The organism is Halalkalibaculum roseum (genome assembly GCF_011059145.1).
GTDB lineage: Bacteria > Bacteroidota > Rhodothermia > Balneolales > Balneolaceae > Halalkalibaculum > Halalkalibaculum roseum.
The window spans coordinates 692060-749730 of sequence record NZ_JAALLT010000004.1 but is presented as its reverse complement, the minus strand read 5'-3'; the positions used below and the strand labels follow the sequence as shown (position 1 = coordinate 749730).

Sequence of the window (57671 nt, the reverse complement as noted above, 5' to 3'; positions counted from 1 at the left end):
GCAAAGAAAATGGAAGCTGCACCAGCTACAAAAGAGTTTAACCAGCTAAACGATTAGCGGTAAGGTATACAAATAGGGTTCAATTGACCCGCCTACCCGTTTCCGCCGTATTTCTTGAGTAATTCTTCAATTCTGGCCTTCTTATCGCTTTCAGAGGTTTTGGTTTTAATGATAATAACGCCATTGCTGCCTCTGAGTCCGTATCGGGACCCGGCCTCGGACCCCTTCAGAACCTCTATATTCTCAATATCGTTGACGTCAACTATAGCATTGACGACCGAATAGCTCCTGCCTACTTGCTGTCTGTTAACAACAAATAGGGGTCTATTGGTACCGCTGATAGATTGAGAGCCTCTGATATTGATCGAAATATTATCGCCGGAACCCTGAATATACACTCCGGGGACACGACTCAGGTAATCGGCTAGTGTGATGGCATTGTCGTTTACCGTCACAACAGATTTTGAGTCTGGCTGTTCACTGCTTTGGGCTGTTTTTTCCGAAGAGGCGCATCCCTGAAAAAGAGAGAGTAATAGAACAAGTACTGCCGCAGGTTTGAGATTTTGTTTTGCCATAGCAAATATTGTTTCTTGAATACTTCTTACTTCTTAGTGTAATAAAGTGATTTAATTATACATTAACCGCAAAATATCCGGTATGTGGCATGTAAATAGGATAACGGGGTAGAGGAACTGTTATTGAGTGACGACCGGACATTTTAGCTTTCAGATTCCTTATATTCGTATTTTCAATTGTACCAAATTCAAGTGATTGTATGAACATCGATAAATGGGGCGAATTTACGCTTTCATCAGGTGAAAAAGCAGATTTCTTTCGGCTTGGCGACTTAAGACTTTGGCTTAAATATAAGGATGAAGAGATCTGGATCGGACATCAATATGCCGGTCATGCAGACTCTAAAGAAGCATTAGATTCTCCTCCTGAAGATCTTGAGTGGGCACGCTGGGCGCCCAAAGAACCGGGCAATACTATAAAATTGATGCCGGTTTTCCCGGATTTGCCCCTGGTTGTAAATTCAGAATATCCACTGCGCGTCAATCCCGGCGCAAGCATTCAAATATTTACACGCATTCCGGTTTGGCTACGCATCAGCATCGGGAAGAATGATACAGTTTTGACCGAACTGCCTTCGATAAAACTCTCAAGAACATGGTTCGGGACCCCCATTGAGGGAGAACTCTGTTTTTGGGCCATCACCAAGGCACGACGCTCTCTCAGCAATGTGGAGAGAAAACCTCATATGGTTAGCTGCCCGATTCAAATCACTAACAAGACGGAAGAAGACCTTAACTTCGACAAATTCTGCTTTCGCGTTGAGCGACTGAAACTATTTGTGTATAACGAAGAATTATGGTCAGACGAGACCCGAATTGTGTACCAGGGCGAAGAGCAATATAGTGATATCAACATGAGCGGTCGACTTCCAAAAGGAATGGAAAATGCCAAGCTTATCAGTCCGCCCCGGAAACCGGAACATCGAAGCCTCGCGACCCGAACATTTAAAATGATATTTGACGAGTCTTTTCTGTTCGGTAAATAAAGCAATAACAGATCAACAGTAATCGGAGATATGGAAACCTATTTTTCGGAAGAGTTTTTACAGCTTTCTTTTAAGATTGCCCTGATCCTGATCATCACTATTCCCGTACTTTTTCTCCTGAGGGGGTGGGCACGGAACTTCTTTACCAAGAAATACGCACCGCATTATGGTATGCTGGCCGGGAAGCTGGTGTTTTATACCGGACTGATAATCCTGGTTGTAACCATTATGGGTCAGTTGGGAATCAGCCTCGCCCCGCTTCTGGGAGCGGCCGGTATTGTCGGTATTGCACTCGGTTTTGCTTCCCAAACCAGTGTATCAAATATTATCAGTGGACTGTTTCTCATTGCAGAGCAGCCTTTCAAGGTGGATGATATTATCACCGTAAATAATACCACCGGGGTAGTCATTTCCATTGACGTGCTTTCCGCAAAACTTCGAACCTTCGACAACCAATTCGTCCGCATCCCCAATGAAACACTCATTAAAACGGAAGTACGAAACCTTACCCGCTTTCCAATTCGTCGCTTCAACGCTAAAGTATCGGTCGCTTATAAGGAAGACATTTCAAAAGTGAAGGAAATCCTTATGGATGTCGCCGATAAAAACGAATTTGCTTTAAGCGAACCTAAGCCTATCATACTGTTCGATGCATTCGGCGCTTCTTCTATTGACCTGCTGTTCCTGGTATGGGCACCGGTATCTGAGTTCCTGCAGTTGAGAAACACGATTCAGGAAGACATCAAAGCCCGTTTTGACGAAGAGGGTATTGAAATACCCTTCCCTCATGTCTCTTTATACAGCGGCTCGGCATCAAAGGCTATACCGATTGAAATATCCGATACCGATAGCTCCGGTAGCGGTAAATTTAAAGGAAGAAATAAATGACACAGCCATCACCGGTTAAGGTTGATGCATGCTTTTACAAAGGATGAGCTTCTTCCTCTATAGAAATCAGCCGCTACCGGTACGGGGTGGATGTTAACTCCTTAATCCAATTTTGAAACTTCTCCCAGTACGCTATCTCCACGCTTTACATGAAAACCGGTAATTTCATTTGCCTGATTTCTGATATAGTGCAACTGCATCTGCTTGTCATCCTGAAGGTAAAACTTGTCTACATCGAATGGAACAAAGCGCATCCTTCCGTCAACCAAGAGGGTGCCATCATCAATCGTAATTTCCGGCTTATGCCCGGGCATCATACCTGAATCGCCGAATTCGAAGTCACCGAGATAGGTTTCGAGCTCAGTATCGTTCATCTCAAGTTTCTGTAATTCTACCATCTCATTTTCCGCCACTGTTTTGGCCCTGGCGGTGAAATTTCGACCGTCTGTCCATTGAAAACCATCTATCATTCCTGCTGAATCCTCACTAAACCGTAGCGTAAACGATTCGTTATCTATGTCAAAAAAGGAGTTCCGGTCATAGGGATAAAATTCCAACTCATTATCAAATAGCAGGTGATCATCTCTGACTTGTATCTCGAGTTGTTTGCCATTCATTTCTCCGTGAACTATTTCATAAAATCCCTCAAACCGGGAAAGCGCTTCTTCATCTAAGCTTATTGCTTTATAGGTTTTCCTTCCTGTCAAGTAACTGATAAATCGGTCGAATACCGGGGGTGCCCCGAAGTCATTATTTGCAAGTATGGCAACGGTATACCCCTTTTCCGGCAGGTAAAATATCTGGCTGCTTACACCGTAGAAACCTCCGGAATGCCCGACAAACCGTATACCGTCCATCGTGTAGCTCTGAAACCCAAGGGCATACCCGTCCCCATCCTCCTTTGTAAATTCTTCAAAGGTCTCACTATTTAGCAGGCTCTCATTTCTTAATGCCTTCATGAAGCGCAAAAGATCAGCTACCGTACTGTAAGCTCCACCCGCAGGCATTCCTCTGGCCGGACGCATATAACTGTTGGCCCTCAGACGGCCGTCCATTGGGACCCCGAATTCTGTCACTGCCTGTGAATCCGTGGTATAGCCCACAGCCATATTGCCGACGACAAGGTCATGTTCATAAAATCCGGTGTTGACCATTCCCAGGGGGTCGAAGACTTTCTCTCTTATGTACGTGTAAAAATCCACACCAGTGATTTTTTCAATAATTCGACCTAGTATCATGAAATTGGTGTTGGAATAGTGCATGGTCCCGACCTGTGATTCATTCACTTCCACGGTATTATAAAAGCGGTCATAATCCTCTAACTCTCTCAAACGGTACCGGTCCGTTTCCAGATAGCCGGGCTGCATGAAAAAATCACTAATGCCGCTGGTATGCGATAAGAGCTGTCGGATGGTGGTAGCTGCTCCTATTTCACTAATGGGAAAATCGCTGAAGTGATCCAAAATAGTATCATCCAGACCGATCTTTCCGTCCTCATAAAGCATGGCAATTCCTACCGCCGTAAACATCTTGGTGACGGATGCTATATCATATTTTGTGGAGTCGTTAACCGGAATATTCCAGCTTCGATTAGCCGTTCCTGTGGATCGTAAATAGACTAATTCATCATTTCTGGAAATGGCAACCGTCCCGCTGAACCGGCCCAGTTCGTTTCTGAATTCCAGGTATTCATCCATGGATGGCTCCCAACCCACCTGCTGGCTGCATGCCGGTTGAATGAAAATGAGGCAGAGTAGACATCCTATTAGAGTATGTTTTTTCATCATCTGTATATTTGTTACCGTTTCCTGGTTGCTTCAATACTTGAAAAATTTGTCAGCCAGGTTTGTCCTTGGTCATAAGATCTGTGCATTCTAAATGAGTAGCTGCTGTCTGTGATATTGAAATAGGTGAATCGCTCTCTGAAGGAGCCGTAATCATCATACCCTTCTCCTTCACCTGCCAGTATTTCATCCTTTCACCTTGCCCTTAAATCGGTATATCCTTCTTTTCCCGGCATGATCCAGACTATGACATAACCGGTCGTATCTTCAAGACAGCTTCGTATGCTGGTCCCGCGAAATATCACCTTCCCGTTGCTATTTAAACTCCTAAAATCATCCTGATTCGCTTTCCTATCCAGGATGTGGTAAGCAGTAGAAATGGCCTGCCCTTGTGCAAAACTACCATCACTCTGCAGGTCTCGCGTCACCAGATTCCATTCTCCTATAAAAAAATCTATTTGCTGTAGACACCCTGGCCCCGTTAAAAGACCCGGGGCATTTGCGGTAAAAAGAATCAAGAAGCTCAAATATAGTTGCATGCTCAGTTCAAAAATTATTTTCGACTTTACAAAATCTACATGCTTCTAAACCCATTTGCCCCTTGTTGAACTCTCATCTTTATAAGTTGAGAGTACTAACTGCTTTACTTGCTGTTTTTCCTTATCGTATTATCTCAATACACGGCAATCTTCAATGCTATTTGTTCTAACGGAGTATGGAACAGAACTTCTGGACCATTTTAATTACCTATGCCACGGTACAGTGCTTCATACTGGTGCCTATCCTTTTGGCAGTGCCGAAGGGATTCATTAACCAAAGAAAATGGCTGGCGGTTATTCTGATCCTTGTCGGACTTCTAAGCCTGAATTTTCTATTTGAGTATTTCAGGTGGTATTTAACGGTTCCGCATCTCATATGGGCTACCGCTCCGCTATGGTTTCTCGTAGGTCCCTCTATCTACTTTTTCAGCAGAAGTGCTGTACGGCAGTGGAACAATTACCGGTGGTACGACTATTTTCACCTGCTTCCATTTTTGGGGGCTGTTCTCTATATAGGCAGATTTTACCTGCTTAGCGGCAATGTAAAAATCGATACTCTGGAATCTTTCTATCAGTCGTACGGCAACGAGCCGGATTATTTCCTCTACGCTTTTTTAGGGTCCATTCTTATATACTCCATGTACTCTCTCAGGCTGTTTAACAAATATTTTGGGAAAGCAGAAAGGCAGTATTCCGACACCCGCATGGTTCAGACGAGATGGATACGATTACTATTGGTCGGATTTATAGGTTTTTTTCTAATCTCACTGGGTTATAATCTCCTACTGCTATTTGACTATGAGTACTTTATCCAAGCCGACTATATTACCTACCTCGTGTTGTCGCTGTTTATTCAAACCATGGGATTTGCAGCCATTCTAAAACCTGACTCTTTCTTCCTTACCCCGGTAGACTTTTCAGAAAAAGAAACGGAAGTTCAAGATGACCGAGAAGAACTTGCCGGAAAGTTTTCAATAGTCGAAGATTATATGGAAAACGAAAAACCCTATAAAAATCCTGAGCTTCGTCTTTCCGATTTAAGTCAGCAGTTGAATATGCCCGCCCATAAACTGTCCCATATCATAAATAAGATTGCCGATCAGAATTTCTTTGAATTTATAAATGCTTACCGTGTCAGAGAGGTGAAAAAGTGTCTGCATGAAACAAAGTATGAGCAACTCAGCCTGGAAGGGATTGCAAGGGATTGTGGCTTCAATAGCAGCGCCTCCTTTTACCGTGTCTTTAAGCAACACACCCGGATGACACCGGGCCAATTTATGGAGCACCATAACCTCAAATGAGAAAGGGCGAACCCATTTCCCATTTAACATTAACAATAATTCAAATTCTAATACGCCATGAAAGCCCAGAAATTATATCCATTTGTCCCCTCAGGTGACGATTACGAATTGGCAATCTCCTTTTTTGAGTCACTTGGCTTTACCAAAACATGGGGGGATGACCAATTATGCGGCCTTTCGATGGCTGGTGCATATTTTCTATTGCAGAATCATGAAAATATTGAGTGGCAGCAGAACCAGATGATAGTAATTGAGGTGGATGATTTGGATGCATATTGGGATATGATTTCAGAAAAGGATCTGGAGAAAACATTTAAGGGAGTGAAAATAAAAAAACCTACCGATTATCCATGGGGAAGGGAAGTTCATATCATCGACCCTGCCGGAGTTTGCTGGCACCTCCGTGCGGGTGAAGGGTAAAGGTGCCCTGAACTAGCTTTAGGAAACTTCCAAAGTTTCCTAAAGCTCTGTAGATCTCAGTGTCCCTCTGTGTCTCTCTGCTTAACTCTGTGTAATAGCCTGAATTGAATGAGAACTTTAAAACGGTAGCGGTTCACCACTGTTTTCTGTCAGATTCTTATGCAGCTTCCTGAGTCGCTTCGTCATGAGGCCCATCTCTCCGTTGCCAATGGTTCTTCCGTCGATTTCGATTGCCGGGGCCAATTCACCCATCGTACCGGTAGTAAAGCACTCATCCGCCGTATACATTTCAGTCATGCTTAACCGCTTCTCAGCTACCGGAATATCATTTTCAAGGCATAGATCAATCACCAGTTGTCTCGTAATACCGGGCAGGCAACTATCAGCAAAAGGCGTCAGAACCTTTCCGTCAAAAACAAAAAAGATATTGGTCGCATTAACCTCCGATACATAGCCTTCAATATCCATCATCACAGCGCCGTCCACTCCTGCCACATTGGCTTCTATTTTTGCCAGTATATTGTTGATGAGGTTGTTATGGTGGATCTTGGAGTCAATACACTGCGGCGGATTCCTTCGAATAGATGAGGTGATCAGCCTCAATCCTTTTTTCTCTTCGTGAATAGGCGGTTTCCATTCTGCCAGTACTATCAGTGTGGGACCGTATCGGTTTACCTTCGGATCCATGTACGAAGTCACTTTCTTCCCGCGGGTCAGTGTCAGGCGAATATGGGTCTCATCTTTCATTCCATTCGCTTTAAGCGTTTCAAATAACGCCTGTTTGATGGTATTATTGGAAGGCACATCCTCAAAAGCCAAGGCATGGGCAGAATTTTGGAGGCGCTCCAGGTGCTCATCCAGTGCAAAAATCTTCCCGTCATACACACGCAAGCCTTCCCAAACCGCATCTCCCCCCTGCACTACGCTGTCGAATACCGATATTTTAGCCTCTTCCCTGGGATAAAGATGATCTCCAATCCAAACCTTAATATCCTTGTTTCTCGCGTCGGGAAGTTCTATTTCGCCCTTTGTCATCTGTATTTTGAATTTGGTCCAATTAGCTGGTTATAGTAGATCTTCTAAAATAGAAAAAACTCATAGGAATAGTACTGGAAGCTGGATGCTGGAAAAATCGGGAGCATCCGCATATTCCGTGCTATCCGTGTTCTATATGGCTTTAATCGCATATTCAAACATCTTCTCATAGTAAAAACAACACTCCTCAAGCAATCCCTTCAGGTGGTCAGGCACCTCTTCATTCTTAGGTTTATAGGGGTCAAAACCGGTGGATTGATGCACGCTATCATACCAGTACTTTGCCCATACCCCGTCTTCAGGAATCGGACCTTTTCCCCAAGAAAGCATAGCCGGATCAAATACAATACCTACTCTTTTACAAGCTTCCGACAAAACCGGTTCGGGATTTAAAAGAAGCTCCCGGGCATCAATTACTACAGGTTCCGGGCCAAGCTCACCCTTTACATATGAGAATATTTCATACTGTTCTTTATAGGCTGTATCCCTCAGGGTTGGATTCGGTATGGTTTTGATGAAAGATGTCAACATCTCTTTGGGATCACGAATCAAAAAAATATGGGCAAATCCAGCGAGCAAATTCTTATCCAGCAAACTCATGTGATGAGCCATATTTTTAATAAAGAGTACCGGTTTATCAGCGGCTTCAGACAGAAGTTCTTCCAAAACCTTTTGCGGATCATGGTTTTGTGCTTTCAGCACCTCTTCCCGGCCCGGATGCTCTTTCCCCGTTTTATCCAGATAAAAGGCATAAAAAGGTTCATCAAATACCTTGGTATCCTCTCTTTGAGCGAAGGAATACATCAAGGCCGTTGAAATATTTCGCGGTCCCGAACAGAGGTTAATTCGTTTGGAGATCATTTCGATTACATCTCTGGGTTTGGCAACTATTTACTCATACTGTTAATTTTCTAAATCCAGCTGTCATTTAAATAGCTTAATAACGTATATTGAGCCGTCTGCATAAACGGCTCCATTTCAGTTACTTAGCTAACTGTGTACATTGCAGAAGACGGCTACATGATCTACAGAAATTTTAAACAGAATACCCCGGAAGTATAATAGAAAATGTCCAGCTTCTCTTATCCATTTAAAGAGCTGCTAGCAACCAGCGGTATTATTTTCTACCACTGCAGTGTGGAGGAAAATTTTCCGTTGTTGTTTATAAGCGACAACGTTGAAGAAATTTTAGGCTTTACACCCGACGAATTCTACCAAAAAGATTCCCTTTGGATGGACCGCCTCCATCCGGATGATCATGATGAAATAATTCGATCTTTCGAAAAGCTTCACGAGACTAACTCCTTTGTTGCCGAATTTCGATTCCTTGACAACAACAATGAGTATATCTGGTTGCGTGATGAGGTCAGAATGATTCGCACGGATAACGGAAAGCCCGAATCCATTGTCGGTTCCTCTATCAACATCACCAGCCGGAAGAAGGCTGAAGAAGAGCTGAATCATCTTAACGAAAACCTCGAGCGTAGAATAGCCGAACGCACCCGTGACTTGACGGCAGCCAACCGAAAGCTCCAAAAACAGATACAGTATCGCAATAAAGCCGAGAACAAACTGAGCCGGCAGGAAGAGAAACTCAGGCTGCTTCAGATGGCCGTGGCCAATATCAACGATATGGTTATCATAACCAAGGTTGAGTACCAAAACCCCTTGAATTCCAAAATTGCTTTCGTCAATCGTGCTTTTGAAGAGTTTACCGGCTACGAGCTCAACGAAGTGATCGGTAAGAGTCCTACGTTTTTACATGGACCTGATACATCCACGAAAGTGCTTAAGATTCTAGAGTCTAAAATCTTAAGCCATCAACCCTACAGAACCGAATTCTTAAACTATAAAAAAGACGGAACTCCCTACTGGGTGGAACTGGATATGTCTCCCTTCCCCTCGGAGGATGAGGGTTTTGAGTATTGGGTCGGCATCAATCGTGATGTCACAGAACGCAAGAAAACCGAGATAGAACTGGAAGAGAGCGAACATAGGCACCGGGCCTACACCGAGCTCTCCTTCGATGCTATCTTTGAAATCAAAAAAGACGGCACCATCACCGATTGCAACGTCCGGGCTTGTGAGATGTTTGGCTACCCGCGCGAGGAGATGATAGGAATGAATACCCGGAAACTGATGCCCGAAGAATTCAAAGATACCCAACCGGATATCATTTCAGAAAATGTGACCACCGGGTCTGAAGCGTGGGAGCGGGTATATCAAAAAAGAGACGGGACCCGGTTTACGACAGAGATCAATACCAAGATGTATACCCAGGGAGATGAAAAGAGGATTATCGCCTATGTGAGAGATATCTCAGAGCAGAAAAGGAACGAGCAGATGATAAAAACCTCACTAAAAGAGAAGGAGACCCTGCTCGCAGAGATTCACCATCGGGTGAAGAATAACCTGGCAATTATTTCAGGGCTACTTGAGATGCAGACCTTCAATGCAGGTGATGACATCGTCAATGAGCTGAGAGAGAGCCAGGCCAGGATACAGTCTATTGCCATGGTTCATGAGCGGTTGTATCAATCCGACTCTTTCACCAATATCCCTTTAGGGACCTATATCGATGAACTCTTTCGATTTATTGCCAATACCTTTAATACCGAAGGTCATGAAATAAAGATTGAAAAAGAGATTGAATCAGTGGCACTGGATGTGAGTCAGGCCATACCCTGCGGGTTGATACTCAACGAGTTGATTACCAACGCCTACAAGCACGCCTTCGATGACACTAAAGAACCGATAATAAGCATCTCGCTCTTTAAGGAGAACGGAACAATCAACCTGGAAGTCAAAGACAATGGTAAGGGACTTCCGTCAGATTTTGAAGTTGACCAACCCAGCTCATTGGGCACCACACTTATTCGTACCTTGGTCCAGCAGCTCAATGGCGATTTGAAGGTTCATTCCAACCAAGGCGCCACCTTTAGCATCTCTTTCAATGCCAATGAATAGTACGGTTTATTTGGTTTCCACTTATTAGCCTGGCTGGTATTAATTAACCCCTACCTTGCTTCCGCAGCAGAGCGGCGGAAGCAGTATTTATTATTAGCACTGCTTTAGATCTTTTGCCCGAGAAATAATAAAGACGATATCTTAAGCCCAATCTGCCGGGTGGTGTTAATAGAACCGCGACCACATAAAAAATACCCCTTCCCCTGCTTCCGCCGCACTGCTGCGGAAGCATAATGATGTGACTCGGAATTAAAACTACCACTACATGTAAGGAATAGCTCATTTACAGGTCGTACTAAGAAAAACCAATGGCCAGAAGCACCTATAAAGTACTTGATAATCGCTACCCTTACTTTATAACATCCAGCACGGTTGATTGGCTACCAATCTTTTCCAACCCGGGCCCTGCAAATATTATACTGGAAAGCCTCCGCTTCCTACAAATCAACAAGAAGGTGACGCTATATGGCTATGTAATTATGGAAAATCATATCCATTTGGTTGCCCGATCACATGATTTATCAAAACAAATTCGAGGATTTAAATCATACACGGCTAGAAAAATCATTGACAGCTTAATAGCTGATAACAACACTTATTACCTATCCCTGTTAAGAACACTAAAAGTAAATAACCATACCTGCTCAGAGTTCCAGCTCTGGCAAGAAGGATATCATCCTAAACAAATAATAGACGATAAAATGATGGCGCAGAAAATTGAATACATACATAATAATCCCGTGAAGAGTGGGCATGTGGATAAAGCAACTCATTGGAGGTATTCTTCAGCCAGAAATTATTCCGGTATGGAGGGGGTCATCCCGATAACCACCGAGTGGTAGATTCCTTGCTTCCGCAGCAGAGCGGCGGAAGCAGAGTTTAGGTGTAATTTTTTTCTATCCAGTCAGAGATACCGCGGTACAATCGTCAACTATAATTAATCCGTATTCCTATCCCATTCATTTTCTTATCCTTACATCTCACCCTTACCTGCTGCCGCCGCTCTGCTGCGGAAGCGAAAAAGTAGAATATTACAACCTATTAAGACTCCGACTCCGTTTTGCTGGTACTCAACCCAAACGGCGCATAAAGAGGACAAAAGCTCACCAAGCTTGTTAGTAAAAAGATTACCGATATAGCAATTAACACGATACCAAGGGTACCCGAAATTACTTCAAAATAGTAAAGGGCAATCATTAACAGCGCCAACAAGCTTCTAATAGTACGATCGGCAAATCCCATATTCTTTTTCATATCACACTCACCATTTACTTTATCATGTTTAGATTTATAATCTCACTATCATAATACCCAGTCTGGCGGAATAATTCATTAATTGCAACTTGTATGCACTATATTCTTCTTTATCACTAAGTCATGCTTCAAACTTCAAGGAAATCCTACCAATACAATGGTGAAAATTCTTTCCTCCGATTTCCAAAAATACTGTATCAGAAGGATGTAATATTAACGTACGCTGAACGTGGAGATATTGATTATTTTATTGTAATTACTGACTCAAATTGAAGGTTTAACCTTCTGAATAGTTTACCTTATGAATTACTCAAATTTTAAGACCCCATTGAATACAGGCAGGATGTGGATCTTCCTGCTCTTAGCACTCTTTATCAGTGATGCCGCCCTGGCGCAACAACCAAAGGAGCGTTTAACCCCGCAACATGTTGCAAAAACCAAAAGTGTGGGCGACGTCATCATGGCGCCTGACGGTAACCGGCTGGCCTACACCCTCACGGTTCAGGCTGATCCGATGAAAGAGAACAAGTCTGCCAAAAGAGAGCTATATCTCATGGATCTGTTGAGCGGTGAGTCTACCCCGTTTGTAACCACAATGAGCGTAAGCTCCGTACAGTTTCGTCCCGGTAATAATGCCCTGACATTCCTGGGCAAAAGGTCGGGTGACAACGTAAATGCCCTGTACCAGATATCTCTCGAGGGAGGAGAACCTCAGAAACTATTCTCCTTTGAAACTTCCATCGCAGCGTATCACTGGGCACCCGATGGCGATCATATCGCCTACATGGCGGCTGATCCATCTTCCGTGGAGAGCAGCTCAGAACTTCCCTACAAGCCGGAAATTTATGAGGAGAACCTTACTCAAAGGCGCGGCTATATAACAAACGTTACTATGAGTGATCATGCACCGCATCGTGTGGCGCTCGAAGGATCGATCTACCAGATGAAATGGAGCCCGAATGGGGAAAAAATCGCCCTTGCCATTGCTCCTACACCCCTTATCGATGACTACTACATGCACCAGCAGGTGAAAATCGTGGATAACCACGGTGAAAAGGTACTGGCAGAAGTAAATCACGAAGGCAAACTGGGGCAATTCGAATGGAGTCCCAATGGAAACCTGCTCGCTATGATTGCAGGTGCCGACATTCATGATCCTATTGACGGCAGACTTTTCGTGGTTTCCGCAGAGGGTGGTACGCCCAACAACATTAAGCCCGATTTCCGGGGAATGTTTGAACACATACAGTGGGCAAATAACAATACCCTCAATTACCTCGCAAGCGAAGGCGTATGGTCTTCGTATGGCAAAATCAATAGTGACGGCTCCGGTATGCAGACCATTGTCGGCAACGGCGGACCGAATCTGGGTGACTTTTCAAGATCTAACAATGCAACTGTAGCTTTTGTCGGTGACAGTCCCTCTCATCCCTCAGAAATCTTTTTGATGAAAAAGGGTCAAAAGACACCGAAAAGAATGACCAACAGCAACGACTGGCTTAGCAATATTGAAATGGGCGAGCAGGAAGTCGTAACCTGGACAGCCAGGGACGGCAAAAGGTTGCAAGGCCTGTTAATTCATCCCGTCAATGCGACCAAAGACAGCACTTATCCGCTTGTGACAGTAGTTCATGGCGGACCCGAAAGCCACTACAATAACGGGTGGTTGACCGGCTACTCGCAGCCCGGACAGGTAGCAGCAGGCAAAGGCTATTACGTATTCTATCCCAACTACCGTGGAAGTACAGGCAGGGGCGTAAACTTTGCCAAAAGCAGCCAGGGAGACCTTGCCGGGGCAGAATTCGATGATATCGTAGACGGAGTCGACGAGTTCGTAGAAGCGGGTATCGCACACCCTGATAAAATAGGAGTCACAGGCGGCTCTTACGGCGGATATGCTACAGGCTGGATGGCAACCCGCTATACCGATCGATTTGCTGCAGGTGTGATGTTTGTCGGTATAAGCAATAACATCTCAAGATGGGGCACCAGCGATATTCCTGAGGAGCTCTTCCCCGTGCATGCCCGAAAGCGTATCTGGGAAGATTATCAATTTTACCTGGAGCGGAGCCCAATTTATTATGCCGGACAGGCAGAAACACCCTTGCTGATTATGGCCGGAAAAGAAGATACCAGAGTTGATCCGGGTCAGTCATACGAACTATATCGCCATATCAAAACCCGTACTGATACTCCGGTCAGGCTGGTGCTCTATCCGGGTGAAGGCCATGGCAACACCCGCTCTACCGCCCGATTTGATTATAACGTTCGTATGATGCGCTGGTTCGATCAGTACCTTAAAGGCGAAGAGCAGCGTCCTGATACCGAAATTGACGTGGAGGCAGTTGATATTCAGAACTAATCGTTAATCAATCAGACAACTCATAAACTTAGATAGTCCGCTTCAATTATTAAAATGGAGTCCACTTTTGAAGTGGACTCCATTTTTTTACCATTTATTCGAAAAACGTTACTTCTCCGGTTGAGAGATCATACATCCCGCCAACCAGTTTGATGGAACCGGACTCAACCTGGTTACTTATAACCTCACTTCGGTTTTGTATTTCAGCCAGTACATTTTGAATATGATTTTTGGTCACCATATCTACAAATTCCTGGTTAGAACTGGTCCTGGGTTGAATGGAATCAGGTACCTGTTCCATGGCCGGCTTGATTTTATCGACGAGTTGAGTAAGGTGACCCAGTTCTGCATCGTCGATTGCACCCTTAACCGCCCCACAACTGGTGTGGCCGATAACTGCCAATACCTTGCTTCCTGCCACCTGTGTGGCAAATTCCATACTGCCCAATACATCCTCATTGACGGTATTTCCGGCGATTCGGACCTTGAATATTTCTCCTATGCCCACGTCCAAAAATTGCTCCGCCGAAGAGCGTGAGTCAATACAGGCAAAAACGGTAGAGTGCGGGTATTGCCCTTTCGCTGTTTGTTCAAACTGCTTCCGGTAATCCTTATACTTTAGGTCACCGCTGACAAAGCGTTGATTCCCCGTTTTTAGCATTTCCAATGCCTCTTCCGGAGTGGTTTCAGACTGCATCTCTTCGGTAAATACCTGTGGTACTGTTTCTTCAGAAGAAGTCTGACTGTTGTTTCCCGAAGTACAACCGATTAAGAACGTAAAAAGTAAGGCTGAATAAATCCAAAGGCTTATCTTATTTACAACTTTCATAACTATATGATTTTTTTTAGAAGAGTGAACAAACATAATACATATTTAGAGGTTCAGCATTCCCTATAGGTTAGATTCCTTGAATTGATGATACTTATACTTCGATGGTTAATGATCAGCAGTGGTGACGCATTCTGGAAATTCAACTACTTTATATTTCTCAAATATGGTTTTTTGATGTGGACTGCTTCTTCATTTTGGAATTGTAAGATCCTGTTTGATTGAGGTAATTTAGAAACTAACCTAGACCCCACATGCCGCCTTTAAACTATCATAAAACACAGTGTTAGGTTATAAACCATAATTCATAAACGAATAAACTGCCTTGAACAAAGAGCACCTCACCGAAATCAGCAAATTTCTGAGCTTCGTTTTGCGCCACCATCCCGAAAGCATCGAACTGGAACTGGATGAGCACGGTTGGGCGCATATTGACTCTTTAATTGAAAAATCCGGTCAGGAAGGAAAGTCACTCACCCGCGAGAAACTGCAGTATGTCATAGATAACGGTACCAAAAACCGCTTCACAGTTTCCGAAGACGGTAAGTATATCCGCGCGGGTTACGGTCACTCTATCGATGTGAATTTGTCCCTTACTCCACAAGAACCCCCGAATACACTCTATCATGGTACTGCACGCAAAAACCTTGAGAGCATTAAAAAACAGGGCATTCATTCAGGAAGCCGCAACTTTGTTCATCTCTCGGAGCATGAAGAGGACGCTCAAACCATCGGACAACGCCACGGGCGTCCGGTAGTGCTCTCCGTTGAGGCCGGAAGAATGCACCGGTCAGGATACCCTTTTTATCGATCGGAAAGCGAACCCGGGATTTGGCTGGTTGAGAAGGTGCCTCCCAAATTCATACCCCACTGAACCTTAGCAAGAATCACATCACTCCAATTTTTTGTTATGAACGGTGACTCTGTTGCTATCTAAAGCAAATTTATTTTTCTTAGATACATTCGTAAAGCAAGTAGCAGATGAGCAAGGACAACAAAAAAAAGAAGTACTCGGCAGAGAATAAGTCGCTGCTGAAGCGCCACATTCCCATTTCTGACTGGCTGCCGGAATATCATCTTCCGGATCTCAAGAAAGACTTCCGTGCCGGTCTAACGGTCGGTGTTTTGCTTATCCCGCAGAGCATGGCCTATGCTATCATCGCCGGACTCCCGGCAATTTACGGGCTTTATGCCTCCATTATCCCACTTGCCATATACGCCGTTTTCGGTACCTCAAGACAGCTGGCTATCGGACCTGTAGCGATCATCTCCTTACTTGTTGCTACCGGTGTCGGAAGTGTTGCTGAAGCCGGTACCCAAGAATATATAAGTCTGGCAATCACGCTGGCATTTTTTGTCGGCATTACACAAATCTTGATGGGAGCTTTTCGCCTAGGCTTTCTTATGAACTTCATTTCAAGTCCGGTATTGAGCGGATTTACTTCAGCCGCTGCTTTTATCATCGGGGCAAGTCAACTTGAAAACCTGCTTGGAATGGATTTGCCCCAGAGCAAATACATCTATAGAACTCTTTCGGAGGTTTTCTCAAACTGGCAGGAAATTCATCTCCTTACCTTCAGTGTCGGCATGGGTGCTATACTTATCATTTGGGTCATGAAAAAGTGGAAACCTTCTTTTCCCATTCAGCTGGTTACTGTTTTAGCGGCGATCGCAGGGGTCTGGTATTTTAACCTCGAAGAATCCGGCGTAGCGATTGTAGGCAGTGTATCGGAGGGATTTCCCAAGCCTATCATACCCGACATTCTGGACTTTCCCTTTGGGCCGAACTTTCCATTCGGGCCTATGGCTCCAACCATTCTGGCGGTTGCCTTTCTGGGATTTACACAGTCTATAGCACTCGCCAAAACTATGGTTAAGCGGAATCCCAACTACAAAGTTGACTCCAACCAGGAGCTTTACAGCCTTGGACTGGCAAATATGATCGGATCTTTATTCCAGGCATATCCCGTGGCGGGAAGTTTTTCACGGACCATCGTTAACGATGAGAATCGTGCCAAGACCAGTATTTCTTTGGTGGTTAGCGCACTTTTGGTAACGCTTACCGTACTTTTTCTTACACCCCTGATCTACTATCTACCCAAAACGGTGCTGGCAGCAATTATTTTAACCGCCGTCCCCGGCCTCATTGACTGGGAAGAGGTCACTTTTCTTTGGAAAGTCAGACGACGGGAATTGGCATTACTCATCCTAACCTTTGTATCAACCCTGGCATTTGGCATTCTGGAGGGGATAGGAATCGGGGTGATCCTCTCACTCATTATCGTGATCTACAATAGCAGCCATCCCAATATCGTAATGCTGGGTCGTATCCCTGAAACAGACAAATACCGTGATCTTGAACGCTACCCCGATGCTAAAACCCAGAGCAATACCATTATCGTACGCATCGACTCAACCCTCTATTTTGCCAATATTGAGTTTATGAAAGAGAAACTGGAGGAGCTGGAAATTGTTAGCGAAAAAAATCTCGAACAGGTTATTATCGACGCCAACGGCATCAACGAAGTCGACTCCAGTGCCCTGCATGCCCTTAGGGAGCTTATCGACGAGTATCACAACCGGGATATCGACGTCATTTTTGCGAATGTGAAAGGTCCCGTTCGTGACCTCTTTCAACGTTCCGGACTGGTGGAGCTGCTAGGAGAGGAGAACTTTTACCTGGACATCAACAAGGCTGTTTCGAACCTTGAAGAAGAAGTGGAAGTACCTTCCCACCTCAAGTAGAAAAAATACCTCTCATTCCATATCCCGTTCGGCCGGGAAAGAGATCCTGAATTGGGTACCGTTATCATTTTCAATAGACAGGGTGCCTTTTAACTGCTGAGTGAGTATGCGTACCAAGCTCATACCCAGTCCCTCTTCACCCTCACCCCTGATATAGGAATCGGGAATACCAACGCCGTCATCCTTAACCTCGATATGATTGTATCCCTCTTCACGGTAAATAGTAACAGAAATTCTACCTTCGTCCCTGCCGGTAAAGGCATATTTATAGGCGTTGGTCAACAATTCATTAATAAGCAGCGCACAGGGTATGGCATTATTCATATCCAGTTGAAGATCGGCAGTTTGAACTGAAATGGCGATATCCTTATCCCTAACATTCAGGTTGCTGCTAATGTGATTAATTAGCTGTTCGATGTACTTGCCGGGATCAATGCCTGAAAAATTCTGATTCTCGTACAACAGCTCATGAATTAAAGCCATTGAGTTGATACGACCCTGGCTCTGTTGCAGCAGGTTCCGACCGGCTTCAAGTTCTGTTTTTTCGGCTTGCAGATATAGCAACCCCGAAATTACTGCGAGATTATTTTTAACACGATGATGAATTTCACCTAACAGTACTTCCTTTTCACGGAGGGAATCCTTGATCTTTTCCTCTCTCTCTTTACGATTTGTAATATCCCTGACTATTCCCCTGAATCCAATGGGTTCTCCCTCTGCATCTCTTCGTAAATTGAAGGAAGCCTCTACATAAATCTTGCTGCCGTCGCTCTTCTGTAGCATCCAGTCAAATCCTTTTTGAGGCACCCCGTTTCTGAAGACTTCGTTAAAGGTACTGAACACTTTTTTTGCATTTTCATCGTCCATGTATTCCCGATTATTCATGCCCAGAAGCTCGCTTTCTGAATATCCTAGAATTTTTGATACTGCCGGGTTTACAAACGTGAAATTACCTTCCAGATCCGTCTCAAAGTATCCGTCTTCAATATTTTCCAAAATAGTACGATACTTCTCTTCACTTTCTCGTAACGCTTCTTCCGTTATCTTTCGCTCATTAATGTCGTTAATAACAGCATCAATATAAATCTGGTCTCCTTCTTTGGAGATGGTACAATTCTCAAGACCATAGAATGTAGAGCCGTCTTTACGCTTAAAAAGTACTTCTTCATTTCTGATCTTTCCTTTCTGTTTCAGTATTTCAACCAGCTCCCACCGGTGTTTCTGATCAGCATAAAACTGTTCCGGTTTTATCTGAAGTACCTCTTTCTTCGAATCATACCCGAACATTCTTACAAAAGCGTCATTAACAAATATCAGTCCTTTTTCAGGAGTACTTCTTAAAATGCCTTCATTGACATTGGTGGTAATAGAGTTCAGCAAATTGCTGAATCGCTCAAGTTTATCCTGGGCCTGTTTAAAATCGGTGATATCTGCAAAGCTCGTTACACGTCCTTTTATTTCACCGGATTGTAAGAATGGAATGGAGTGCCTCTGGAAGACTCTTCCGTCTTTAAATTCCAGTATCTTCCGGTTTTCTGCCTCGGGATTCTCGTAAATGCTTTTAAAATCTTCTTTATACTTTTCCGGGTACTTCAATTGGGGCAAGATATATTCCATCACCTTGTCAAGCTTCCCGATAGCCGCTACATGTTCCGGCACCTGCCACATCTTAAGACAGTAGTTGTTGTAAGCAATGATATTCATATCCAAATCAACTACCAGAATGCCGTTTGGAGTGGCCTCCAGAGTCGTTCTTAGAAGGGCAGCGTAATCCCTGATTTCCGAATCCACCGTATCCGGGAAGGACCTCTCCTCCTCTTCCTCCAGAAAAATCAATTCGGCTCTATCTTCCAGGCGTTTTACCCAACTTTTTATTTCCTGCTCCGACACTTCATGTTCCTCGGACAATTCGGATAATGGCGTGCCCTTTAAGGCTGCAAGAGCCACCCTGGCCTTAAATTGATTGCCGTAATAGGTATATTTTTTATTTTCCATAAAAGAAATAAATAGGCATTGATGAACGATGCCGGTAGGTCGATGCCCTTATAAGTATAGAAGTTTCGTCAAAAAAGCTGAGAGCTCAAAAAATCATTCCCGTCAGCCTGCCTACAGGTCCTGATTGAGTCTATTTAGACAAATAATTGTTATATTCTGCATCCTAAAAAACAAATATATATATATGCCTGACCTCGTAGAAAAATACAAGCTTGGTGATATTGAAGTCACTATTGAAGAGACGGAAAAACCGAACAAGTATTCCGTTGTTTGTAATGATGGGAATTACCGCTCGAGCTTTACCATTCGAAAATACGAATATGAAAATTATAAAAGGCATATGAATCAGCGCATTAAAAATGCCTTTAAGGAAGAGTACGGCGAGACCGACTAATACCCGGTGAAGTCTATCCATGCGCTTTAGCAAGCAGTAAAAAGTTGAATACCTTTAATACATAGACCAGCAGCTATTCAATGTGCCGTGTTCGGGATTCGCGGATACGGTTTTCGTTTTTCCCATTAGTTTTTTTAGGTATCAAAGGCATAAAAGGCAATCAATGCAGATACTCAATATTTTATTTTAGGATGAAAAATCAGATAAAAGAGCTGGAAAAGGAAGCAAGAAAGCTGGAGCCCGATTTTAAAGATCGAATTAGTATGACGGCAAAGGTGATGCACTATGGTCAGAACTTTCTGGAAGACCTTCCCAACAAGAAGTCATTTATAGAAACTGACGATAAAGCATCGGAAATACGCAACCATCCTTTTTCAGAGCATTCTACTGAACTTAAGGACCTCCTAAATCTGATTGAGGACCAGGTAGATAGTGCCGGTTTGAATCCGGCTTCAGGCAGGCATATGGGTTATATTCCCGGTGGCGGGGTTTACCCTTCGGCCCTGGCAGATTTTCTGGCCGCAGTAAGTAACCGCTATGCCGGGGTGTTTTTTTCGTCACCCGGCGCCGTTCGTATAGAAAATATGTGTATTCGCTGGATGTGTGATCTGATAGGTTACCCGGAAAGCTCGGGGGGTAACTTGTCATCCGGCGGCTCTATTGCAAACCTCACCGGACTCGTTACCGCCAGGGATCATTCAGGCATCTCATCGAAAGACTTTGAGAATGCGGTCATATATACCACCCGGCAGGTACATCATTGTGTCATTAAAGCCATAAAGTTTGGAGGGCTTGCTGATGCCACCATGCGTACCATTGAAATGGATGACCGGTACCGTATGAAACCGCAAGTGCTTGATGAGAGGATTGAAGAGGATAAGAGAGAGGGGTTGATACCTCTTATCATATTTGCATCCGCCGGCACTACCGATCTCGGTGCCGTCGATCCCCTCGAGGATATTGCAGGCATCGCTGAAAAACACAGCATCTGGCTACATGTCGATGCCGCTTATGGGGGTTTCTTTCTTCTTACCAAGCGGGGAAAACAAAAGATGAAAGGTATTGAGAAAGCCGACTCGGTAACCATTGACCCCCACAAAGGGTTATTCCTTCCCTACGGATCGGGTGCACTTCTGGTCAGGGATGTTCAAAAGCTGTACGACTCTCAGCATATGACGGCCAACTATCTGCAGGATACCCTATCGGCAACCGATGAACTCTCCCCGGCTGACTTGTCTCCCGAGCTTTCCAAACACTTCCGTGGACTCCGAATGTGGCTGCCGCTGAAACTCTTCGGAGTTAAACCTTTTCGTGCAGCACTCAACGAAAAACTTGCTTTGACGAATTACTTTTATCAGGAGGTTCAAAAAATTGAAGGGATTGAAGTTGGACCTGAACCGGAGCTATCGGTGATGTTTTTCCGTTACGTCCCCTCACACAGAGATGCCGATACCAATAAATTCAATAAAAAGCTGGTCGATGCCTTGCACAAAGACGGCAGGGTTTTTCTATCCTCAACCAGTATCGAAGATACTGTTTACCTGCGACTAGCCGTACTGAGTTTTCGTACCCATCTTGAAGATATCGAGCTGGTGCTTGAGATTTTGGAAAAGAAGATCAACGAATTAAAGGCCGGTTACTCAAAATGATGCAATCCCTTTCTGGCTTAATAAATAAGCAGGGCATTCTATAACCGCTTCTATTTCAATCTTTAAATACCCATCGACGGGATGGTGAAAAACACACCCAGAAATAGAAATACCCCCACAATGATGCCGAACATAAATATATTGTATGACACCCGTAGCAACTCGTATTTGCGGGCAAGCACACTGCCCAAGCCATAAAGGTCGCGAGCCATGGAATCATACAACCTCTGTTCATCCACCATCAATTCTTCAATGCCCTCTACAAACTCGGCTCTTTCCATATTGTGATAGTTACCGAAAAAGAGAATATTGGCGCGATTGGCACGAACATCATCCAGCGTAACGGGCTCCTTGCTCACCCGTGGACGGGCGGCACGAATAGCATATACCAGCGAACCCAGACAGGACACCAGCAAGGCGGCAGTTGGCCAGAGCAGCCAAATATTGGCATCCAGCTTGGGCGAAATGGAGGCAATGATAATGGATATGATGATCCCGTTGATGCTGATCATGATGTTTGACTTGTTGTCAGCTATCGCACTCAGCTCAACATGCGTACGATACGAGGTACGAAACATATCCGATATGCCGCGCTTCCGGGAGCCCAGCTTTTTATCTTTTTCCGTTCTGTAATCGTTTTCCCCGGAGGCACCGTTGCTGTTTTCGGCTTTACCACCGGAACCACCATTTCCCGCTTTTGCGGACGACTGTTTTTCTTCTTCCATCACGTTTCCCCTTATTCAAATATGGAATATATATAAAAGAATCTGAATCAAAATACTCTCTTTTAAATTAAATTATCACCAGCTGGTTTTCGTTTAATCCGATGGCATCCACGAGCTTGTCAAAGCGTTCATCGTCCCGGATATCCTCCCAAATAGGATTTGTCTTGATAAACAAAATGCCGCCGAGGTGCTCATCAAATGCCTGCTGCAGGTATTCGAATACTTTCTCTTTATTCCCCATCCCGAGGTGAACTACTGCGAAATCCATAGCCAGAGATATCTCTGTATCTTCTTTCTCCCGCTGTTTCAACAGTTCCAATATCTTTTCGGCCTTTTTTTCCTTGCCAAGTTTCCCGTAAATATATCCCAGTTGCGTAATTCCTTTCAGCTTATGACCTACTGATTTTCGATAATCCTCAAAGATCTCTTCCGCCTTTTCATACTCGCCCAGTGCCACGTAAGCCCATCCCTTTCCTTCAATGGCCGTACGGAAATTGGCGTCAAGGTCGAGCGTTTTATTAAACTGCTCCAGAGCTTTCTTGTTTTTGCCGGCATTGAGATAGGCTCTTGCCAGGTCTGAATTGATGGTCAGGGAAAAAGGGTCCTGAACCAGTGCTTCTTTAAGAATACGGATAGCCTGTTTGTTCTTACCCTGTACCTTTAAAAAGAGGGCATAGGCCTGCTTTACATTCGGAGACTCAGGGCCCAAGGCCAGGGCTTTCTCAAAATGCTTTGCGGCACCTTTGAAATCCCAGTGAAGCAATACTTTCACCAGTGCCAGGGCCGTATGTGAAGCGGAAATGCGGTCATCATATTCAAGGGATTTCAGTGCAGCTTTCTCCGCTTTTTCATAAGCTATATGGGATGGCATCTGTCCTATTGCTCCCAGATAGGAATACGACATCGCCAGTCCGGCATAGGCTTCGGAGTAATCGGGACATAACTCTATAGCCTCCTCGAACTGTTTAATGCTTTTCAGTACCGCTTCCGAAGTCCATTTATGCCAGTAGTACTTACCCTTCAGGTAGTGGTTATAGGCGCGAACATTATCGGTGCTCTGCTGAACCAGCTTCTCGGGTGCGGCAATTTCTTTAACATTTTCCTTTAGCTTGGCTGTGATCTTTTTGGAAATTTCATCCTGTACCTGAAAAATATCCTCCAAATCCCTGTCGAATACTTCCGACCAAATATGAAAACCGTCACTTGTGTTAATCAACTGGGCAGTAATACGTACCTGGTTTGCCGAGCGCCGCACGCTTCCTTCCAGTACATGACTTACATTGAGTTCTGTCCCAATATCACGGATATCTTTATTCTTCTGTTTAAAAGCAAAGGCCGATGTTCTAGAGGTCACATTCAGTCCCTCTACACGAGCCAGGGCATTAATGATCTCTTCGGTGATCCCGTCACTAAAATATTCATTCTCTACATTGCCGCTCATATTCACAAAAGGCAGCACGGCAATACTACGCGATGAACTACCCGTCTGTGCCTTGATGCTGGAGAGCGTGGGTACCGAAAGTCCCTTCTGCTTAACGGCAAAGACTTCCACGGCACGTTTAATGTGCTTAAGATAGTGCTTGCCTAAACTGACCGTTTCTATTCCCGGATGGCTCAAAAGCTCATCATTCACCCGGTCGCTCATCATTACGCTTCCCGGAGAGGCGAGTGATTCGATGCGCGCTGCCAGGTTCACGGCATCACCATATGCTCCTTCATCATCATAAACGATATCGCCCAGATGCAAACCTATTCGGAGCGGTACCTTTGGCTCCTTCTGAAGACGTTTCTGAATGGCTATGGCACATTTTACTGCTTCGATGGCGCTACCGAAAATACTCAGGCTACCATCCCCATAATACTGTATTACATTTCCGCGATGCAGCAGAATGCAATCTTCCAATACGGCGCGCTGGTGATCGCGGTTCTTTTTTGCCTGCTCTTCGTCCTGCTGCATCAATTCGGTGTACCCAACCATATCCGCAAACATGATTGCAGCCAGAAGACGTATGTTTTCAGTTACCATTGCTAAAATCTAAATATAATGTGACCCTTCCTGAATGTCTTTATACATGCCCCCTTACTCTCTGAGCTTGATTACATTCTATAACAAATTACGAAAGTTTCTTCTATTTATCGGTATCATAGTAAATAACAGGTACCTGACACCAATTAAAAATAGAAACCGGCTCCCGCTGTGTAGTAATAGCCCTCTTCAGAGAACCCTACAGTTACATTAATTATAGCTTTTTTATAAACACTGAACCACAATCCTCCTCCGTACCCCCGGTGCCAGGTATCAGAATCCTCCCCATCAGTCCACACCCTGCCGGTATCCAGAAAGCCTAAAGCTCCTGCCTCGCCTCCGAATATATAGTTGTACATGTCGAAGAGTTTGGTGCGGAGCTCCAGGTTGTTATACAAGCTGCTGCGACCGGCAAAACGGGTATTGATGTAGCCCCTCAGGTTGTGACGGGTACCCAAAGTATTCGAGTGGAAAAACGGGAAATCACCGATGTTATGAGCCCCTCCAATGCGGGTAGCTATGGTTACCTGCGGCGAAAGAACCGGCGAATAATAAAAACTAAGATCTGACTGCAGCTTGCTGAATGTTGCCGATGTGTTTTCGAGCCCGAAATTAATATCTGCCCGATTCTGCCAGGCAAAACCTTGCTTGGGATTTAATGCATCATCGATGCTTTTTAGGTTCAGTTCCACTTCCAATCCCCCAAACCACTGATCCTCAAACGTGTTCTCATCAATGCCTGCTTGGGGCTGTGTAATAAAACGACCCTCTTGTTCCTTGTAATTGGTCACCTCAAATGTCGGACGGATAACAAGAGTAATACCCGTCCGGAGTGTTCTCATCAAGCCTGGTGCCACCCGATACTCCGAAAAACGGGCACGATAATATTCCTCATTATCTTCGGTATTCTCTGTGTCGTTTCCGAGTCCGAAATAATTCCTGATATTGTTCGGAGACAATACCGAAACATCCAGGGTGAAGTTCCAGTCACCGAATACCTGCTTAAACTCGCCATTGTACTTTAGATTAAAGGCGCGACTGGCCGGGGCATAGTTGCCTTTGAACATGTGTTTGTGTGCCTCAGGTCCTTTACGGAATGCATACTGCTTATAGGTAAATCCGCCTCCCATAAAGAGTCCGTCATCTGTATTGCTTCCGAAAAACAGGAGGGGGTCGGTTCGACTGTAGTGATAATTGGTAGCATAACGGTATTCATGAACTCTGGGATCCGAGGAACGCCTGTCTATAACACTTCCCCTCACTAGCCAATCATTGCCTATATCCGTGTCATAAATCCGGGCTCTGCTTCGTCTATTGACCCTGGTGGAATCAATAAAGGTATCGCTTCCGGGGCCACCGATGATGCGGAGTTTTATACCGTTGTCGTAATTGCCGCTGACCTCAAAATGATCCAATCCGCTCAGTCCGTAAAGCCTTATTTCCTCGGTCTCCTCATTATTGAATACGCGATCATAAACCAACTCCCGATACACCCCTTCCCGGGTTCTCTTTTCCACCCTGACCCTTGTTTCTGACGGACTTATTCTATCGGCATAAAACCACTCGTGCTTTTCGCTTCCAACCACATCAACAGCGGTTGAAATCAACTCGAAATAATCGGCCGCCACCTCTTTGAGCTGATCCCTTCTGGTCTTCAATACCTCTATGGTATAAATACCATTGGACTCATAAACCGCAGGAGGCCACCTGCGAACGGCCTCTTCGATAATTTCATCTGTTAGACTATCCTGCATGCTGTCTGCTAAAGCCAGCCAATCATCCTTAGTCATTTGGTTGGTAAAACGTCTTGTAAGACCCAATGAATTCAGTGTCAATCCCTTTAGGTTACCGTAACGGCGACTAAACCCCTGGTACTGGTAAAAGAGATTTAACTTTCCGATGGTGGGCAAAATCCCGTTCATGCGCATAAAAGCCATGTCACGGTCGCGGGGAATAGGTTTATAAATTTTTCCTTTTTCATCCTCCGGCTCAAATGCGCCCCACCTCCATTGATCGGCGTGACGATCCCAATCAGCTATCAGTAAATCAAAGAGCCTTGCCCTTGCAAAGGCCTGCTGATCCACGTGATGATCAATATCGGCATCTACCTTCAGCAGCATTTGCCGGCTGCCCAGCACCTCCTCCGAATAGCCCATGCTTTCAACCTCACTCATATCCCCATCCGGGCGTTCTTCAAAAAGTGCAAACTCTCCCGCCATCAAGTCGGCATATTCACCCAGGCGTGAATCATCCGGCACATAGTATAACTCAGGATTGGTATGAAATACACCCACGGCATCGGACAGGTCAGGCAAGATGAATGGAGCGTATGGATGAATTATGGAAAACTGATCTTGAGCTATATCATGAGCAAAGGTGTCCTTTAGCTCATCCTCCCATATACGGCCGGCTTCTTTATCTATTGATCGCAATACGTAATCATGGCCATCTTCAGATTCCAGCCTCAGATTCGTGGTCTGACCGGTACCTCCCACCTCAGTCGGTTTTAAACCGCCTTTAACTGATCCTACATCAAATACCGGCGCTTCCACCGGAATATTCCAGATACCGCGATTATGCTCACCGGCTATCAGGCGTCCGAACCACCCCATTTTATCATACTCAGGATTTGCTGCCATTGTCAAAGTGCTGTCCTTGAGATCAGGCATCTCTTCTTTAGTAGCAGGTTCTTCCCTATTTGCAAATGGGTCGGCATAGGGAATACCCATTCTGGTTTGGAACAGCATCTTGCCTTCGTTATTATCATGTACCGGTTGCCAAAACTCCAGCCAGCTCGATCCGTCAGCATAGTAAGATACTGTGGCAAATCCTGTACTTTGCGCCGCAAAATCTGCTTCCCGGCCCTTTGCAACAAAATCAGCATCGGTACCTCCCCCACTGACAAGGTAATGCTGCCTCTCGTTTTTTCGCTCTTTTTTAAAATACTGTAGTCCGTGATCATGCCCCGAAGCATATATCAGGTCCTGATGGCCGTTAAATAATCCCAGAAGCTCCTCTTTTAGCAGGCCATAGCGGGGGTGCGCAATATCCTGGGGGTAGCCGAAAAATTTTCGGTATCCCACATAAAGACTACCGAATACGGGTGGCAGCAAATGAGTTTTAAGCGGGAAATAACCTCCATGACTGGCATTGGAAAATAAGGGATGATGTCCCAGTACCATAACATGGTCATTTCTTCTCTCAAGCAGGGTATTCTGCAGTTCCCGTAAAAAATCACCGGCATCGTTTAACATATACTCTCCGGTTTCACCGAATGGCTTGTTATCTTTTTGCAGCCACCATTGAGTATCCAGAATAATCAACCGGATATCTTCTCTAAGATCCGGATGGTCGTCTTTATCCATGAGCTCGACTTCAACAGGACCCGGGAAACCACCCTCGGGCAGAAAGACATCTTCACGATTGAGGTACTTTTCGATGTACTCTTTTTGCCGGTTTAACCCCTCCGCACCGCCGCTTAACCAGTCATGATTCCCGGGAATAAAAATCATGCGACCCTCAAAACCATCAAGTATGGACAGCTGCCTATTTAATATGTTTTCTGCCAATCTTCTGCCGGGGTGGGTTGAATCGGGCAGGCCCGAGGGATATATATTATCCCCTAAAAATATTACAGCGCTCTGCGAGCCCGCTTTATTCAGCATTTCATTTAAAAGCGCAAAAGAAGGCTCCATGGAATGTCTTGCCGGTGCGCCGGTATCGCCAATCAGAAATATCTTGTAGACCAAGTCATCGGAAGCCGGCCTCTCTGGCCTCTCCTCCTGCAGCTGCTCTTCACTGATATAATAGTTAGGAGTAGAACAGCCAATCCAGATCAGGGGCAGTCCCAGTATGAGGAGGGTTAGTTTTTTCATTGGATGTCACGAGGCCAGCCAGTTGATAATCGTATCGGTAATAATTCCTTTTCGCTGCTCAAGCAATTCACGGTAAGCCTGCTCACTCTCCTTATGCAGCAGTTCACTCATAAAAACCCTTGCACCATAAGGAAACATACAAAGAGATAGCATATTAAGCACTACCTGGTCACAGTTAACCGCCGCAATTTCATATTGTGAAGCCGCTTCCTGAAGCTGGTTTTCAAAAACTGAACTATCATAATCCATTAAATCCCTCATCAATGGTACCGTCGACTCCGGATTTTTGTTCATGGCATTTACAAGAAAATCTACCAGCGAGGGATAGATATGAAAACGATCAACCGCCTGCTCAATAAACTCCTCAATTTTAACAAAAATCGATTCATCCTTTTCAAGACAGTTCATGAGGTCACCGATTACCGTATGGTAGGCTTCGGCAAAGACCTCCTTGAAAAGATTCTCTTTGGAACCGAAATAGTAGTGTATCATAGCTTTGGTAACCCCTACATCATCGGCAATATTCTTCAGACGGGCCCCTGCAAGGCCATTGCCGGCAAACTCGTCCAATGCTGCTTCCAGTATATTTCCCCTTTGATCAGACATAAATTACCTTCCTATATTTAACTAAACAGTTAGTTAAATATAACTAACCCTAAAACGATTTAGAAAATTATTTATTAACTAACTAATTAGTTAATAAATAAAGAGAACTTATCCTTCCATACGGTTGTTTCCTTGACTCAACTTCGTAAATTACAGTTATGAAATACCTGTTATTCTTACTCACTTTATTCATTGGACAGACCGGGAGTCAGACCCCGCCTGACACAACCCGCACTGAAGATTCCTCAAACACGGTGGCTGTGATTCGGGTTGACGGATCCATATCTCCCACAACAACCAATTATATCAACCGTGGCATCAAGGAAGCCCGAGCAATGGGAGCTGAGGCATTGATTGTGGAGCTCGATACCCCGGGTGGCCTGCTTGAGTCGACTAAGAACATTGTACAATCTTTCCTGGATTCGGAAGACTTGCCCATCATGGTCTATGTAAGTCCTGAAGGAGGCTCTGCAACCAGTGCGGGTACCTTTATTACAATGGCAGCACATATAGCAGCCATGGCCCCCGCAACCACCATCGGTGCAGCCTCGCCGGTGCAAATGGGAGGCGGGCAGCAGGACTCCGTGATGACGAAGAAAATCTTTAGCTATTCCGAAAGCTTTATAGAAAGTATTGCCAACCGAAGAGATCGCAATGCAGACTGGGCCCGATCAGCTGTACGAGACGGCGAATCCATAACGGCAGAAGAGGCCCTGGAGTTGAACGTAATCAATTTAATTGCTGATAGCCGTGAAGATTTGTTGCGCCAGACAGACGGACAGATAATAAATGGGGACACCCTAAACACCAATAATGCGCGCATTGAAGAAATACCGACAAATCTTGCTGAAACGCTGCTGGCATTTATCATGCGTCCGGAGGTCATGCTCATTCTAACCATGATTGCCATTTATGGCATCATCGGTGAAGTAACCAATCCGGGTGCCATTGTTCCCGGAGTGGCCGGTGTGATAGCCCTCATATTGCTGTTGTATGCATCCGCTGCTATGCCCATCAATATCGCAGGATTTGCTCTTATCGGTCTGGCTATCGTACTATTTGTCGCTGAAGCTTTTACACCTGCTTTCGGTCTTCTCATTGCCGGCGGTGCCGTATCATTTTTCCTCGGGGCACTCATGCTATTTCAGGACCTGCCGGAATCAATGGAGCTATCCTGGGGTTGGTTAGTTCCGGCTACCGTGTTAACCACCCTGTTTTTTGTATGGATCGTTACTGAGGGCGTGCGCATTCAATTCAGCAAAGGGGTAACCGGTAAAGAATCTATGATCGGAAAACAGGCAGAAGTTGTTGACGCCATACATAACGGCACAGGACGTGTATTTTTCAACGGCGAGTACTGGACAGCTGTCAGCGATGAAGAAATTCCTGAAGGAAAATATTGTGAAATTAAAGAGGTCAGCGGCTTGAAAGTAAAAGTTAAGTCTTCGACCTGAAACACATAACTTAAATTAAACGGATACTATTATGGAAAATGGCGAAGGTTTAGTCAATTCCCTGACCTGGATTATTACGATTGCGGTACTTGCAGCAATTTTGCTGCCTCAGATGTTCAAGATATTAAGAGAATATGAACGCGCTGTAGTATTTCGACTCGGTAAATTCCAGAAAACCAAGGGACCCGGACTCATCTTTCTAATTCCTTTTATCGATAAAATTGAAAGGGTGGATCTCCGGGTACTTACCATTAACGTTGACAAGCAAGAGGTAATCACCAAGGATAACGTAACCGTAAACGTAGATGCCATTACCTTTTTCCGGGTCATCGACGCCGAGCAGGCGGTCATCCAGGTTGAACAATATATCCACGCCACTTCCATGCTGGCTCAAACTACCCTGAGAAGTATCGTGGGTCAGGTTGAACTGGATGAGCTGCTGGCGGAACGTGAAAAGGTTAACAAGAATATTCAGGAGATAATCGATCGCCAGACCGATCCCTGGGGTATCAAAGTGGTGTCGGTGGAAGTTCGTGATGTGGTACTACCCGAGAATATGAAGCGCGCCATGGCCCGACAGGCAGAAACAGAACGTGACCGGCGCGCCAAGGTTATTAATGCCGAAGGTGAATACCAAGCCGCGGAACGATTGGTGGATGCTGCCAAGATGATACAGACCGCCCCGGCCGCACTGCAATTGCGCTTTCTGCAAACCATGAATGATGTTGCAGAAGAAAATACCAGCTTTGTGTTTATGCCGATTCCACTCGACTTCATAGATGCGTTTAGAGGTTTGGGAGGCGATAAACCTATTATCTCACCTTCGGCAAAAAGTAAAGGTGATGGTGGCGGTGAAGAAGAAAATTAATCTGTATAGCTTCGGTTTACCTATTCAAGTTTGGCAACGTAATCTATGCAATGAAGCTAAGTTGCCCGTTATATGTAATCAGCTTGTATAGGAATTGTAGCAAGCGGCGGGACCCTGCTAAAAGGTATAGGAAAATCCGACGATGGCCAGCATCGGAGGTCCTCCGAAAAAATCGGTGATGGTTCCCATTCCTTTTGTGATGTAAGAGAGCTCGGTCTGGAAGGAGAGTTGTTTTCCTACCGGAAGACTAAACCCACCGTGAATTGCCGTCCACAACTCTGGAGATAGCTGCTGATCCCCGGTCCCGCCACCTCCAAAGACCTGCCGGTGAGTAGCTACACCGATCATACTGGCTCCGAATTTATAACGGAACCCGGAGTTGACGAGCCACTCAAAATTTATATTCGGTCGGATAAGCCACCAAGGCTCAGGATCAACCAAACTTCTTTGCGGATAAAAAACGATAGGCGTACAATAATAAACCCGGAATAACGCCTTCTTCTGATATAAAACAGTTCTCACTCTGATACCAACGGCTTCCTCAAAGGGAGTGAAGCCGCCAAACACACCTGCTGTAAGACGGTCCGAAATTCCATATGCATACTCCGCGGTCCCTACTATGGGAATTCCTGTCAGCATGGTGATTCGTGATTCCCCTCGCCGGTTGATAACATGATCAAAGCTATAGGTTTTTGCCGGAATTTCCTCTGGAAACTGGTAGGCCGCAACTGGTGAGGGAACAAGGTAGAACAGCAGCCCTGTTAATACCAGCAGTTTGGAGATCATTTTTGACGGATTATCCCTATGGCTTTCCATAACAGTCACCTTTGAGTTGGTTCATCATTCAAAGTCAAGCTATAAACAAGGCAAAGGCCAAATACGACAATCATTGGGGAGAAATGTGTCATTCCAACGGCAGCGGTTTGCAGTTGTAATTGATATGCCAACTGCGCTTATTAGGGTAATCACTATCATAAAAGCCTGCTTATGTCACTCTATGCCCAGTCATCCGTTGTTCTTATCGTTCTGCTGCATTTCAGTTTCATGGTTCTAGAGATGTTTCTGTGGGATAAACCGGTAGGTCTCAAGATTTTCAATCATAGCAAAGAACTTGCCGCAAAAACCAAAGTCCTCGCTGCCAACCAGGGTCTCTATAACGGTTTTTTAGCTGCGGGACTCATTTGGGGATTGTTTCGCGGAAGCCATGGAATAGAGACCGTACTTTTCTTTCTGGCCTGTATATTAGTCGCCGGAATTTTCGGTGCTGTAACAGCTAAAAAATCTATCTTATACATTCAGGCCTTTCCGGCTGCAATAGCAATTCTGTTGATCCATTTTACCTGATTCCCGGGTTGCGATTTGCTGCACCATTTGTAAATTGGCAAAGAGATTCCATCTTCAGGATGGCTCACAGGCGAAGTAATTCCTTAGGTAAGTAATCTTATACAAGCTATGAATAAAGTTCGATGGGGTGTTTTAAGTACAGCAAAAATTGCAGTGAAAGATGTTATACCGGCGATGCAACAGGGTACCAATTCCAAGGTAGTTGCTATAGCCTCCCGGGACCCGGAAAAAGCTGAGAAGGTGGCCGATAAACTTGGCATCGAAAAAGCTTATGGTAGCTATGAAAAGCTCCTGGAAAGTAATGAGGTGGACGCTGTGTATAATCCCTTGCCCAACCATCTCCATGTTAACTGGTCCATTAAAGCATTACAGGCAGGTAAACATGTGCTCTGCGAAAAACCGATTGCCCTCTCACATGTAGAAGCACAACAACTGCTGTTTGAAGCCCGAAAATATCCCGGCCTAAAAATTATGGAAGCCTTTATGTATCGCCATCATCCTCGATGGAAAAAAGTCCGTGAGTTGATACGTTCAGGTGCCATCGGTGAACTTAAAACGGTGAGATCATTTTTTTCATATTTCAATGATGACCCCGATAATATACGTAACAAGCCGGAAATGGGAGGTGGCAGTCTCATGGACATAGGATGCTATTGCATTTCAGTCCCTCGTTTCCTGTTTGAAGATGAACCGACAAGGGTGATCGGCTCCATGGAAATAGATCCTGAATTAAAAATTGAGCGTCTCACATCTGCGATTCTTTCTTTCCCATCCGGTTCAGCCACCTTTACCTCTGCCACCCAGCTTACACGCCATCAAAGCGTTTCAGTATTCGGAACTGAAGGAAAGATTGAGATACCCATGCCCTTTAATCCGACATCCGAAATTCCCACGGTACTTCATCTCGAAAATAACACCGGTGAGGAGGAGATAAGTTTTGAACCTTGCAACCAGTATACTCTTCAGGGTGACCACTTTTCCAAAGCTATAATCGATGATAGCAACGTGCCCACCGGACTTGAAGATGCCGTAGCCAATATGAAAGTGATAGATGCCCTCAACGAAAGCAATAACGAAGGTGGCTGGGTGAGCTGCTAAGTGCTCCTTGCAAATTATACAGAAGCTTAATAGCCCTCTTCAATAATATTGCTGAAACCGGATCGTACGCCCCATCCGGATGATCAATATTTATTCACCGGTAATCCGGTCAATAAGCTTACCAAAACGCTCCCGACTAAATTCAAATGCCGGCTCCTGGTGCTTAAAGCCGGTCACGCGCGTAGAATCCTCATTGAATGTTAAGTTATAGGTCCACACCATGGGTGCCTGTTGCGTACTAAACCAAAGATCTGACCGGCCGAAACGGATATCATGCATCTTAAAATGATCCTCACTTTTTTCAGCAAGAAAGTACCCGTGGGAGAACCATAGGATGCGTTCAACCGGCAACTGCTCTTTATAGGGTTGTACCAATTCCCGGTTCATATCAAGTTTTCGAAATGTTATGTCTGTATCATCATCAAAGATCGAGTAGAGTCCGGTATAAATTTTATCCCCGGATATGGCATAGCCCACCCAGAGAAACTCAGTTAGCGGCATTGGAGTGGTCATAAACCGTTCGACCGAAATCTGCTGCTCCTCAAAGTTTTGTTCAAATACAGTATCCACGTGGTTTTTGATCCCGAAACCGGCCAGCATATACAGGGAACTCAATCCGAGTCCGATATAATTTGCCCATCTTCGGGCTGAACCCCATCTCATGAAGAGTGCAGTAACAATTCCAATTAAAAGGGGGAGGGTGTAAAAAGGATCAATGATAAAGATGGTATTGAAACTCAGAGAATAGTTGCTGAATGGTTGAAAGACCTGTGTTCCATACCCTGTGCAGGCATCAATAAAAATATGGGTCAGTATGGTAAGAAAAACCATTAGACTCCAGTCTCTCCAGGATGCCGGACCTGTTTTATACTTGCGATAGAGCATATAACCGAACACAGGTGCTGCCACGACGCTAAAAAAGAGCGAATGGCTGATCCCACGGTGAATGATAATTTCCTGCACCTCGGATACAAATGGATTTGCCAGCACATCCAGATCGGGCAGTACCCCGAATGCAGCACCCCATGCAGCTCCCTTATTGCCTATTTTCTTGCCCAGCACCGCCTCGCCGACGGCAGCGCCCAGGGTAACTTGTGTTAGGGTATCCAATGCTAGGTGTCTGTAATGTTATTGTGAATTAGTGTGATTACTTAAAGCCTGACCGGCAGATGAATACGCATAAACCACGATCTGAAGTCCGACCATTCCCTGAATCTAATCTGTGTGGGTATATGTAATATTCAAATACTTCTCGAGAAGAGTAATCTATTAGTCAGGAAATGGGTTCAATTTTGTCCATAAAATCCTGCTTGTAATAACGCCCTATGGGTATGACGGCATCTTCAATCTTTATCTGGTTTCCTACAATCTTATCGATACGGGCAATATTGACAATGTAGGATTTATGGACCCTGGCAAAGCTTTGATCAGGCAGCATATTCTGCCAGTGCTTTAAGGTTTGCAGTAGCATCAGGTTCTCACCATCCCTGACGATATTCACATAATCTTTGTCTGACTCAATGTATTTAATATTATTGAAATCCACCCGGTGTAGCGTTTTATCTACTTTTACAAAAGCATACCGGTGCTGATAGTCCCAACCGGGTCCTGCCGATTCCGATTCCCGGTTGCCTGTTTCCGCTTTTAACTTTGAAAGAGCCTGTATAAATCGCTCGAAGGAAAAAGGCTTAAGCAGGTAGTCTACCACGTCTAGCTCAAAGCCCTCATGAGCATAATCAGGATAAGCAGTGGTGATAATTACTTTCGGTGGATTTTTCAGAGACCTGAGAAAATTCAATCCCGATATTTTGGGCAGATTGATATCCAGAAATAGCAGGTCGATATCCTGCGACTGAACGGTTGCCAGTGCGTCCATTGCACTTTTAAAGGTACCGCATAGCTCAAGATAGGGGACATCGGAAATATAATTCTTAAGCACACGCTGGGCAGGCAGCTCGTCCTCAATGATCAAACATTTCAGGTTCATTTACACTAAGATCTAATGACAGTTCAACAACAAAGAAATTATTTTCCTTGGATATGTTCAGGTTGTGCTTATCGTGGTAAATCAATTTTAAACGTTTCTTTACGTTTTGTAAACCTATACCCGTTTCGCGACCGTTTTTATTTGCCAATGAAGGTCCGCCATCTTCCGAATAGGAGTTACGCGAAACAAAGTTAAGCATCCCATCAGTGATATCCAGCTTGATATCTATAACAATATTATCCACTTCTGTCTGCATACTGTGTTTAAAACTGTTTTCCACGAAAGCTACCAGTAAGAGAGGTGCAATACTGTAATTTTCCGGGTTGCCGGTTACCGTCAGGGAAACATCCCCCCTACCTTCCAGCCGAAGTTTCTGCAGCTCTATAAAATCTTCGAGGTATCGAATTTCCTTATCGAGTCTCACAAACTGGTTTTCCTCCTCATTGAGCATATAGCGCATAATGTCCGAGAGTTTCAGCAACATTTCCGGCACTTTTTCCGACTTCTCCAGTGCGTAGGAGTAGATATTATTCAGATTATTAAACAGCACATGAGGATTTACCTGCGACTTCAGGAATTTAAGTTCACTGGCTATTTTTTCGTTTTCAAGCTCGTTCATCTGCTGCTGCTTTTTCTGGTAATCCCAAATCAGTTTAAAGGTACTGAACAGAATAAGCACGAAGCCTATTTTGGAAGCAGACCACTGCAGTCCCGACATTGTCAATTCTGCTCCCCGCGTATCCGGGAAAAAGAGATATTCGAGTATTGACTCTTCAAAAAGTGCTCCAAGAGCAATTGTTGCAAGAACCAGCAGGGAGAACAGTGCATATTTGCTTTTGTGCAAAAAACGGGGGATAAGCACGTAATTGTTGAGCAAAGCCAGCATTAAGTAGCTTGCTTTAATAGCGAGTTCAGAGGGAGCAAGGCTGTAAGCATATCGCTCCGGAACCACCAGGTAAGGAATGATCAGGTATATCACCCAGAGTAAAAGTGTCAGTTGCAGTTCTCGGGAGAAGAGCCCTTTTCGATTTTTTTGTGCGTTCATCTGTATACGTATCTGATTATGTAGCTTAAAAAAACGGTGAGAAACGCATTTTCCAACTTTATCCGATGAGATGCACCTATCAATCTATAAACGTACCTCATTAGAAGATAAACGGTAAATCATGTAAAATTCGTCGTTTATCCCCAATACCTCCCTGTATGCAGATGATATTATGTTTCCACCATTCTGATAGCTAATTATCTGACCATTTAACAGAGTCAGCGTAAAACTTTTTACAAAATCAAAGAACGATTTGAACCCACGTTGGATTCATCTATTCCATCGTTGCACTTAAATCTATCCTTTTAAATCCAAAAAGATGCCTAAAAAAATATATTCAATCACAAACAAAACGATCAGTTTGCTAGCTGTAGCGGCCGTATTACTGGCTTTCTCAGCTTGCAGCAATCCGGAAGAAAGTCAGGGAGAAGGCGGACCGGCGGCATCCTATGAAAATATCCCGGCTGTAGAAGCTGTACAGGCTCGTTTTGGCTCACTGCCGTTATCAGAACGATTGAGCGGAACCGTGATCGCCAAAAATCAGGTACAGCTATATCCGGAAATTAGTGGCAGGATTTCAGAAGTCATTGTTCAGAACGGTGAGAAGGTATCAAAAGGAGCCCCACTGGTTCGTATTGAAGACAACCAGTACCGTGAACAAGTGCAGCAGGCCGAAGCCGGACTCAATATCAGTAAGGCCCAGCTAAAGCAGGCTCAATCCAGACTCAATGAGCTGCAAGCCCAATATAAACGAACAAAAGTACTGTCAGAAAAGGAATTGTCCAGTGATTTGGAAATGGAAAGATTGGAAGCGCAGATGGAATCCGCCCGGGCTGACGTAGAGCTTGCCGAAGCCCAGGTTCAGCAGGCCGAATCCACGCTTCAGGAGCGAAGAGACCTCTTGTCAAGAACTGTGATCCGGGCACCTATCAGCGGTACCGTAGGACAACGTAATGCCGAGATCGGAATGCAGGTAAGTACAGGCACTCAGTTATTCATCATTGGTGATTTGGATGAACTTCGGATTGAGGTGGTACTCACAGAGAATATGCTTAAGAATATAGAAGTCGGTCAAACGGCACGCATCTATGCCTCAGGAACAGATGAGACCGCTGGCAGTTCACCGACGGTATTGACCGCTCAACTCTCCAGAATTTCTCCATTCCTTAACAATGTTACCAGAAGCACCGAGGCCGAAATTGATGTCAAAAACCAAAATAATATGCTTCGACCCGGGATGTTCGTGGCTGTAGACATTCTCTATGGAGAAAGTACTCAGGCTACCTTAATTCCGACCAGTGCCCTTTACACCGACCCAAATACCGGTAATGAAGGCGTTTACGTTGCAACTTCATTGGGCAGTGAAGTCGAGGTCATTGAAGATTCGTCTAACTCTGAAGAACCTTCCGCGCTCACTCAACCAATTGATGTTCAGTTCAAGCCTGTCAATGTTATTGCGGAAGGCCGTATGGAACTTGGTGTTTCCGGTGTTGAGTCTGGAAGTTGGATAGTAACAGTCGGTCAGAACCTGCTCTCGCAGGGACGATCTCAGGCCAGGATACGTACCAGCTCCTGGGATAGAATTCTGACTCTTCAGGGACTTCAACGACAAGATCTCCTTCGAGATGTGCTGAATGAACAGAAGTCCAGACAACAAACCATGTAATTTTACCAATATGTCTCTAACAAGTACCTCCATAAAACGACCGATTGCCACGACAATGGCATTTCTGATTATCATTGTCTTGGGAGTGATGTCATTCCGCTACCTGCCGGTTGACCTTCTACCGCCAATTGAGTACCCACAGCTTTCGGTTTCCACCGACTATCCCAATGTAGGTCCTGAAGAAATTGAAAAAATTATAACCCAGCGGGTTGAAAACGCCATAGCAGGTATTCCGGGTGTAGAACGTGTTCGCTCAAGTTCCGAAGAGGGTGAAAGCCGTGTGACGTTGGAATTTGCGCAGGGATCCGATCTTGATGTAGCTGCCAATGAAGTACGAGCCGCCTTAGACCGGTTGCGCGACGAATTGCCGCCGGAAGCCGAACCGCCGCAAATTAGAAAGTTTGATCCCAACAATTTCCCTGTAGTCATTGTCGGGGCCAACTCCGATATGGACCTGCAGGTACTGACCCAGGTTCTGGAAAGAGAGGTTACCAAACGCTTTGAACAAATTTCGGGCGTAGGTTCCATAGGTATATGGGGCGGAGTATACAAAGAGGTAAAAGTTGAATTAAAGCGAGACCGTCTGATCGCCAGCGGACTCTCCTCGGTACAGGTTCAACAGGCTATCGCCAGTGAAAATGTAAATCTTCCGGGCGGTAACGTAAACTCCGGGGTTCAGCAGCTTTATGTTCGCACCCTGGGCGAATATCAGTCACTGGACCAAATATCCAATACGATCATTACCGTAGTTGATGGCAAACCCATCCGGGTTAAAGACGTAGCCGAAGTACAGTGGGGTTATGAAGATCTCAACAGGCTGGTTACCATTGACGACAAACCGATGGTCCGGTTCGGCATCCGCAAGCAGTCAGGAGCTAATACGGTTGCCGTAGCTGAAGACATTCGTGCCGAAATCGACAGAATTAATGCTGAGAGATCGGATATGGAGCTCTTCGTAACTACCGACCAAAGTGAATTTATACAAAGCTCCATCGATAACGTCCAAAGTTCTGCCATATGGGGTTCTCTGCTCGCCGTATTCATACTCTACCTGTTTTTGAGAAACGGATCTTCCACGGCGATCATCGCTGTTTCTATCCCTATCTCTATTATTGCGACGTTTTCACTGCTCTATTTTAACGGTCTTACGCTTAATCAGATGAGTTTTGGTGGGCTTGCCCTGGGGGTTGGTCTCATTGTGGATAATGCCATCGTTGTGCTCGAGAATATTGTGAGGCTTCGGGAAGAGAAGGGTAAAGATCTTGAAGAGAGCTCCCTGGTAGGAACACGTGAGGTTGGTGGCGCTATTATTGCATCCACCCTGACCACTTCGGTAATTTTCCTGCCGGTAGTATTTATGCAGACCATCACAGGAATCATTTTCCAGCAACTGGCTTTAGTGGTTGTCTTCGCACTGCTCTGTTCGCTCTTCGTGGCGCTTACACTGGTACCTATGCTCTGCAGCAAGTTCCTTACCATTAAACCCGAAGACTCAAATAATACTAGAAAGAAGGGTTGGTTCCAGCGTTATTTCAGATTACTGGAACACAAGTATTCCAAGCTGATTGAGAAGACTCTTAACCGTAAAGCACTGGTATTCGGAATTACCGGGGTTCTGGTAATCGGCAGCTTCCTGGTTGTACCCTACATACCGATGGAATTGGCCCCGCAGTCGGATGCCGATGAAATCGATGTTGATTTTGAAATGGCTGAAGGCACTAATATAGCGGTGCAGAACCAGTATCTGAAAGAGCTCGAAAAAGTGGTTCGCGCCTCACTGCCTATGGAAGATGTAGAGCACTTGACGACCGACGTTCGTGACGGCAGGGCAGAAGTTGAAATCGCTATGGTTGAGGCATCGGAAAGAGGTATCAGCACCTCTGAACTTGCCGATCAGATAAGAAAAAAAGTGCAGGGCATTATCCCGGGCGGTGATATCCGTGTGGACGCCCAGTCCGGGCTATGGATACTTCGCAGAATCTTCGGTTCCGGTGGAGGTGAAGATGTGGAAGTTCAGTTGCGAGGATACAATCTGGAACAGGCTGAAGAAATTTCAAAGCAAATAAAACTTCGTATTGAAGAGATACCTGAAATCAATGGCGTTCGCGTTGACCGACGGGAAGGACGTCCGGAACAGAATATCCGTTTCGATCGCGAAAAAATTGCCGATCTGGGACTGACCGTGCGTGAAGTGGCACAGGTAATACAAACCAATGTGGGTGGAAGCCGCTCAGGTACCTTCCGTGTTGGAGGAGATGAATTTCCTATTAATGTCAGGCTGCAGCCCAAAGACCGCTTGAGTACCACTGACCTGGAGAATATTTCCATACGTACGCCTGAGGGTCAGGTACTTCCCGTTTCAGCTGTAGTCACCAAGAAGATGGGACGCGGTCCGACAGATATTAACCGAGTGAACAGCCAGCGCGTATCCTACATCTCCGCGACGCTTGAAAGCGGCGTGCCTCTGGGTGTGGCGGTTGAAAAAATTCAGGCAAAGCTGGCCGACATGCAGTTGCCCGAAGGTTTCTCCATTGTCTATGGCGGGGAATACGAAGAACAGCAAAAAGCCGCAGCCGATTTCCAGCTTTCCATACTTATGGCACTGGTTCTCATATATATGGTTATGGCCGGACAGTTTGAGCGTTTCTTTGATCCGCTAATCGTAATGTTTTCGGTTCCACTTGCCGTCATCGGAGTGGTTCCCACCCTGTTGCTTACCGGTACCACAATCAACATGCAGAGCCTGATGGGCATCATCATGCTGATCGGTATCGTGGTAAATAATGCCATTGTACTGATTGACTATATTAACCTGATGCGCAGAGAGCGAGGTATGAGCGTATATGATGCCGTTGTCCAGGCGGGTAAGCTGAGATTGAGACCAATTCTTATGACGACCCTTACCACGGTTCTGGGATTGCTTCCTCTTTCCTTCGGTATTGGCGCCGGTGCGGAACTGCAGGCATCCCTGGCTCGAGTAGTTATCGGCGGACTGATTGCCTCCACCATGGTTACCCTGATTTTCATTCCCGTGGTTTACGTAAGCATGGAGAGTGTACTCGCTAAAGCAAAAGCCCGGTGGTTTGCCTTCAGAGGTCAAAAACAGTTTAGTACGGCTAAGGCACAAGCTTAACACAAGCTTTATACCCGTTTTGTACAACTTTATCTGAGTTTTACTATTCTTGCTTTGAATAGTAAAACTCAGAAACCCCATGTATGTCTATTAGTAGAAAGCATTTTTTAAAACAGGCCGGCGCCATGGCTTTGGGTTTCTCCGGCCTTCATCTCTTTAGCAACTGTACGGGACAATCTTCCAACACCCCGGCACCTATCTCCGATGCATTTGGGCCGCTGATAGAAGATCCGGATGGACTCTTCCATTTACCGGAAGGTTTCTCCTATAAAATTATATCTCGTTTTAGAGATGTAATGGATGACGGTTTTTATGTACCGCATCGCCCCGACGGAATGGCTACCTTTCCGGGACCCGATGGTCTAACCATACTGATCAGAAATCATGAAGTGAATCCGGCCTGGGGAGGAGCTGAGAGCGCATTCGGGTCTAACTTTGAACTATCGGAAAAACTGGATGCCTCTTATTTCTATGATTACGGTGTGGATAATAATCCGGGACAAGGTGGAACCACCACTATTGTATACGATACCAGAGAACAGAAAGTAATCAAACAGTACCTCAGCCTGGCGGGTACGCTGCGAAATTGTGCAGGGGGGCCAACCCCCTGGAATAGCTGGCTTAGCTGCGAGGAGATCGTAACCCAACCCAATGATGTTTATGTCAAAGCACACGGTTATGTCTTTGAAGTGCCGGCCTCCGCAGAAATGGGGCTAGCAGACCCGCAGCCAATTAGGGGCATGGGAAGATTCAACCATGAAGCAGTTGCTGTAGATCCCGGTAGCGGAGTTATTTACCTGACGGAGGATGATTCGCAAGGACTGTTATATCGATTCATTCCCAGTGAAAAAGAAAACCTTCATGCCGGTGGAACACTGCAGGCTCTGGCCCTAATCGATAACCCGCAGCTGGATACACGCAACTGGGGAGAACCCTTCATTGAACCCGGGCAACAATTCAAGGCTTCCTGGATAGATCTGGATAATGTTGAATCGCCGGAGAACGACCTCCGTTTTAGAGGATATGAAAAAGGAGCTGCTCGCTTTGCCCGTGGAGAAGGGATGTGGTACGGAAATGAAACCGTTTATTTTGCCTGCACCAATGGCGGAAATAGTGGTCTCGGACAAATTTGGCAATACACTCCTTCCCCTTTTGAAGCGACAGAAAGGGAACAAGAAGATCCCGGTATTTTGGAACTATTTGTTGAACCGAACAGCAGCAATCTTGTAGAAAATGCCGATAATTTAACGGTGGCTCCATGGGGTGACTTGATCGTATGCGAAGATTGTAATAACAGGCAGGATCTAAATGGGATTACTCCCGAAGGAAAGATTTACAAGCTAGGTAGAAATGCCAAGTCAAATTCCGAGCTGGCAGGAGCTACCTTTTCACCCGACGGTTCAACCCTTTTTATGAATATTCAGCATTCAGGATTAACACTCGCTATTACCGGACCATGGCATAAAGCCGGCTCCGAAATGGCATAGTTTCAGTTAAAAGATATAGCAAAACCCCATATTTCAGGGGTTTTGCCACAGAGCCTAAGGCTTCAAGATAGCCTATACCTATTCAAGACCCGGTCCGGCAGTCGCACCGCTTTTTTGTCCGCCATAATTCCCGGCCAGTATCCAGGCACCCCCTGCCAGAGCAAGGTCTTTAAGCAAGTTAGTCATGCTGGGCTGCATCTCCCCACTCATGACGCCGGGCAGATGGATACTCAACACAAAAATAATCAGCATGATGCCGAGCAAAATGCAGGCCAGACGGGTATACTGTTCAATCATGATACTTAGTGATGCAGCAAGAAGGGCAGCACCGGTCAAATAAATCCAGAAAACACCTCCGGGAATCGGAACCATGCCGGCCATGGCACTTCCATTCATGAAATGAAAAATTCCGAATATTCCAAATGGTATAGCGAATACATAACGTCCTATTTTACCAAATAAGTTATTCATAACATCCCCTTTTTTTGGTTCCGGTTAGTAAGACATTTAAGTATAATAAAAACAATACCTAAGAATAAACTAGTTGTCTACAGGCTCTTCAGAGAGCTCTTCAATTTCATCAAGCAATCCCTTTAAATCTTCCGGTCTGCTGTACACATTCATGAGGGTCGTTCGCAAATATAACTTCCCATTAAGCTCTGTTTGAACAATGAAATAGTTGCCATTGTCAATCAGCCTTCTCCTGATTTTCCGGTTATGACTGTCTAAATCACCCCCTGATTGAGATACATGACGGAAGCAGACAATGTTACTTTGTGGCTCTATGGCCAGTTCAAAATTTTCCCTCTCCCTGATAAGTGCTGCAAAGGAATCACCAAGGTTAAAGAGCCGGTTTACAATCTCTTCAAACAGCTTCGGACCATAACGGTTAAGCAGCGTAAATACTTTCAAAGCCATCATATCCTTCGTACACTCGAAGGTTCGTTTACCTAAGTTGTACCACTCATGTTCTTCTTTTTCCCATAGATAAGAAGCTTTTTGGGCAAAAGTTCGATAAGATGAAACCGGATCTTTAAATACTACTCCTGTAACCAAGGCCGGACACATCATCATCTTATGAAAGTCGACGATAACCGAATCTGCTCTCTCAATTCCTTTTAAAACAGGCTTATAAGTTTCAGAATAAGCTGCTGCTCCGCCATGGGCGGCATCCACATGAAACCAGAGATTATGCTCTTTGCAAAAATCCGCAATTTCATCAAGAGGGTCGAATGTACCCGTTGCGGTTGAACATGCACTGCCTACCGCGCCAAGCACCTCAATATTTTGACTCTGCGCTCTCCGGTAAGCATCTGAAAGACAAGCCGTGTCCATACGAAACCGGTCATCCGTAGGTACTGAAATTATACCTTCTTCACCCCATCCCATAATTTTCACTGCACGATTAATACAGTAATGAGCCTGTTCTGAGACCAGAAATCCGAACTTTCTTTTACCGTTTCCGTCCTTCCATATGTCACCTTCTGCTTTAATCTGACGTGCTGCCAATAACGCGGTCAGATTCCCCAGTGTACCTCCTGAAGTCAGGAAACCATCAACCCGGCTATCAAAACCCAGTCGGCCTGCCAGCTCCTTGATTACTGCACGCTCCATAGCTACCGTTGGACTGCCCATTTCATATACGCCGACCCCATTGTTCATAAAGGCACTCAATAGATCGGCAAGTGCTGCTTCGGGAAGTACCGGACTAACCTGGTGGCCCATGTAACCGGAATGGTGTAGATGAATGGAATCCTCAATTACCTCATCGGCCCAACCTTCGAAGTTATCGGAGTTGTTTTCTCCAAGCTTGGCAGCCCAGAATTTATAGAGGTCTTCGGGATCAAAAGGCTTGAATACCTTTGGCTTTTCGTCTTTCTGAGTTGAGGCCAGGTAGTCGGCAAGTAAATCAACTAATTCATGTCCTCGTTTACGAAAGTTGGAAGGGTCGTAGGCCTCGTCAATCTGTGATTTCATAACAGTGCAGCCGGATTCAGGATTTGAGTATAGTACCGGCCAATGATAATCAAAAATCGGGGCTTTCAATACTGTTCATATGTAAGACTGGAATCAGAAAATTTGTATAGTCCCCAAACCGCCCACAATAAAGATCTTGTCATGCTGGCCCCATATTCCTTTCAGATTTTCTGAGGTAAAGGTCGCCATCTGGTTCCACTGCTCGCCGTCGTACTTTAAGATGGTTCCCACGGTGCCCACTACATATGCGCTGGTCGATGAGTTTCCCCATATACCATACAGGCCGGTGTGCGCTTTGCTTTCGGCTTTGCTCCACTCCTTACCGTCAAAATGTGCCATAGTACCACCGGTACCCGTTGCAAACAGGTTTGTATCGGAACTTCCCCAAATGGCATAAAGTGGTTGAAATCCTTCAGCCATGATCTTCCATGAACTACCATCATATTGCAGAATGGCCCCTCTTGAGCTAACTGAGTAGATATTATTCGGTCCGGTACCCCATATATCGTTCAACTCACCAACATCGGGAATATCCATCTCCCTCAGTTTTTGGCCGTCAAAATGATACATGTTACCGGAGGCATCGGTGATGAAAATATTATCTGCAGAAGTGCCCCAAATGGCATTGAGATTCTGTGACAAACCGAGGTCCAGAATGGTCCAGTCATCCCCATTGTAATGAAGAAGCGTACCCGCTTCTCCGATGGCATATACATTATCACCTAAGCTGCCCCAAACATCTGACAGGGTTACCGAGACCCCGCTCTCGGTTTCTTTCCAACTTGAACCGTTATATCTAAGAATATATCCATTCGTACCGACCGCAAACACATTGTTTACCGAACTTCCCCATACGCCTTCAAAGTACTCTTTTGACCACTCATAATCGGCTACATGGTTTGGTACATTGGTTGAAACCCCGGGACTAAGTTCGGTACAAGAAGCAAGCAGGAAGTATAGTATACCGACCCCCAGTGCCGGTTTAAAAAGTCGGGCAATATTTCTTAATGAAAATCGCATAAAGCATTCGTGATAAATGGGTCACGCTTCATTAAGAATATAGAACAAAAAGAATTAAGTAACACGCCGGGAAAACCCTTAAATGACTGTAAAACAAGAACCTGCAATAGATTTTAGTAACTACCGGGTTGCATAATCGAGTTTTGCTGGTTCGTACCGGGAGGGCGTACTCAACAGGTTCAGGAATTTCGACGGAAGTTCCGGATCCGCGTTTAAATTGGCACGCAATTTAATCTGCTATTGCTCCTATGTCCGTAGCTACACTTTCTTGAATACTACTATTCCGTTATGCCCGCCAAATCCAAAGGTATTGCTCATAGCAACATCTATTTCTTTTTCAAGAGCGTCCTTTAAAACAATCTGTAAAGTGGGCGGAATCTCTTCGTCAATTTCTTCGGTATTGATGGTTGGCGGAACTACTCCTTCATTGATCGCCTTCAGGCTGATAATTGCTTCTATGGCTCCGGCGGCTCCCAGTAAGTGACCGGTCATTGATTTCGTAGCACTGATGTGCAGGTTCTTAGGACTCTTCCCAAAAACATTGCCAATGGCATTGGTTTCACTGGTATCGCCCACCGGTGTGGAAGTGGCGTGGGTATTGAGATAATCCACATCCTCAGGATTTAAACCGCTGTCTTCCAGCGCCTGTTTCATGGCAACTGCCGCACCTTTACCTTCCGGATGTGTGGCAGTCATGTGATAGGCATCCGCGGTCATAGCAGCACCGGTTACTTCTCCGTATATCTTGGCCCCTCTTGCTTTTGCATGCTCATATTCCTCCAGAATTAAGGTTGCTGCTCCTTCTCCCATCACAAAACCGTCCCGGTCTTTGTCAAAGGGACGTGAGGCGTGTTCAGGGTCATCATTCCGTGTTGACATAGCACGCATCGCCGAAAAACCGCCGAATGAGGCCTCGGTGATCCCGGCCTCAGAACCTCCGGTAATTATAACTTTGGCTTTGCCCCAGCGGATATAGTTCAGGGCATCCATGATAGCAGTGTTGGATGTGGCACAGGCCGAAACCGTCGCATAGTTGATGCCCATCAGCCCATATTCCATGGATATCAGCCCGGGAGCCATATTGATAATCAGTTTTGGTACAAAGAATGGATTAAACCGTGGTTTGTAATCGTTTTCCGCATAGTTTTTTACCTCCTCCTCAAAGGTAAGCATACCACCCTGACCGCTGCCCCAAATAACTCCGGCATCGAAAGGGTCCATAGCTGAAAAATCCAGCCCGGAATCTTTAACTGCTTCCTGTGTAGAAACCAAGGCGTATTGCGCATACGGATCCGATCTTCGAATGGTATTGTGTTCAAGGTATTCTCCGGGGTCGTAGTCTTTGAGTTCGCAAGCAAAATGAGTACGAAACTGTGATGGGTCGAAATTTGTGATGCGAGCTGCTCCACTTACGCCGTTCGATATATTATTCCAGGAATCTTTTACATTGTTTCCTAGCGGCGACAGTGCTCCTAAACCGGTAACTACAACTCTTTTAGGACTATTCATAAAGTAAAAATTACTTCTTTATTGGGGTGGAAAATTTATTTGAGTCTTAACCAGACTACCTGAAAGATAGGGTTATTACGCATGGCTACACAACCTGACAGGGTGTCAATAAACAAAATGTATGTGAATAAAAGAAAAGGCAGCAAGTAAATCCACAAAAATAAGGCCCTCCTCACGGAGAGCCCTTTTAATTATCAAATGATAGTCGGTCTTAGTTCTGGGTACCGTAGAAACGTTCTCTTTCAATTTTTCCATCATTCCAGTTTTGAACCGCTACCTGCTCAATGGACACAGGCCCATCCGCTCCCTTAAACGTAACTTTCATGGTAGATTCTACGCTGGTAACACCGGTTTCTTCGTTGGATGTGACTCCCTTCACATCAATGCCGTGAAATTCATCCACGCTACCGAAGAACTCATTTTCGCGCTCCCTGTTGGTATCCTTGCCTTCGACTTCCGTTCCGTCTTCAAGTACCATCACAACGTCATCGGCGTAGTACTCTTCAAAAGCGTCCATGGCGGTTCCTTTTGCAATGTGATTGTATACGTCATTTATCTTGTCAAGATAAGTCATAATGTGATTTAATTTAATATTGAACTATCTAGTTAAGTGATATAACCGAGCTCATACAAAAATCGTTTAGACTATTACATTCTTTAAAATATTAAGCCGGAATGCTGCAAGAGGTGGGCATGTTGAGCAAGCATTACATGACTAAAACAATCCCGAAATAAAAAATGTCAGCAAGCAAAACTTTCACAGAGCGCGATATCCTTGATATGGACAAAGTTCCGCGCCTTAAAATGATCAATGCCATATCAGGTTTTAAAAGTGCCAGCCTGGTGGGCACGCGCGATAAAAACGGACACGAAAACCTGGCGATATTTAATTCTATTATACACGCAGGTTCCAATCCTCCATTACTGGCTTTATTGGTCAGGCCTTTAACGGTTCCTCGGCATACATACAGTAACATCAAGGAGACCGGATGGTTCACTGTGAACCACATACGACGGGAGTTTTATAAGCGTGCCCATAAGACTTCCGGTAAATACCGAGAAGATATCAGTGAGTTTGAGGTATGCGGACTGAACTCAACGTACAGCACATTGTGTCCGGCACCTTACGTGGAAGATGCAGTGATCAAGATCGGGCTTACCTTTGAGGAGGAGACTAAAATAGAAGCTAATGGTACCATTCTGATTATCGGGGCTGTAAAAGAACTTACTATTCCATCAGCTTCCATTGAAGATGATGGTTTTGTAAATCTTGAAACAGCCGGTACGCTGGCCATCAGCGGGCTTGACTCCTACCATAAAACAGAACGGTTGAGCAGGGAAGATTTCATAAAGCTGCCCGATGATCTCTCCCGAGAGGATTCGTAGCTTAGATTGGATCCTACCAAATATCCATCACCCTTCTCATTTGAACTATCTGGCCTATATGGTAGGCATTGTGATCTACGATAAGCATAGCTTCCCTGAATAGCGTTTGACCGTCACCGTGTTTTAACGGTATAAGCAAATCATTGGCTTTATCCTTAACCAACTTTTCCATCTCTTTGTGGTCTTTTTCTATGGCTTCAAGAGAGTCTTGCCACTCATCCATGCTGTCAGGTTTATCTGATTCAGGCCAGTACCCTTCCGGCCAGTTTGGAGATTCATAATCAGGATCCTTTGAAAAAGCTACAATATCATGCTGTGCTATGCGGATATGTTCTATCAGCTCCCAGATAGTGTGCGGGAAATGCTCCGGCTTTTTCCCCAGATCAGACATGGATAAATTCTCTACAGCCTTTTGGAAGTCTACATGTGCATTTCTGCCGGTAAGCTGTTCAAGAAGCAACTCGCGTATTCTGGATTGGTCATTCATGAATATCAGATGAGCTTATTAACAATTACTACAAAGAAGGGAGAAACAACAAAAGCCCTGCGACTGCAGAGCTTTTTTCGAGTAACTGTTTTTAATATAAGGGGATTACCCCATACAGAACAAGTAAACTATTATACCGGTTATTAATATATAAGTAATGTATAATTAATGTTTATATATAATATGTTTTTATTAGACTTAAATGACTTTTCCCGGTACTGAAATTAATCTATTTCAAAGAAATTACGGTCATCTAGCGCATTTCCTATTCCGGTTTGGGCTGAATGATAAATGAACAGCTAATAAGTCAGAAGATAAAGGAGCGGGACCTCGTCATGCTTTTGCCCAATTTTGTATGCATTCTTATAGCAAGAAAAGTAGCGTTTCTGTCCAGGTAATAAGACGCTAGAAGTAAGAATGCTTTTTAAGGATAAAACGATAAGGTATGTATCCTTTATAAAGAGGCAGTGAGGCTACGAAAATGCAAGTATAAAGAGGTCTTTAAAAAAAGGTGCGATAGAGAATAGTGGGACGTTCAGTTACACTTAGTCTTGGAGGGTATAAACGACAAAAGCCCTGCGGATGCAGAGCTTTTTTTCAAGTAACTATTTACAATATATGAGGATTACCCTATACGGAACAAGTTTATTTTTTCTTATTGCACTAATGTATAACTAATATATATCCAATAGTAGTTTATATTTAAATAATGTATGTATTTATTTATATTCATCAACGCAAATAGTTCTGATATTTTGGTAATCTAAATGAGATTTGTGCCTGATGCCCAAGCAACTCGGTAACTTGATACTATTTTCTGTCGATGATCTCCATGAACAGCTCGGACTGAGCAAAATGACCATCCGTGCCTACTTGAGGGAAGGGAAGATCAGGGCGCGGAAGCTGGGAGTGCAATGGTATGTCACCGAAGAAGCTCTGCGTGAATACTTTGATGAGCCTACTGCAAGGACCCAAAAAGCTAAAAAGCCCAAAGCCTCTCATCGCTATATCGTTAAAGGAATTAATGACTTGGTTAGTGAACAGGAAGAGTGTGATACCCTCGAGGAGACCCTTGAGTGTATTCGTAACCAGGCGATAATCAGCTTGTTCCAGGTCGAAATTATCGATAAAGAATCAGGAGAGGTTGTCGAGCTGGTTAAAGCACGGGACTTTCTCGAAAGACATGAGCACTAAATATATTGGCTTCCTGTATCCCGCAACCCTTGATCAATCTCATAAGAAGATTTTTTTAAAGAATTACGTGTTTTGTTTGTTATCCAAAAAACCGAAATACAACTTTATTAGATTCACATTTAAATAAATACTACTTACAAATGCTTTCAAAAGACGATACAAAATTGGAAATCTTTGGATTCGGAGAAGGAGATGATGATAATTTTTATTGCCTTGTAAACCTTACAAAAAGTCCGGACGGTATCGATTTGAAAAAACTTTCCATGGCCGACCCTCGCAACTTTGATGAAGCTTTAAATAAACAAGGCTGCATACTGCTGCTTCGCGGGGATGAAGTGGAAGAGCTTATAGAGCGTGATGAGATTTCCGATTCTGACCTGCACCAGTCTATTTACGACCTGGCTGTGAGAGAAGAGATTATTACATAGGAAGAACAGATGCTGGATGCTGATAAAGAGTACACTCTTACATGTACAAAATGCAAGTTTGTGGCAAATTGTGATAATTCGGGCTCATTGAAGCGTCCACGCTTGAACGAATAGAGTTGACAAGCGTGGACGCTTGTCACAGCCGGAGCTCACACCTCAAAAGGTCCGTTTTCCTGCCACCAATGCCAAGACTGAAGGATGGTGACCATAGTTTTACCGTCTGAAATCTCTCCCTTATGCACCATCTCAACTGCCTCTCGAAATGGTAACCGGTGTTTCAGCAGGAATTCGTCCTCATCGACTTTTTGGTTAAAACTGGTAAGATCCCAGGCCGTATACAGGTGTATAACCTCATCCGTATAACCGATGCTGGGGTAAAACGGTCCTAAATAGTGCATGTATTCAGAAGAAATGCCTACTTCTTCTTCCAGTTCCCGTTTAGCCGTGCTTTCAGGAGTTTCTCCTTCATCAAGTTTGCCGGCCGGTACTTCATAAAAAATCTGCCGCAGCGGGTACCGGAACTGCTTGACCAGCATAACTTCTCCATTTTCAAAGACCGGCAGCACTGCCGACGCTCCGGGATGCTTAATCCACTCCCGCGTTGAGACATTGCCATTAGGAAGCTTCGCCTTATCTGCAAAAACGTGCAGTAGCTCTCCTTTAAATACCTCTTCTGAGCTTACCTCTTGTTCTATTAGTTTGTCTGAATCATTCATCGTCTGCATTATTTTATGTATTATCACAGCAGGCAAAGGTACCATTTTAATTTAAAAGTTTAAGCAGGGCGATACCTGAGTGAGTGCAGCAAAAAACATTGACGGGAAAAAGGTCAAGGTCAAGCAAACGCTTTTTACCTGGTCAAATCTCATTTCCTTAAGCCGCGTATTTATTGCTTTTCCCATCGTATACCTGCATTACACCAACAATTTCCAGATCACCTGGACCATTGGCTTACTCATACTCTATGGTATGATCTCCGACTATCTGGATGGTTATGCGGCCCGTAAGCTGAATGAGATATCGGAGTGGGGCAAAGTGCTTGATCCGATTGCAGATAAAATATCGGCATCCATACTGTTTCTGTATACGGTGTATATCGGGTATGTGCCGCTTTGGTTCTTACTTTTAGAATTGGCGAGAGATGCGATCATTCTGACAGGATCTACCTATCTGAAATTTGCACGCGGGAAGGTAGCCATGGCTGTCATGTCAGGTAAGTGGAGCGTCAATGCCCTTGCAGGGTATTGGATGGCTGCTTTCTTTTTCCCGGAATTCCAGGCTGTACAAAACTTTTTCATGGGAATTGCACTGGTGCTTATGTTTTTGTCCTTCATTGATTATTTTCATCGTTTCAAACTGATTCGCATGGGTTTGGAATATAACTAGACTTAAAAGCTGGATTTCCTGCTAATATTCAAACCGATACACACAGGGTATTTGTTCTGCCAGGCATTAGCGACATCCTAAATTGAGATATACATTATGGGTTTTCTGGAAAAACTGGGATTAAAGAAAAAAGAGAAAGTTGAGAAAGGTGTCGAAAAGAGCCGTACCGGCATTATGGAGAAGCTCGGTAAGGCCATTGCCGGAAAGGATACTGTCGATGCCGAAGTGCTGGATGAACTCGAAGAGATTCTCATCACCTCTGATGTTGGCGTAAAAACTACTGTTGAAATCATAGACCGTATTGAAGCAAGAGTTGCCAAAGACAAATACCTTAACAGCAGTGAGCTCAATAATATCCTTAAGGAAGAGATCATTGCCCTGTTGAAGGATCATGCCCCGGATAAACCGGCAGAATTCGATGCTGACTTTCCTCAAAAACCGCATATCATTATGGTAGTGGGAGTCAACGGGGTCGGTAAAACAACAACTATTGGCAAGCTGGCGCATCTCTACAGGCAAGCAGGAAAGAAAGTTGTGCTAGGTGCTGCCGATACATTCCGGGCTGCCGCGGTTGATCAGCTTAAGATTTGGAGTGAGAGGGCAGATGTACCCATTATACAACAGGGACAAAACGCCGACCCAGCTGCCGTTGCCTACGATACTGTGGAGGCAGCCAGTGCCCGTGGAGCCGATGTTGCCCTGGTCGATACGGCCGGAAGACTTCACAATAAGAAATCCCTTATGGATGAGCTCGCCAAAATTAAACGAGTCATGGGAAAGGTAGTGGAAGGGGCACCCCATGAGGTTATTCTGGTGCTGGATGCTTCTACCGGTCAGAATGCTATGGAACAGGCCAAAGCTTTTACCTCCTTCGTAGACATAACCGGTCTCGCACTTACCAAACTAGACGGTACCGCCAAAGGGGGGATTGTAATAGGTGTTTCCAATGAACTGGATGTGCCGGTAAAATATATCGGTGTAGGTGAACAGATAGAAGATCTCCAGGTATTCGACCGTGAACTCTTTGTCAACTCCCTGTTTGGCGACTAGAATCAGTTCGCTATAAATTCTGTTATGCATCCCAGAAAAATATATCCCAACCTAGTTCTTTATTACAGGCAAGCTGTATGCGGTTTGGTATTACTTCTGGCCGGTGTTAGCATAACAGTCGCTCAGCCAAATCCATCATATTCAATCGATTCCCTGCAGGCCGCAAATAAATTCAAGCAGGGACAAGAACTTTTTGCCGAAGCAAATTATGACAGCTCACTGACTCTGCTGTCTCAAGCTGCCAATTATTATGAGGAAGCGGAGAAGTGGTCTAGACTTGCAGAGTCTTATAACTTGATGAGTACCAATTACCGGATACTTAACCAGCTTGAGGAATCGGAAAGCCTATCACGAAACGTCCTGGAAATATTAGACAAGCCATCATTAGAACAACCGGTTCAGCGAGCCAAAGCCTTGAACAACCTCAGTCTCATAGAAACCGATCGGAGTAATTTTCAAACGGCAATCGCCTTACTGGATGAAGCCCTGGAAGTAGCCAGGGAACCGGTAGTTCCAGCCCATATGAGGGCAATGATTTTGGGGAACCTGGGTTCTGTTTATGACGAGCAGGGTGACTTTGAAAGGGCCCTTGAATGGTATTCCAAGGGCATCAACCTGCTGGATAATAATGGATCTCAGGATGAGCGCAAACAGCTCGCTAAAATTTATAACTATGCCGGTGTTACACACGTCAAAATGGGACGATTTGAGGAGGCCCTGCAGTTCTACAATAAAGAACTGGAAATAAACCTCGATCTATTCGGTTCTTCGCACCCCTCGGTGGCAGGGGGATACAATAATATCGGTGGAATTTATTATAGGTCAGGGGATATCGGGGAAGCAATCGTCTATTTCAAAAGAGCAGCTTCGTCTACGGAACTTACTTTCGGAGAGAACCATCCAAGGGTAGGTCTCATTTATAACAATATCGGCGCCTGCTACTATGAAATCGGTAACTACTCCGAGTCCATTAAATACCTCAAGCGGTCAGCCGAAATTAAAAAAGAGACGCAGGGTGCCGACCATCCCGACCTGGCCCTGACCTATAACAATATCGGTAGCATATACACCGAAATGGAGCAGTATGAAGAGGCTATAGATTACCTGAACCGCTCTCTGAACATACGTATTCGAGCACTCGGTGAAAATCATCCGGTTCTGTCTAATAATTACAATTCACTGGGGTTGCTCTATCTGGAAACAGAGAGGTTTGAAAAAGCTATTGACCATTTTACCAAGGCACTAAGTATTACCGAAGAGACAAGAGGTCCCAATCATCCCTACGCCGCGGAAGCTAAAACAAATCTTGCCAAATCATACCGGATGAAAGGCGATTATTCAAAAGCCCTGATGCATTTAAAAGAGGCTGAAAAATCGTTGTCATTAGAAAATGGTTCTGATATCGAATTCCGATATCCCACATATGCGGTTGACGTGCTGAATGAAATAGGAAAGACCCTTCATGAAGAGTTTAAAAGCGATCCCACCCGTGGATTAAATCAACTGAAATCAGCCCTTGCCACATATACCCGGCTTTCAGAACTGCTGGATGCAATGCAAAACAAATTCTTAAGTGAAGAGTCAAAACTTTTGGTGAGTTCTCGCAGTCATGAAATATATGAGTCGGCCATCGATGTCAGCTATGATTTATACAATGAGACGGGCAACCAAAAATTTATCAGTGACGTATTTTTCTTCTCGGAAAAAAGCAAAGCACGGGTGATTCTCGAACTGCTGAACGATAAAAAGGCCCAAAAATATGCGGGTGTACCCGATACACTCATTGCCTATGAACAGGACCTGAGGGAACAGCTTTCAGGTGTTCAGCAAACCTTGAATTCGCGGCTTAGCAGTTCAGGTTCCGACTCCCCTGTGGATTCACTTCAGAGTTCGCTTTTCAAGCTCCATCAAGAGTTGAACAAGCATATTGAGATGCTGAGTAAGGAGTATCCCAAATATCATAGCTTCAAATACAAAACCGATGTACCGGACCTCAGCAGATTGCAAAAGATGTTGCGGACGGAGGATTTAACACTACTTGAGTATTTTTATGGTAAAAAGTCTACGTGGGCAATTGTACTGAGTAAGGAAAATATCAATGTAGTTCCATTGCCTCACCTATCAAACTTAAACGAAGCAGTCAGTGAATTCGACCGGGCCGTTTCACTTAAAGAAGATGCTAATTACAGATCTCTTGCCCGAAAGTTCTACACTAATCTTATAGAGCCTCTGGAGAAGCATATTCATACTGAGCAATTACTGGTAATCTCCGACGGCCCTTTAAATCTCCTTCCCTTTGAAGCCCTGCTTACTGATGAGATACAAGACAGTGAAAACTATAGTGATTATCCTTATTTGCTCAAAAAATATACTATCAGCTATTTACCATCGGTTTCCATGTCTGCCTTTGTCAGTAATGAGAAGGAAAATACTTTCCGCGATACATTTGCCGCTTTCGCACCTGTATTTTCCGGAAAAAAGATTGGTAAACTGCCATCTGTAGCCAGCAGAAATAACTGGGGAGCACTGCCTTCAACCCGCTATGAAGTTGAGGAAATTGCGGAAGTCCTTGAGCAAGAGCGCAGTTTATGGACAAGGATTACAGGGGATAAGTCAACCAGGGTCTACCTTGAAAATGATGCTACCGAAAGCCAGTTCAAGAGCACTACCCTCCAAAATTACCGGTACCTTCACCTGGCAACCCACGCTTTTGCCTCCGACACAACCTCGGGACGTGCGGGCATTGCCTTTCATCCCGAATCGGGCTCCCAAAGCAGTGAAGATGGCATTCTGTATGCTGAAGAAATCTATGGCCTAAATCTAAATAACGAATTGGTTGTACTAAGTGCCTGCGAAACCGGTACCGGAGAAGTTCGAACCGGGGAAGGGATTATCGGGCTCAGCAGGGCCTTTCAGTATGCCGGTGCCGATAACCTGCTGGTATCTCTTTGGAGCGTGGAAGATCGCTCCACGGCACGTCTAATGATCTCCTTCTATAAGCAACTTCAGGAAGGGGTTAAGCCTTCCATAGCGCTACAGTTGGCCAAACAGGATTTAGTTGAAAGTTATAGCTATGCCCATCCGGGCTATTGGTCACCCTTCATATTTATAGGCAATTAAAACATCTCCTTTGCTTTTAGCCACCGGTACCCGGACTGCTAGTATCGTCTTCATCTTCTTCTTCAGGTTCTTCGGTAGGCGGGTCTGGCATAGCCCACTTCTCCGTTCCAAATGACTTCCCAAATAACTCATCCAACATAATGATCTCCTGATTGTCTGAATTTATAATAGTGTGATCTTAAAGCATATACAATGCCCATTATTTTCATAATTGCCAAACATTTTTGTAAAATGATTGGGCTTTATAGCTCTCAAATTACAAGTCCTCTAAATTCGGTAAAGTGAACAGACTGGTAGTTGCATATCTGATAGTGGCGTTTTTCTGGCCTGTTCTTTGCCACGGCCAAAATAAACAGCTTGCAGATTCACTGCGAATTAAGGGAGAAAGCTTCCATGATCAAGGTAAGTACCGTGAAGCCGAGTTTTACTACAAGGAAGCCTTCCCAATTTACCAAAAGCACCGTGATACCGGTTCCATGATAGTGACTGGCATGTACTATGCAGAAGTCATGTTCGCGAGGTCTAAATACAATGACGCTATTAATCTCCTGAACAGCTTGTTAGATATCGACCATATAGCAAGGGATACGCTGCGAGCTCGCATGGAGCGAACTTTGGGAATGATCAAAGAAAATATCGGGCAGCTGGAGGAATCAGTAGCACATTTTGAAAATGCCCTGAGGCTTGCCAGGGAGTCTAATGATAGCCTTATGATCGGTTACACTTTACAGAGTATAGCTGACAATTACAACGGAATGGGAGACCATTCAAAGGCTATAAATGCCTATCTAAATACTATACCTATTCTAGAAGCGGTAGGTAACCGGGGAGGATTGTCAACTGCTTATAGAAATATCGGTTCTATCTACCGTGAATTGTCGTTATACGACAAGGCACTGGAATATTTAAATAAGAGTCTTGAAATCCGAAGAGAGCTCAATAATTATGATTTGTTGGCTTCTTCCTATAATTCTATCGGAGGACTACAAAAAGATTTAGGGAACTATGATCAAGCACTTATCGCCTATCAGAAGAGCCTCGAATATATTGATGAGGTGGGTTCTCCGGCGGATAAAG

At 44.8% G+C, this 57671-nt stretch carries 50 protein-coding genes (2 of these 50 running past the window's edge); 26 read left to right on the top strand and 24 right to left on the bottom strand.

The features are described from left to right. Window positions 1-41 carry the 3' portion of a YegP family protein gene (locus G3570_RS15140; protein ID WP_165143667.1) on the top strand. 127 nt of this gene lie to the left of the window's left edge, so only the last 41 of its 168 coding nucleotides appear in the window; its start codon lies beyond the left edge, outside the window; it ends in the stop codon at window positions 39-41. Window positions 42-92: 51 nt separating this feature from the next. On the opposite strand, the gene G3570_RS15135 is transcribed toward G3570_RS15140, so the two are convergent. After that, window positions 93-575 (bottom strand): TonB-dependent receptor plug domain-containing protein, encoded by a 483-nt coding sequence (locus G3570_RS15135; RefSeq protein WP_165143666.1) that lies wholly within the window; start codon window positions 573-575, stop codon window positions 93-95. A gap of 200 nt (window positions 576-775) precedes the next feature. Here G3570_RS15135 and G3570_RS15130 point away from each other — a divergent pair, with 200 nt between their 5' ends. Both G3570_RS15130 and G3570_RS15125 read left to right on the top strand, forming a co-directional pair. Continuing rightward, window positions 776-1561, top strand: coding sequence for a DUF432 domain-containing protein (locus tag G3570_RS15130; RefSeq protein WP_165143665.1), 786 nt, complete (start codon window positions 776-778; stop codon window positions 1559-1561). 30 nt (window positions 1562-1591) lie between these two features. Then, on the top strand, window positions 1592-2449 hold the full coding sequence (locus tag G3570_RS15125) for a mechanosensitive ion channel family protein (RefSeq protein ID WP_165143664.1): 858 nt from the start codon (window positions 1592-1594) through the stop codon (window positions 2447-2449). 101 nt (window positions 2450-2550) lie between these two features. On the opposite strand, the gene G3570_RS15120 is transcribed toward G3570_RS15125, so the two are convergent. Both G3570_RS15120 and G3570_RS15115 read right to left on the bottom strand, forming a co-directional pair. Then, a complete protein-coding gene (locus G3570_RS15120; protein ID WP_165143663.1) occupies window positions 2551-4236 on the bottom strand; it encodes a serine hydrolase domain-containing protein in 1686 nt (561 codons plus the stop codon). Between the two features lie 191 nt (window positions 4237-4427). Next, window positions 4428-4772: a hypothetical protein gene (locus G3570_RS15115; protein ID WP_165143662.1), complete on the bottom strand. Its 345-nt coding sequence runs from the start codon at window positions 4770-4772 to the stop codon at window positions 4428-4430. 176 nt (window positions 4773-4948) lie between these two features. Here G3570_RS15115 and G3570_RS15110 point away from each other — a divergent pair, with 176 nt between their 5' ends. Both G3570_RS15110 and G3570_RS15105 read left to right on the top strand, forming a co-directional pair. Next, the gene (locus G3570_RS15110; protein ID WP_165143661.1) at window positions 4949-6073 is read left to right on the top strand and encodes a helix-turn-helix domain-containing protein; all 1125 of its coding nucleotides are present in this window, start codon (window positions 4949-4951) and stop codon (window positions 6071-6073) included. Window positions 6074-6130: 57 nt separating this feature from the next. After that, a complete protein-coding gene (locus G3570_RS15105) occupies window positions 6131-6493 on the top strand; it encodes a VOC family protein (protein ID WP_165143660.1) in 363 nt (120 codons plus the stop codon). A gap of 117 nt (window positions 6494-6610) precedes the next feature. Here G3570_RS15105 and G3570_RS15100 read toward each other — a convergent pair whose 3' ends face one another. After that, complete coding sequence (locus G3570_RS15100) at window positions 6611-7528, bottom strand: aminotransferase class IV (protein WP_165143659.1); 918 nt, start codon at window positions 7526-7528, stop codon at window positions 6611-6613. Window positions 7529-7660: 132 nt separating this feature from the next. Beyond that, window positions 7661-8389, bottom strand: coding sequence for a sulfotransferase-like domain-containing protein (locus tag G3570_RS15095; RefSeq protein WP_249067156.1), 729 nt, complete (start codon window positions 8387-8389; stop codon window positions 7661-7663). Between the two features lie 207 nt (window positions 8390-8596). Between G3570_RS15095 and G3570_RS15090 the strand changes: the two genes are divergently transcribed. After that, window positions 8597-10495 carry a PAS domain S-box protein gene (locus tag G3570_RS15090; RefSeq protein WP_165143658.1) on the top strand — a complete coding sequence of 633 codons (1899 nt, stop codon included), beginning with the start codon at window positions 8597-8599 and terminating at the stop codon, window positions 10493-10495. A gap of 308 nt (window positions 10496-10803) precedes the next feature. Beyond that, a complete protein-coding gene (locus G3570_RS15085) occupies window positions 10804-11337 on the top strand; it encodes an REP-associated tyrosine transposase (protein ID WP_165143657.1) in 534 nt (177 codons plus the stop codon). A gap of 199 nt (window positions 11338-11536) precedes the next feature. Here G3570_RS15085 and G3570_RS15080 read toward each other — a convergent pair whose 3' ends face one another. Beyond that, entirely contained in the window at window positions 11537-11749 is a 213-nt protein-coding gene (locus G3570_RS15080) for a YgaP family membrane protein (protein WP_165143656.1), read from the bottom strand. 301 nt (window positions 11750-12050) lie between these two features. Between G3570_RS15080 and G3570_RS15075 the strand changes: the two genes are divergently transcribed. Beyond that, window positions 12051-14111 carry a S9 family peptidase gene (locus tag G3570_RS15075; RefSeq protein WP_165143655.1) on the top strand — a complete coding sequence of 687 codons (2061 nt, stop codon included), beginning with the start codon at window positions 12051-12053 and terminating at the stop codon, window positions 14109-14111. A gap of 94 nt (window positions 14112-14205) precedes the next feature. Here G3570_RS15075 and G3570_RS15070 read toward each other — a convergent pair whose 3' ends face one another. Further along, window positions 14206-14940, bottom strand: a complete 735-nt coding sequence (locus tag G3570_RS15070; protein ID WP_165143654.1) for a carbonic anhydrase family protein — start codon at window positions 14938-14940, stop codon at window positions 14206-14208. Window positions 14941-15265: 325 nt separating this feature from the next. Here G3570_RS15070 and G3570_RS15065 point away from each other — a divergent pair, with 325 nt between their 5' ends. Both G3570_RS15065 and G3570_RS15060 read left to right on the top strand, forming a co-directional pair. Continuing rightward, a complete protein-coding gene (locus G3570_RS15065) occupies window positions 15266-15814 on the top strand; it encodes an RNA 2'-phosphotransferase (RefSeq protein WP_165143653.1) in 549 nt (182 codons plus the stop codon). A gap of 107 nt (window positions 15815-15921) precedes the next feature. Continuing rightward, on the top strand, window positions 15922-17685 hold the full coding sequence (locus G3570_RS15060; RefSeq protein ID WP_165143652.1) for a SulP family inorganic anion transporter: 1764 nt from the start codon (window positions 15922-15924) through the stop codon (window positions 17683-17685). A gap of 12 nt (window positions 17686-17697) precedes the next feature. On the opposite strand, the gene G3570_RS15055 is transcribed toward G3570_RS15060, so the two are convergent. After that, window positions 17698-19680 (bottom strand): PAS domain S-box protein, encoded by a 1983-nt coding sequence (locus G3570_RS15055; protein WP_165143651.1) that lies wholly within the window; start codon window positions 19678-19680, stop codon window positions 17698-17700. Between the two features lie 184 nt (window positions 19681-19864). Here G3570_RS15055 and G3570_RS15050 point away from each other — a divergent pair, with 184 nt between their 5' ends. Together G3570_RS15050 and G3570_RS15045 are read left to right on the top strand one after the other, a co-directional pair. Continuing rightward, window positions 19865-20074 (top strand): hypothetical protein, encoded by a 210-nt coding sequence (locus tag G3570_RS15050; protein WP_165143650.1) that lies wholly within the window; start codon window positions 19865-19867, stop codon window positions 20072-20074. A 191-nt stretch (window positions 20075-20265) separates the two neighbouring features. Continuing rightward, window positions 20266-21723, top strand: a complete 1458-nt coding sequence (locus G3570_RS15045; RefSeq protein ID WP_165143649.1) for a pyridoxal phosphate-dependent decarboxylase family protein — start codon at window positions 20266-20268, stop codon at window positions 21721-21723. 62 nt (window positions 21724-21785) lie between these two features. On the opposite strand, the gene G3570_RS15040 is transcribed toward G3570_RS15045, so the two are convergent. The 4 genes from G3570_RS15040 to G3570_RS15025 form a co-directional block, all read right to left on the bottom strand. Beyond that, entirely contained in the window at window positions 21786-22448 is a 663-nt protein-coding gene (locus G3570_RS15040) for a Pycsar system effector family protein (protein ID WP_165143648.1), read from the bottom strand. A 67-nt stretch (window positions 22449-22515) separates the two neighbouring features. Continuing rightward, complete coding sequence (locus G3570_RS15035; protein ID WP_165143647.1) at window positions 22516-24474, bottom strand: adenylate/guanylate cyclase domain-containing protein; 1959 nt, start codon at window positions 24472-24474, stop codon at window positions 22516-22518. A gap of 146 nt (window positions 24475-24620) precedes the next feature. After that, window positions 24621-28349, bottom strand: coding sequence for a metallophosphoesterase (locus G3570_RS15030; protein WP_165143646.1), 3729 nt, complete (start codon window positions 28347-28349; stop codon window positions 24621-24623). A 6-nt stretch (window positions 28350-28355) separates the two neighbouring features. Further along, window positions 28356-28955 (bottom strand): TetR/AcrR family transcriptional regulator, encoded by a 600-nt coding sequence (locus tag G3570_RS15025; RefSeq protein WP_165143645.1) that lies wholly within the window; start codon window positions 28953-28955, stop codon window positions 28356-28358. A gap of 158 nt (window positions 28956-29113) precedes the next feature. Between G3570_RS15025 and G3570_RS15020 the strand changes: the two genes are divergently transcribed. After that, window positions 29114-30409, top strand: a complete 1296-nt coding sequence (locus G3570_RS15020) for an NfeD family protein (RefSeq protein WP_165143644.1) — start codon at window positions 29114-29116, stop codon at window positions 30407-30409. Window positions 30410-30440: 31 nt separating this feature from the next. Next, window positions 30441-31277, top strand: a complete 837-nt coding sequence (locus G3570_RS15015; protein WP_165143643.1) for a slipin family protein — start codon at window positions 30441-30443, stop codon at window positions 31275-31277. Between the two features lie 117 nt (window positions 31278-31394). Here the strand turns inward: G3570_RS15015 and G3570_RS15010 are convergent, their stop codons facing one another. After that, window positions 31395-32093 carry a hypothetical protein gene (locus G3570_RS15010; protein ID WP_165143642.1) on the bottom strand — a complete coding sequence of 233 codons (699 nt, stop codon included), beginning with the start codon at window positions 32091-32093 and terminating at the stop codon, window positions 31395-31397. Window positions 32094-32264: 171 nt separating this feature from the next. Between G3570_RS15010 and G3570_RS15005 the strand changes: the two genes are divergently transcribed. Next, complete coding sequence (locus G3570_RS15005; protein WP_165143641.1) at window positions 32265-32621, top strand: DUF1304 domain-containing protein; 357 nt, start codon at window positions 32265-32267, stop codon at window positions 32619-32621. A gap of 108 nt (window positions 32622-32729) precedes the next feature. Then, entirely contained in the window at window positions 32730-33719 is a 990-nt protein-coding gene (locus G3570_RS15000; protein ID WP_165143640.1) for a Gfo/Idh/MocA family protein, read from the top strand. A gap of 90 nt (window positions 33720-33809) precedes the next feature. Here G3570_RS15000 and G3570_RS14995 read toward each other — a convergent pair whose 3' ends face one another. From G3570_RS14995 to G3570_RS14985, 3 genes are all read right to left on the bottom strand, one after another. Further along, window positions 33810-34829, bottom strand: a complete 1020-nt coding sequence (locus tag G3570_RS14995; protein WP_165143639.1) for a metal-dependent hydrolase — start codon at window positions 34827-34829, stop codon at window positions 33810-33812. Between the two features lie 163 nt (window positions 34830-34992). Then, window positions 34993-35706, bottom strand: coding sequence for a LytR/AlgR family response regulator transcription factor (locus G3570_RS14990; protein ID WP_249067154.1), 714 nt, complete (start codon window positions 35704-35706; stop codon window positions 34993-34995). Continuing rightward, window positions 35681-36751, bottom strand: coding sequence for a sensor histidine kinase (locus G3570_RS14985; RefSeq protein ID WP_165143638.1), 1071 nt, complete (start codon window positions 36749-36751; stop codon window positions 35681-35683). Before G3570_RS14985 ends, G3570_RS14990 begins: the two co-directional genes overlap by 26 nt. A 319-nt stretch (window positions 36752-37070) precedes the next feature. Here G3570_RS14985 and G3570_RS14980 point away from each other — a divergent pair, with 319 nt between their 5' ends. The 3 genes from G3570_RS14980 to G3570_RS14970 all read left to right on the top strand — a co-directional run bounded on the left by G3570_RS14980 (window position 37071) and on the right by G3570_RS14970 (window position 43037). Further along, window positions 37071-38417 carry an efflux RND transporter periplasmic adaptor subunit gene (locus G3570_RS14980; RefSeq protein ID WP_165143637.1) on the top strand — a complete coding sequence of 449 codons (1347 nt, stop codon included), beginning with the start codon at window positions 37071-37073 and terminating at the stop codon, window positions 38415-38417. Window positions 38418-38427: 10 nt separating this feature from the next. After that, a complete protein-coding gene (locus G3570_RS14975) occupies window positions 38428-41550 on the top strand; it encodes an efflux RND transporter permease subunit (RefSeq protein WP_165143636.1) in 3123 nt (1040 codons plus the stop codon). 83 nt (window positions 41551-41633) lie between these two features. Next, window positions 41634-43037, top strand: a complete 1404-nt coding sequence (locus G3570_RS14970; protein ID WP_165143635.1) for an alkaline phosphatase PhoX — start codon at window positions 41634-41636, stop codon at window positions 43035-43037. Between the two features lie 78 nt (window positions 43038-43115). Here the strand turns inward: G3570_RS14970 and G3570_RS14965 are convergent, their stop codons facing one another. The 5 genes from G3570_RS14965 to G3570_RS14945 all read right to left on the bottom strand — a co-directional run bounded on the left by G3570_RS14965 (window position 43116) and on the right by G3570_RS14945 (window position 48117). Next, on the bottom strand, window positions 43116-43508 hold the full coding sequence (locus tag G3570_RS14965; protein WP_165143634.1) for a DoxX family protein: 393 nt from the start codon (window positions 43506-43508) through the stop codon (window positions 43116-43118). Window positions 43509-43577: 69 nt separating this feature from the next. Continuing rightward, on the bottom strand, window positions 43578-45014 hold the full coding sequence (locus G3570_RS14960) for a pyridoxal phosphate-dependent decarboxylase family protein (RefSeq protein WP_165143633.1): 1437 nt from the start codon (window positions 45012-45014) through the stop codon (window positions 43578-43580). Window positions 45015-45107: 93 nt separating this feature from the next. Then, window positions 45108-46034, bottom strand: a complete 927-nt coding sequence (locus G3570_RS14955) for a beta propeller repeat protein (RefSeq protein WP_165143632.1) — start codon at window positions 46032-46034, stop codon at window positions 45108-45110. A 258-nt stretch (window positions 46035-46292) separates the two neighbouring features. Next, on the bottom strand, window positions 46293-47543 hold the full coding sequence (gene fabF, locus G3570_RS14950) for a beta-ketoacyl-ACP synthase II (RefSeq protein WP_165143631.1): 1251 nt from the start codon (window positions 47541-47543) through the stop codon (window positions 46293-46295). A 211-nt stretch (window positions 47544-47754) separates the two neighbouring features. After that, complete coding sequence (locus G3570_RS14945) at window positions 47755-48117, bottom strand: nuclear transport factor 2 family protein (RefSeq protein WP_165143630.1); 363 nt, start codon at window positions 48115-48117, stop codon at window positions 47755-47757. Between the two features lie 164 nt (window positions 48118-48281). On the opposite strand from G3570_RS14945, the gene G3570_RS14940 reads away from it, so the two are divergent. Continuing rightward, window positions 48282-48929: a flavin reductase family protein gene (locus G3570_RS14940; RefSeq protein WP_249067153.1), complete on the top strand. Its 648-nt coding sequence runs from the start codon at window positions 48282-48284 to the stop codon at window positions 48927-48929. Window positions 48930-48942: 13 nt separating this feature from the next. Here G3570_RS14940 and G3570_RS14935 read toward each other — a convergent pair whose 3' ends face one another. Next, window positions 48943-49416: a DinB family protein gene (locus G3570_RS14935; protein ID WP_165143629.1), complete on the bottom strand. Its 474-nt coding sequence runs from the start codon at window positions 49414-49416 to the stop codon at window positions 48943-48945. Between the two features lie 783 nt (window positions 49417-50199). On the opposite strand from G3570_RS14935, the gene G3570_RS14930 reads away from it, so the two are divergent. Both G3570_RS14930 and G3570_RS14925 read left to right on the top strand, forming a co-directional pair. Beyond that, on the top strand, window positions 50200-50610 hold the full coding sequence (locus G3570_RS14930) for a helix-turn-helix domain-containing protein (RefSeq protein ID WP_165143628.1): 411 nt from the start codon (window positions 50200-50202) through the stop codon (window positions 50608-50610). A 140-nt stretch (window positions 50611-50750) separates the two neighbouring features. Beyond that, window positions 50751-51038, top strand: coding sequence for a hypothetical protein (locus G3570_RS14925; RefSeq protein ID WP_165143627.1), 288 nt, complete (start codon window positions 50751-50753; stop codon window positions 51036-51038). A gap of 149 nt (window positions 51039-51187) precedes the next feature. Here G3570_RS14925 and G3570_RS14920 read toward each other — a convergent pair whose 3' ends face one another. Beyond that, entirely contained in the window at window positions 51188-51763 is a 576-nt protein-coding gene (locus G3570_RS14920) for an NUDIX domain-containing protein (RefSeq protein WP_249067151.1), read from the bottom strand. Between the two features lie 70 nt (window positions 51764-51833). Here G3570_RS14920 and G3570_RS14915 point away from each other — a divergent pair, with 70 nt between their 5' ends. The 3 genes from G3570_RS14915 to G3570_RS14905 all read left to right on the top strand — a co-directional run bounded on the left by G3570_RS14915 (window position 51834) and on the right by G3570_RS14905 (window position 56594). Continuing rightward, window positions 51834-52424, top strand: a complete 591-nt coding sequence (locus G3570_RS14915; RefSeq protein ID WP_165143626.1) for a CDP-alcohol phosphatidyltransferase family protein — start codon at window positions 51834-51836, stop codon at window positions 52422-52424. 96 nt (window positions 52425-52520) lie between these two features. After that, the gene (gene ftsY, locus G3570_RS14910; protein WP_165143625.1) at window positions 52521-53474 is read left to right on the top strand and encodes a signal recognition particle-docking protein FtsY; all 954 of its coding nucleotides are present in this window, start codon (window positions 52521-52523) and stop codon (window positions 53472-53474) included. Window positions 53475-53498: 24 nt separating this feature from the next. Then, entirely contained in the window at window positions 53499-56594 is a 3096-nt protein-coding gene (locus G3570_RS14905; protein ID WP_165143624.1) for a CHAT domain-containing tetratricopeptide repeat protein, read from the top strand. 16 nt (window positions 56595-56610) lie between these two features. Here G3570_RS14905 and G3570_RS16515 read toward each other — a convergent pair whose 3' ends face one another. Continuing rightward, window positions 56611-56733, bottom strand: a complete 123-nt coding sequence (locus tag G3570_RS16515) for a hypothetical protein (RefSeq protein ID WP_282958245.1) — start codon at window positions 56731-56733, stop codon at window positions 56611-56613. 142 nt (window positions 56734-56875) lie between these two features. On the opposite strand from G3570_RS16515, the gene G3570_RS14900 reads away from it, so the two are divergent. Then, window positions 56876-57671, top strand: partial view of a CHAT domain-containing protein gene (locus G3570_RS14900; protein WP_165143623.1) — the 5' end (the start) only. 2132 nt of this gene lie beyond the right edge of the window; the window shows 796 of its 2928 coding nt (coding positions 1-796); its start codon is at window positions 56876-56878; its stop codon lies off the right edge, out of view.

Bases quoted from the DNA above. Each gene is read 5' to 3' on its own strand.
- G3570_RS15135 (WP_165143666.1), bottom strand. From the start codon at position 575: ATGGCAAAACAAAATCTCAAACCTGCGGCAGTACTTGTTCTATTACTC.
- G3570_RS15130 (WP_165143665.1), top strand. From the start codon at position 776: ATGAACATCGATAAATGGGGCGAATTTACGCTTTCATCAGGTGAAAAA.
- G3570_RS15125 (WP_165143664.1), top strand. From the start codon at position 1,592: ATGGAAACCTATTTTTCGGAAGAGTTTTTACAGCTTTCTTTTAAGATT.
- G3570_RS15120 (WP_165143663.1), bottom strand. From the start codon at position 4,236: ATGATGAAAAAACATACTCTAATAGGATGTCTACTCTGCCTCATTTTC.
- G3570_RS15115 (WP_165143662.1), bottom strand. From the start codon at position 4,772: ATGCAACTATATTTGAGCTTCTTGATTCTTTTTACCGCAAATGCCCCG.
- G3570_RS15110 (WP_165143661.1), top strand. From the start codon at position 4,949: ATGGAACAGAACTTCTGGACCATTTTAATTACCTATGCCACGGTACAG.
- G3570_RS15105 (WP_165143660.1), top strand. From the start codon at position 6,131: ATGAAAGCCCAGAAATTATATCCATTTGTCCCCTCAGGTGACGATTAC.
- G3570_RS15100 (WP_165143659.1), bottom strand. From the start codon at position 7,528: ATGACAAAGGGCGAAATAGAACTTCCCGACGCGAGAAACAAGGATATT.
- G3570_RS15095 (WP_249067156.1), bottom strand. From the start codon at position 8,389: ATGATCTCCAAACGAATTAACCTCTGTTCGGGACCGCGAAATATTTCA.
- G3570_RS15090 (WP_165143658.1), top strand. From the start codon at position 8,597: ATGTCCAGCTTCTCTTATCCATTTAAAGAGCTGCTAGCAACCAGCGGT.
- G3570_RS15085 (WP_165143657.1), top strand. From the start codon at position 10,804: ATGGCCAGAAGCACCTATAAAGTACTTGATAATCGCTACCCTTACTTT.
- G3570_RS15080 (WP_165143656.1), bottom strand. From the start codon at position 11,749: ATGAAAAAGAATATGGGATTTGCCGATCGTACTATTAGAAGCTTGTTG.
- G3570_RS15075 (WP_165143655.1), top strand. From the start codon at position 12,051: ATGAATTACTCAAATTTTAAGACCCCATTGAATACAGGCAGGATGTGG.
- G3570_RS15070 (WP_165143654.1), bottom strand. From the start codon at position 14,940: ATGAAAGTTGTAAATAAGATAAGCCTTTGGATTTATTCAGCCTTACTT.
- G3570_RS15060 (WP_165143652.1), top strand. From the start codon at position 15,922: ATGAGCAAGGACAACAAAAAAAAGAAGTACTCGGCAGAGAATAAGTCG.
- G3570_RS15055 (WP_165143651.1), bottom strand. From the start codon at position 19,680: ATGGAAAATAAAAAATATACCTATTACGGCAATCAATTTAAGGCCAGG.
- G3570_RS15050 (WP_165143650.1), top strand. From the start codon at position 19,865: ATGCCTGACCTCGTAGAAAAATACAAGCTTGGTGATATTGAAGTCACT.
- G3570_RS15045 (WP_165143649.1), top strand. From the start codon at position 20,266: ATGAAAAATCAGATAAAAGAGCTGGAAAAGGAAGCAAGAAAGCTGGAG.
- G3570_RS15040 (WP_165143648.1), bottom strand. From the start codon at position 22,448: ATGGAAGAAGAAAAACAGTCGTCCGCAAAAGCGGGAAATGGTGGTTCC.
- G3570_RS15035 (WP_165143647.1), bottom strand. From the start codon at position 24,474: ATGGTAACTGAAAACATACGTCTTCTGGCTGCAATCATGTTTGCGGAT.
- G3570_RS15030 (WP_165143646.1), bottom strand. From the start codon at position 28,349: ATGAAAAAACTAACCCTCCTCATACTGGGACTGCCCCTGATCTGGATT.
- G3570_RS15025 (WP_165143645.1), bottom strand. From the start codon at position 28,955: ATGTCTGATCAAAGGGGAAATATACTGGAAGCAGCATTGGACGAGTTT.
- G3570_RS15020 (WP_165143644.1), top strand. From the start codon at position 29,114: ATGAAATACCTGTTATTCTTACTCACTTTATTCATTGGACAGACCGGG.
- G3570_RS15015 (WP_165143643.1), top strand. From the start codon at position 30,441: ATGGAAAATGGCGAAGGTTTAGTCAATTCCCTGACCTGGATTATTACG.
- G3570_RS15010 (WP_165143642.1), bottom strand. From the start codon at position 32,093: ATGGAAAGCCATAGGGATAATCCGTCAAAAATGATCTCCAAACTGCTG.
- G3570_RS15005 (WP_165143641.1), top strand. From the start codon at position 32,265: ATGTCACTCTATGCCCAGTCATCCGTTGTTCTTATCGTTCTGCTGCAT.
- G3570_RS15000 (WP_165143640.1), top strand. From the start codon at position 32,730: ATGAATAAAGTTCGATGGGGTGTTTTAAGTACAGCAAAAATTGCAGTG.
- G3570_RS14990 (WP_249067154.1), bottom strand. From the start codon at position 35,706: ATGAACCTGAAATGTTTGATCATTGAGGACGAGCTGCCTGCCCAGCGT.
- G3570_RS14985 (WP_165143638.1), bottom strand. From the start codon at position 36,751: ATGAACGCACAAAAAAATCGAAAAGGGCTCTTCTCCCGAGAACTGCAA.
- G3570_RS14980 (WP_165143637.1), top strand. From the start codon at position 37,071: ATGCCTAAAAAAATATATTCAATCACAAACAAAACGATCAGTTTGCTA.
- G3570_RS14975 (WP_165143636.1), top strand. From the start codon at position 38,428: ATGTCTCTAACAAGTACCTCCATAAAACGACCGATTGCCACGACAATG.
- G3570_RS14970 (WP_165143635.1), top strand. From the start codon at position 41,634: ATGTCTATTAGTAGAAAGCATTTTTTAAAACAGGCCGGCGCCATGGCT.
- G3570_RS14965 (WP_165143634.1), bottom strand. From the start codon at position 43,508: ATGAATAACTTATTTGGTAAAATAGGACGTTATGTATTCGCTATACCA.
- G3570_RS14960 (WP_165143633.1), bottom strand. From the start codon at position 45,014: ATGAAATCACAGATTGACGAGGCCTACGACCCTTCCAACTTTCGTAAA.
- G3570_RS14955 (WP_165143632.1), bottom strand. From the start codon at position 46,034: ATGCGATTTTCATTAAGAAATATTGCCCGACTTTTTAAACCGGCACTG.
- fabF (WP_165143631.1), bottom strand. From the start codon at position 47,543: ATGAATAGTCCTAAAAGAGTTGTAGTTACCGGTTTAGGAGCACTGTCG.
- G3570_RS14945 (WP_165143630.1), bottom strand. From the start codon at position 48,117: ATGACTTATCTTGACAAGATAAATGACGTATACAATCACATTGCAAAA.
- G3570_RS14940 (WP_249067153.1), top strand. From the start codon at position 48,282: ATGTCAGCAAGCAAAACTTTCACAGAGCGCGATATCCTTGATATGGAC.
- G3570_RS14935 (WP_165143629.1), bottom strand. From the start codon at position 49,416: ATGAATGACCAATCCAGAATACGCGAGTTGCTTCTTGAACAGCTTACC.
- G3570_RS14930 (WP_165143628.1), top strand. From the start codon at position 50,200: ATGCCCAAGCAACTCGGTAACTTGATACTATTTTCTGTCGATGATCTC.
- G3570_RS14925 (WP_165143627.1), top strand. From the start codon at position 50,751: ATGCTTTCAAAAGACGATACAAAATTGGAAATCTTTGGATTCGGAGAA.
- G3570_RS14920 (WP_249067151.1), bottom strand. From the start codon at position 51,763: ATGCAGACGATGAATGATTCAGACAAACTAATAGAACAAGAGGTAAGC.
- ftsY (WP_165143625.1), top strand. From the start codon at position 52,521: ATGGGTTTTCTGGAAAAACTGGGATTAAAGAAAAAAGAGAAAGTTGAG.
- G3570_RS14905 (WP_165143624.1), top strand. From the start codon at position 53,499: ATGCATCCCAGAAAAATATATCCCAACCTAGTTCTTTATTACAGGCAA.
- G3570_RS16515 (WP_282958245.1), bottom strand. From the start codon at position 56,733: ATGTTGGATGAGTTATTTGGGAAGTCATTTGGAACGGAGAAGTGGGCT.